This is a genomic window from Aeromonas sp. PS2Canimalfood6, from assembly GCF_048276795.1.
Lineage (GTDB): Bacteria > Pseudomonadota > Gammaproteobacteria > Enterobacterales > Aeromonadaceae > Aeromonas > Aeromonas caviae.
In genome coordinates this window covers 1-56,700 of sequence record NZ_JBLUXC010000006.1, presented here as the reverse complement: position 1 = coordinate 56,700, position 56,700 = coordinate 1, and the positions used below count along the sequence as shown (strand labels likewise).

Genomic DNA, 56,700 nt, shown 5'->3' with positions numbered 1-56,700 from the left:
CGCTGGCAAAGGCGGATTCAGACAGGGCATGGGTATCCATGCCGACGAACAGCGGCCCCGTGATACCGGCCTGCTGGCGGTACTCCACCAGCGCCTGGGTCACCGCCAGAATATGGGATTCGGTAAAGGCGCTGTGCAGGGCGCTGCCGCGGTGACCGGAGGTGCCGAAGGCGACCCGCTGCTCAGGGCGGCTCATGTCCGGCTTGTTGAGGTAGTAGGCGCTGACCAGACGGGGAATGTTGGTCAGATCGCAAAGACGAGCCGGCTGACCGGCGTGGGAATGCTGTGCCATGGCGTTTTCCTTGAGCTGAGCCTTGCCCGGCAAGGCCTGAAGTCATTGATGGGTTAAACGGCGCCGCACACCCGAGCCGTCAGATCCTCGTCATAACCCATGCTGTTCATGAGCTGAGCCACCATGTTCTGCTTGCGGCTGGTATTGGTATTGGTGATCACCCAGAACGGGGTCTCCGGTACCGGCTTGGGCTTGGTGGTGCTGCCACTGGCACGCAGCGCTTCCGGGTCACGGGAGAAATAGACGCGCTTGCGCCCTTTTATCTCGGTCGCCTGGGTGAAGCCTTCCGGGTTGTCCCGATAGAGGGTGCTCAATACCAGCATGAAGCGGTTGATGGACTTCTCTTCTTTCTGAAGCTCGCCGGAATCCAGCAGTGCCTCCAGCCCCATGGCATCGGCCACGGGTTGCGGTTGCATCGCAGGCGCGGCCGCCACGGTTGCCGTGCCAGCCTGGGCGGGTTGCTCCAGCAGGCGACGCAGGATATCGGACGCACTCTCGCCGATGTGCCGGGTCTGGCTCGCGATAAAGAAGTAGAGATCGTCATCAAGCTCGATGGTTTTCATAGGGATGCGCTGGACTCGTCGAAATTCGGATGCGGCGATTATACATAGGCAGACCCGGCAGCCCAAGCAAGGGGCGGACAGATGTGCATGAATCTCCTTGAGAATACGGCATAATGACAGGCCAAGTGTGTGATCCCCCGCACTGATAGCCGATCCCGGGGAGATATTTTTGAAAAAAAAACCACAAAAAATCCCCCCATCAGGAATGAAATCCTTTTCTTTCAGTGTGTTAAAAATTATGGCGATAGAGCCCACGACCGATAAGGTGTCATTTTGCAACAATACCCACGATTGAACTTCAAGGAACAGGGCGAAGGCCCGACTGTCGTGCTGATCCATGGCCTCTTTGGCAGCCTGGACAACCTCGGCCTGCTGGCGCGCCCCCTCAGCGAACAATACCGGGTCATCAGCGTCGATCTGCGCAATCACGGCGCCTCCTTTCACTCGGACGAGATGAGCTACCCGGCCCAGGCGGCGGACATCCTGGCCCTGCTGGACCATCTTGGACTTGAACAGGTGGCCCTGGTGGGTCACTCCATGGGGGGCAAGGTCGCCATGCAGGTCGCCAAGCAGGCCCCTCAAATGGTCAGCAAGCTGGTAGTGGCGGACATCGCCCCGGTGGCCTATCCCCACGCCCGCCACAAGAACGTGTTTGCTGGGCTCAATGCCACGCTGGCCACGCCCCCCCAGAGCCGCAGCGAGGCGGAAGCCATGCTGGCCGAGCACATCGAGATCGCCGGGGTGCGCCAGTTCCTGCTCAAATCCTTCGCCAAAGGGGAGTCTGGATGGGGGTGGCGTTTCAACGTGCCGGCCCTTGAGCGCAACTACGCCAACATCATGGGCTGGCCCGACGATGAACGCCGCTTCGAAGGCGCGACACTCTTCATCAAGGGCGGCGACTCCGACTATATGCTGCCCGAATACACCGGGGCCGCGATGGCCCAATTCCCGGCCGCCAAGGCCCGCGTCATCGCCGGCACGGGTCACTGGCTGCACGCGGAAAAGCCGGTTTTGTTCAACAAACTGGTTGTGGATTTCCTGTCGACAGGCGGTTAACAGTTTCAAATCCTTTGTGATATAGTGCGCCCGTCTTAAGGAGTGCGCGCAATCCATGCTGAGTGAACACATCGATCTCATCGAGAGTCTGGGCCTGAAACTGTTCTTCGTGGCCATCTTCCTGCTGATTGGTCTGGCCATTCAGGACGTGCTCAAACGGGGCAATGTGCCCCGCTTCGGCCGCTTCATCGTCTGGCTGGTGCTGTTTCTGGGTTGCGCGGGTTTTGTCGCCAAGGGGCTGATCGAAATGGGCTGGGAAGGCTCAGGGATCGGCTAACTACTTTTCATCTGTGATGTATGGCCAAACAGCAAACTGATCGAACAACACTGGATCTGTTCGCAACTGAGAAGCGCCCCGGCAGGCCAAAGACCAATCCACTCCCCCGCGAGACCCAGCTCAAGATCAACAAGCGCAACCAGCTCAAGCGCGATCGTGAGAACGGGCTGAAACGGGTCGAGTTAAAGGTGGAAGCCGAGTTGCTGGAGCGCCTGAACCAACTTGCGCTGCAACAGAACGTCAGCCGAGCCGAGCTGATCCAATCTATCCTGAAGCAACAGATCGAGTCTGCTCATGCAGCAGGCATCGCAATCTGAACCGTCAAGCATCAACACCAGATACGGGTAACGAAACACTATGGCTAGTGTAGGTCTGTTTTTCGGCAGCGATACCGGTAATACCGAAGCTGTCGCCAAGATGATCCAGAAAGAACTGGGCAAACAACTGATTGAAGTCCGTGACATTGCCAAGAGCAGCAAGGCCGACATCGACAGCTTCGATCTGCTGATGTTCGGCATCCCGACTTGGTACTACGGCGAAGCCCAGGCCGATTGGGACGACTTCTTCCCCGAACTCGAAGAGATCGACTTCAACAACAAGCTGGTGGCCATCTTCGGATGCGGCGATCAGGAAGACTATGCCGAGTACTTCCTCGACGCCATGGGTACCCTGCGTGACATCGTCGAAGCCAAGGGCGCCATCATCATCGGCCACTGGCCGACCGCGAGCTACGAGTTCGAAGCCTCCAAGGCGCTGGTGGATGACAAGCACTTCGTGGGCCTGGGCATCGACGAAGATCGCCAACCCGAGCTGACTGCAGAGCGCGTCAAGGGCTGGTGCAAACAGCTGCACGAAGAGATGTGCCTGGGCGAGCTGGAGTGATCTGATCTTCCTCCCTCTTCATGCAACAAGGGCCCCGACGGGGCCCTTATTGCATCTGCAGCAAGCATTCAGCCCCCCCTGTGCTGGGGCTTGGATCTGACATAGAGGGTGCGCTTCACCTGGGCCACCAGCTCGCCCTGGCCATCCTGCACCTGCACCTCGAACTCGGGAAAGTGCTTGTCTCCCCCCTCGGTCGCCGCCACGATCGATGCCAGCTTGGCGTCGCTCAGGGTGAACTCCGCCACCAGTTTGCCCTTGCCCGGCTTGATGAAATTGATACTGCCCGCCTTGTCCCACACGTAGTAGCGGTTCTTGAAATAGCCCATCAGCATCAACGGGTAGATGGGATCCGTCATGGCGAACATGCTGCCACCGAACTGGGTCCGGTTGGCATTCTTGTTCCACCAGCGGGACTTGAGAGTGACCCGGCAGAAGCGAAAATCGGGGCTCAGGGTTTCTATCTTGATGCCTGCACCCCAGAAGGGGGGCCAGGCGTTGAGGGCGCAGCGCACCCAGGCGGCATTGCCGAAAAGCCAATCCATGGATCTCATCCGACCAGACTATAAAGAAGTCACATAGTATCAACATTCTCTGATCGAGCAAGCGGGTCTGAATATTCCCATGACGGGCTTGATGAGCTAAAGCCCTTGAATTGCTGGGTTTATTTTTAACTTGGCTACGACCTATAATGACAGGCCAAGCGAGTTCGTGGTTGCCATTACAGCGGCAGTCAATCAGAATAACCACACCTTCGAGAATGCGAATAAATAGAAATGGCAGACAACAACCAAGCGTTAAAAAAGGCCGGGCTCAAGATCACCTTGCCCCGTGTCAAGATCCTGGAAATCCTGCAACAGCCGGACTGCCAGCACACCAGTGCGGAAGATCTGTACAAACGGCTGATCGATCAGGGCGAGGAGATTGGTCTCGCTACCGTTTATCGCGTTCTCAACCAGTTTGATGATGCCGGTATCGTCACCCGTCACCATTTCGAAGGGGGCAAGTCGGTGTTCGAGCTCGCCACCCAGGAGCACCACGACCACCTGGTCTGCCTCGACTGCGGCAAGGTGATCGAGTTCTCCGACGAGGTGATCGAACAGCGCCAGCGCGACATCGCCAAGGCGCACAACATCCGCCTGACCAACCACAGTCTTTACCTGTATGGCCACTGCGCCAACGGTGACTGCAAGCACGACGATTGATTCGGCCGGGTCGGCGCAATAAAAAAGCCAGCATCATGCTGGCTTTTTTGTGTCCGCAATCCGGACCAGAAGCGGCAGGGTTTCCCCTGCCCTCTTCTATCAGACCTCGGCCTTGCCCCAGACGTCACGCAGGGCCACGGTGCGGTTGAACACCAGGCGCTCGGCGCTGGAGAGCTTGTTGTCGGCGCAGAAGTAACCTTCACGCTCGAACTGGTAGGCAAACTCCGGCTTGGCATCCTTCAGAGAAGCTTCCACCCGGGCCCCTTCGATGATCACCAGGGATTCCGGATTCAGAGCCGCTTCGAAGTCATCCTCGGCGCCCGGGTTCGGCACCTTGAACAGACGGTCATAGAGACGCACTTCGGCCGGCAGGGAGTGAGTGGCGCTGACCCAGTGGATCACCCCTTTCACCTTGCGACCGTCCGCCGGATCCTTGCCCAGGGTCTCGGGGTCGTAAGAGCAGTAGATGCAGGTGACCTTGCCGTCCGCATCCTTCTCGACCCGTTCGGCCTTGATGACGTAGGCGTTGCGCAGGCGCACTTCCTTGCCCAGCACCAGACGCTTGAACTGCTTGTTGGCTTCCTCTTTGAAGTCCGCCTCGTCGATGAAGATTTCGCGGGAGAAATGCAGCTCACGGGTCCCCATCTCCGGCTTGTTCGGGTGCGCAGGGGCGGTCAGCACCTCATCGGCCGCCAGGTTCTCGATCACCACCTTCACCGGGTGCAGCACGGCCATGGCGCGCGGGGCGTTCTCGTTGAGATCGTCGCGGATGCAGGCTTCCAGCATGCTCATCTCGACGATGTTGTCCTGCTTGGTCACACCGATGCGCTTGCAGAACTCGCGGATGGAGGCCGGGGTGTAACCACGGCGGCGCAGACCGGAGACGGTCAGCATGCGCGGATCATCCCAGCCGCTGACGTGCCCCTCGGTCACCAGCAGGTTCAGCTTGCGCTTGGACATGACGGTGTATTCGAGGTTCAGACGGGAGAACTCGTACTGACGGGGGTGACAGTCGATGCTGATGTTGTCCAGCACCCAGTCATACAGGCGACGGTTGTCCTGGAACTCCAGGGTACACAGGGAGTGGGTGATCCCCTCCAGGGCGTCCGAGATGCAGTGGGTGAAGTCATACATCGGGTAGATGCACCACTCGTCACCGGTCTGGTGGTGGTGGGCAAACTTGATGCGATAGATGACGGGATCGCGCATCACCATGAAGGGGGATGCCATGTCGATCTTGGCGCGCAGGCAGGCGGAGCCTTCGGCCATCTCACCGTTCTTCATCTTGGCGAACAGGGCAAGGTTCTCTTCCACGCTGCGATCGCGGAACGGGCTGTTCTTGCCAGGGGCAGTCAGGGTGCCGCGGTATTCGCGCATCTGCTCCGGGGAGAGCTCGTCCACATAGGCCAGTCCCTTCTCGATGAGCTCGATGGCGTAGCCGTGCAGCTTGTGGAAATAGTCGGAGGAGTAGCAGATCTCGCCGCTCCACTGGAAGCCCAGCCACTGGACGTCCTGCTTGATGGACTCCACGAACTCGATGTCTTCCTTCGCCGGGTTGGTGTCATCGAAACGCAGGTTGCACTGACCCTGATAGTCGCGGGCGATGCCGAAGTTCAGGCAGATGGATTTGGCGTGGCCGATATGGAGATAACCGTTCGGCTCCGGCGGGAAACGGGTATGCACGCTGCTGTGCTTACCGCTGGCCAGATCTTCATCAATGATCTGACGAATAAAGTTAGTTGGGCTGTTCGCCTGACTCATGGCTCACCTCAAAAATGCGTCACTGGCGGACGTTGTGCCGGCTGGCACCCTCATACCCCCGCCGTCAAGCCGGGTATGATCCCTCATTACGCGCCCTGCCTCAACCTGAATTTGGCCAATTCGGGTCATTGGCGCACCAAAAACGGCGAAACGGGAGAAATTGCAGAGATCCTGGTCAAAAAAAGCCCCGCACGGGGCGGGGTCTCAAGTGATGAAAAACAGACAAAACACACACAACAAAGGTTCACACGCAGAGTCAACCTTTCCCAAGCCCGATGGCCATCGCCCTTGGGAAAGGCGGGTCTTGCGACCCACCTTGCGTTATGGATTGAAGGCTAGCTATCAGTTCAGCTCGGTGACGCGGCTGGTGCGCTTGCCATCGAAGCTGGTGGTACGCAGGTAGACCTTGCCATCCACGGTCGGCTTGGCGGCAGCGTCGTAGGCGCTCCAGCTCTTGCCGTCCAGGCTGTACTGGATGGGCAGACCCGGCAGATCCACGTTCGCTTCCAGCACACCGTTCACCACCTTGGCACCCGGTACGGAGAGGCGATATTCCACCCCGGCCTGGTCCAGTTTCGGCAGCACGCGCTGACCCAGCACGTTGGCAAACTGGTTCCACTCCTTGTTCAGGGTTGCCTTGTTGACATGCTTGGTGGTGCCGGAGAACTCGCGACCCTTCACGTAATCGAGCTCGAAGCCGCCCTTGTGCCAGGCGCGCTCGGCCACGGAGAAGATGCGCGGATAGACCATGTATTCGTACTGGGCATCGGTGCGCACGGTTTCACTCCACTGCTGACCGGAGATCCCCTTGAACTTGACCGGATCCTGGTCACCCTTGGCCACGAAGGCGTTGCCGTCGCGGTCAACCGAGGTCTCGGCGTTCTGCGGCAGGTTTTCCGGGGCGAAGGCGAACACCTTGCGGGTGTCGTTGAAGCGGGTTGCCCAGTAGTAGCCGCGCTCGGCCGGGTGTACCTCGTTCGGGAAGTCGAAGTAGAGGTAATCCGGGTTGGACAGGACCACTTCGTAACCCTTGTGCGCCCACTTCATCGCTTCGTTGAAGCCACCCCAGTAGAGGGTTTCCCAGAAGTTGACACGGGTGTTGTCGGTGGCGAAGTCCTTGGCGCTGTTGGCGTACTTCAGACCGTCTTCCCACGCCTGCAGGGTGGAGAAGCCGTGGCCCTTGACCATCTCGCTCACTTCCTTGGCAAAGTAGACCGGCAGCTCGGCCACGTCCTTGATCTTGCCATCGTCGATCATCTTCTGGCACATGGGGGACTTGCCGAACGGCTTGTCCTGCTTGCTGGAGTCGACGTTGCCCTTCCAGGCCACCAGATCTTCTTTCTTGGTGACGGCCGGATCCTGGTAACCACCGCCCTGCATGATGTTCTTCGCCTCGTCACCACCGTAGTGCCAGGCGGTCAGCGGCTGGCCGGCGGCCTGGTGCATCTGGGCCACTTCGTCCATCACCTTGGCAACGAAGGTGGCGGCACCCGGCTGGCAGGGGTTGATGAAGGACATCTTGTCGTAGAACTGCACCGAGGTGACGTTGGAGGTATCGGCCGGGTCAGTCAGACGGAACTGGTTGGCCTCGGCTTCTTTGCCCTCGCTCATCAGACGCTTGTAGCGTGCCTCCATGGAGACCACGGCGGCACGGGCGTGGGCCGGCATGTTGATCTCGGGGATCACGGTCACACCGCGGGCCTTGGCATAGCGTACCAGGTCGATGTAGTCCGCCTTGCTGTAGAAACCGGAGCCCTGGTTGTCGCTGGTGGGGCCGGAGCCAAGCTGCGGCATCAGGCACTTGGTTTCGGACTCGTCATGGCAACGCTGGCTGCCGACGTCGGTCAGCTCCGGCAGGCCCGGGATCTCCAGACGCCAGCCTTCATCGTTGGTCAGCCCCAGGTGCAGCACGTTGAGCTTCATGGCGGACATCTGGTCAACCAGCTTCTTCATGGTCTCCGGGCTTCTGAAGTGACGGGCCACGTCGGTCTGCATGCCGCGGTATTCAAAGCGTGGCGCATCCTCGACGCTCATCTGGCTCACCAGCTTGTCGTCAACCCCCAGCAGGGAGATCAGGGACTGGGCGCCCCAGAAGGCGCCGTCAACGTCGTGCCCCTGAATGACGGTGCCCTTCTGGCCGATGGTCATGTCGTAGCCTTCGGCCTGCTTGAGCTTGCTGCCGAGCTTGATGGTGACCGGGTAGCCGGTGTCGGAGAGGGTAACACCCAGCTTGGTCAGTTGCGCCTTCAGGGCCTCGGCGCGATCGCTCGGCAGGTCAAGGGCATTGAGCTTGATGGTGGAGAAGTCGACTTGCGGGCCGGCCTTGACCACCTGCTTCATCGGGCTTGGCAGGATGCGGTCGTCAATCTTGCCGGCAGGCAGCAGGGTACTGGTCTGGTTGGCGGCGAAACGGGTCTCGCTGTTCATCAGGATGTTGTTGTCATCCTTGGTGCGCTTCCAGCCATCGGCCGGCATCGGCTTCTCGTAGGTGCTGGCATCGTCGATGTTGCTCATGCTGGCCAGCACTTTCGGCTCGGCCCCTTCACTGGCAACATACCAGTTCGGCATGATGTCAGATTCGAACAATACCCAGTATTCCACCACCAGGGGCACCTCGACCGTGGCGTCCTTGGCAAAGCCCTGGAACTTCTCGGTCGGCGTCAAACGATAGAGGTCGCCGGTCAGGTGGGTGATGGTGAACTGGTCGTTGTCCACCCGCTGGATGCGGCGGATGGAGGAGACATAGATGCTCCAGTCCTTGGAGGTGACGTCGGCCCCGGTATTGGTCAGGTGCAGCTTGGCAACGCCGCAGCTTGCCCACTCGGAGCCCAGCGCCTGGCAGTCAAGACCGGCGCCGGCACCGTCATTGGTGACGACTTCGTACTTGACGACGAGGTTGCTGGCGAGGGCGTCGACCACCGCTTGCCTGGCAGCATCAGCTGCAAGTGCGGGACCGGCGAAAACGGTAGACATGGCAATGGCTAACAGAGAATGTTTCAAGTTCATAACTGCTGCTCTCATTTGAAGTAAAGGTTGGATTTTCTTGGCTTTTTTTATATGGGGCCCCGAGGCGGGGCCCTTAGTTATGTCAACAATGGACTTAGACTTGAGGTGAGCGAGTCGCTCGATTAACGCAGGGCTTTCATCTCACCGGCGATGATCTCGGCCAATGGGCCCAGAATCACCTGCAGGTTCTGCTCACCGAGCTTGACCACACCGGCCGCGCCCAGAGCTTTGAGCTTGCGCTCGTCAACGATGCTGCGGTCTTTCAGGGTCAGACGCAGACGGGTGATGCAGGCATCGATGGTCACCAGGTTCTCCTGACCACCCAGCACTTCCAGATACTGCTTGGCCAGCTCGGTGCGGTCGGTGGTTTGAGCCTGTACCGGCACGGCTTCGTCATCTTCACGACCCGGGGTTTTCAGGTTGAACTTGGCGATCACGGCGCGGAAGACCACGTAGTAGAGGCCGAAGAAGACCAGACCCTGTACCAGCAGCATGTACCACTGGGTCGCCAGCGGGTTGCGGCTGGAGAGCACCATATCCACCAGACCGGCGCTGAAGCCGAAACCGGCGATCCAGTGCATGGAGGCTGCGATGAACACGGAGATACCGGTCAGCAGGGCGTGGATGACGTACAGTACCGGCGCCACGAACATGAAGGAGAACTCGAGCGGCTCGGTCACCCCGGTGAAGAAGGCGGCAAAGGCGGCAGCGATCATGATGGACGCAACCTTCTCTTTGTTCTCTTTCTTCGCGCTGTGGTAGATGGCCAGTGCGGCACCCGGCAGACCGAACATCATGATGGGGAAGAAGCCGGCCTGGTACATGCCGGTCACGCCCACGACAGCCTTGCCGGCGTCGATGGAGGATTGGCCACCCAGGAAGTTCGGGATGTCGTTGATGCCGGCCACGTCGAACCAGAACACGGAGTTCAGGGCGTGGTGCAGACCAACCGGGATCAGCAGACGGTTGAAGAAGGCATAGATGCCGGCACCGGTGGAGCCCATGCTGACGATGGATTCACCGAAGCTCACCAGGCCACCGTAGATGACCGGCCAGACGGCCATCAGGATGAAGGAGACGACGATCATCACCACGGAGGTCACGATCGGCACCAGACGACGACCGGAGAAGAAGGCCAGCGCCTTGTGCAGCTCCACGCTGCTGAAACGGTTGTAGAGCTCAGCGGCGATGACACCACACAGGATGCCGACGAACTGGTTGCTGATCTTGGCAAAGGCTGCCGGCACCTGGTCGGCCGGGATACCCTTGATCTGGGCCACGGCGCCCGGGCTCAGCAGAGTGGTGACCACCAGGAAGCCGACCAGACCGGCCAGCGCGGCGGAACCGTCTTTATCCTTGGACATGCCGTAAGCGACGCCGACGGCGAACAGAATGGGCATACTGTCGATGATGGCGGCGCCCGCCTTGATCAGAAACGCAGCCAGAGGGCTTCCGCCACCCCAACCGTTCGGGTCAATCCAGTAGCCAATCCCCATCAGGATCGCGGCGGCAGGCAATACCGCTACCGGCACCATCAGGGCACGGCCGATCTTTTGTAAATAACCGAGAATGTTCACGGTTCCTCTCCTTAGTTGGTGTTTTTCTAGAAATTAAGTGCTTATCACGTTCGACGCATAAGCCATCAAGGCTTGATTGGCAGTCTATGTGTTTTATTTCGCTGCGCAAATTAATAAACCAGCTTTCGTGATCATTATCACTCAACAGAGATAAAGGTAGCCGATAGATGTGGCTTAGTTCGCAATCTTTATTTACGCTATAAAACAACTTGAATCCGTGTCTGGTCCCTTGCCGTCAATCCCTGTGCGGCAACCGTACTGAGGTATATAGAATGCGCCTGATCCCGTTGAAGTCTGCCAGCCAGGTGGGTCTCTGGTCTGCCCGTTACATCGTTGACCGCATCAATGCGTTCAAACCCACTGCCGAGCGCCCCTTCGTGCTGGGTCTGCCCACTGGCGGCACCCCGCTCAACACCTACAAGCGCCTGATTGAGCTGCATAAAGCCGGCGAGGTGAGCTTCCAGAACGTGGTCACCTTCAACATGGACGAGTATGTGGGGCTGCCCAAGGAACATCCGGAGAGCTACCACAGCTTCATGCACAACAACTTCTTCAATCACGTTGACATTCGCCCGGAAAACATCAACATCCTCAATGGCAACGCCGAGGATCTGGTGGCCGAGTGCCAGCGTTACGAAGACAAGATCAAGTCCTACGGCAAGATCCACCTGTTCATGGGCGGCGTCGGCAATGACGGCCACATCGCCTTCAACGAACCGGCCTCTTCCCTGGCTTCCCGTACCCGGGTCAAGACCCTGACCGAAGACACCCGCATCGCCAACTCCCGCTTCTTTGGCGGCGACATGGAGCAGGTGCCCAAGCTGGCCCTGACCGTGGGTGTCGGCACCCTGATGGACGCCGAAGAGATCCTGATCCTGGTGGTCGGTCACGCCAAGGCCCAGGCCCTGCAGGCCACCGTGGAGGGCAGCGTCAACCACATGTGGACCATCTCCACCCTGCAACTGCATCCGAAAGGGATTGTGGTGTGCGACGAACCTTCCACCATGGAGTTGAAGGTCAAGACGGTGCGCTACTTCCAGCAACTGGAAGCCGACAACATCAAGCACCTCTGAGGAGCTCCCATGTACGCTCTGACTAATTGCACTCTCTACACCGGCAGCTGCGTGCTGACCGGTTATGGCGTGGTCATCGATGGCGACAAGATTGTCGCCATCTCCCGCCAGGCAGAACTGCCAGCCGGCATCGAGCAGATTGACCTCCAGGGCGCCAACCTCAGCGCCGGCTTCATCGACGTCCAGCTCAACGGCTGCGGTGGCGTCATGTTCAACGGTCACATCACCACGGACACCCTGGCCACCATGCAGGCGGCCAACCTGAAATCCGGGACCACCAGCTTCCTGCCGACCCTGATCACCAGCCCGGATGCGGACATGAAGCAGGCCGTCGCCGTCACCCGCGACTACATGGCCGCCCACCCCAACGAGGTGCTTGGCGTCCATCTGGAAGGGCCCTACACCAACCTCAAGCGCAAGGGGATCCACCCGGCCGAACAGATCCGCCAGCCCGCCGACGAGATGATCGACTTCTTCTGCGACAACGCGGACGCCATCGCCAAGATCACCCTGGCACCCGAGCGCAACAAGCCCGAACACATCCGCCGTCTGGTGGAAGCCGGCATCCTGGTCTCCGCCGGCCACACCGCCGCCAACTACGACCAGGCCATGGCGGGCTTTGACAACGGCATGCGCTTTGCCACCCACCTCTACAACGCCATGACTCCGACCCTGAACGGTCGCGAGCCCGGCGTGGTCGGTGCCATCTACGATCGCAAGGATGTCTATGCGGGCATCATCGTCGACGGCCACCACGTACACTGGGCCAACGTGCGCCTGGCGCACAGGATGCTGGGGGAGCGGCTGGTGCTGGTCACCGATGCCACCGCGGCGGCAGGTGCACCGGAAGGCTTTGAGAAATTTGATTTTTGCGGCGCAACCGTCTATTTCCGCGATGGTCAGTGCGTCGATGAGAATGGTACACTCGGCGGCTCCGCCCTCACCATGATCGAAGGGGTGGAAAATCTGGTCAAACAGGTCGGATTGCCGCTCGACGAAGCACTGAGAATGGCCACCCTTTACCCCGCTCGCGCCATTGGATGGGACTCGCGTCTCGGTAGTATCCAGGTCGGAAAAATTGCCAACCTCACCGTCTTTGATCAGGCCTTCGCGGTCTGCGGGACCGTGGTTAACGGACACTACACAACACAGTGACACTATGACTGGCGGACAAATAGCAAACGTAGATCTTATCAAGCAGGTAAACAGTGCGGTCGTCTATCGCCTCATTGACCTGCAGGGGCCCATCTCGCGGGTCAAAATTGCCGAGTTGAGTCAGCTGGCCCCGGCCAGCGTGACCAAGATAACCCGGCAACTGATCGAGCACGGTCTCATCAGGGAAACCTCGCCGCAAGCCTCCACTGGCGGGCGCCGCGCCATCTCCCTGACCACCATCAAGCATCGCTTCCAGTTTGTGTCCGCCAAGCTGGGTCGCGGCTACCTGCAGCTCTCCCTGTATGACCTCGACGGCAAGGAGCTCGATCAGCACATCACCCAGGTGACCGAGATCGAGCAGCAACCCGTGGTGGACATGCTGCTGCGGGAGATTGGCGCCTTCATCGACGCCAATCAGGATCGCAGCCGCAACCTCATCAGCATCGCGCTGACCATGCCGGGTCTGGTCAACCCCGAATCCGGCATGGTCATCTACACCCCCACCTACCAGATCCGCAACCTGGGGCTCGCCAAGCTCCTGGAGCACCACTTCAACCTCCCCTGCTACGTGGGCAACGACACCCGTTCGCTGGCGCTGGCCGAACACTTCTTCGGCGAGTCCCGCGACTGCATGGACTCCATCCTGGTGAGTGTCCACCAGGGGACGGGCTCTGGCATCATCACCAAGGGCAAGGTGTTTCTCGGCCAGAACCGCAACGTCGGCGAAATAGGCCACATCCAGGTCGAACCCCTTGGCAAGCGCTGCCACTGCGGCAACTTCGGCTGCCTCGAGACCATCGCCTCCAACGAGGCCATCGTCGACAAGGTGAAGGAGCTCATCAGCCGGGGTCACCTGAGTTCGCTGCAAGAGAAGCACATCACCATCCAGGAGGTGTGCAAGGCGGCGGTGGCCGGTGACGAGCTGGCCCGCAGCGTGATCGAGAACGTGGGGGAGCACCTGGGGCGCGCCATCGCCATCACGGTCAACCTGTTCAACCCCCAGAAGGTGCTCATCGCCGGTGAAATCACCGCCGCCGAAGAGATCCTGATCCCGGCCATCCGCCGCTGTGTCGAGCACCAGTCTCTGCCAAGTTTCCATCGCGGCCTGCCCATCGTGAAGGCGCGCTTCCAGAACCAGCCCACCATCGGCGGCTTCGCCCTGGTCAAGCGCTCCCTGCTGGAAGGGGATCTGTTGCAGATCATCATGGAGCAAAAGTAAGGCCTACCCCTTCGGATACGAAAACGGCAGCCGGTGGCTGCCGTTTTTTTATGGTCTGTTTTCGCCGGTTCACCCCGCCCGGCACGGTTTGAAGAGATCCAGCTTGCCGTCATAGACCTGGGTCTGCACGTCCATGATGCCGAGCATGGTGCGGGGCAACAGGTTGTCGCGCCGCTCAACCGCTCGGGCCCATTTACCCCGCCCGGCACGGTTTGAACAGATCCAGCTTGCCGTCATAGACCTGGGTCTGCACGTCCATGATACCGAGCATGGAGTGGAACAGGTTGTCGTGAGAGAAACGCTTGCTGGCTGCCTCCTGTTGCAGGCAATCCAGATTGAGCTGACGGTCCGCCTGCAACTGGGGAGAGAACCAGGTCAGGAGCGGCACCCGGGTCTGATCGTCCGGTGCGAACTTGTAGGGGGTGCCGTGCAGATAGAGCCCCATGGCACCGAGGGATTCACCGTGATCCGACAGATAGACCAGCCCCACGTTGTACTGGCTCTCCAGGCTCTTGAGCTTGTCGATGAGCTGGGCCAGCACCTTGTCGGTGTAGCGGATGGTGTTGTCATAGGTGTTCACCAGCTCTTCGTTGCTGCAGTTCTCGATGTCGCTGCGCGGGCAGTCCGGCAGGAAGACGCGATCGGCGGCCGGGTAGCGGCGATAGTAGGTCGGACCGTGGCTACCCATCAGGTGGAAGGCCACCAGCTTGCTGCCCTGCTTGCCCTGCATGTCGGCGATCTGCTGATCCAGCCCCTGCAACAGCACCTCGTCATGACAGGCATTGCCGGAGCAGTATGCGGGGAATGCCTTGGGCTCAATCTCGATGGTGGGGACGTTTTTGCACACCCCCTTGCAGCCGCCGTCGTTTTCCTTCCAGAGCACCGAGATCCCGGCATGTTGCAGCACGTCCAGCAAGCCATCCTGGGACTGGGCCCTGGCCTCGTCATAGCCACGCCGGGTCATGTTCGAGAACATGCAGGGCACGGAGAGCGCCGTGGCGGTGCCGCAGGAGCGCACGTCTCTGAACGAGACCACATTGGCCTCTTTCTCGGTGAAGCCGTTGGTTTCCTTCTTGTAGCCGTTGAGGGAGTAGTTCTGGCTGCGGGCCGTCTCCCCCACCACCAGGAACATCAGGGTCGGCTTCTCATGCTGGCCGATCACCCTGGCATCGGTGCCGATCTGCTGGTAGGGAATGGGAGTGGCGAAGACCACATCCCGGGCGTACTTGTAGAGCCCGTGCACATAGTTGGCGGGTACTATCTCCTTGCCGAGGGACTTGTTGTTGCGCCCGACCGAGGCGTAATCCTGGTAATAGAGGGCGGCAGCCCCCATCAGAAACAGCAAGGAGAGGGCGATGGAACCGAGGCGCAGACCCAGTCCCTTGTACCAGGGACGGGGATACTCAATCTTCACCCACAGCAGGACCAGCACCGGCAGCAGGCCGGTCAGCAGGAACCAGAGCACCACGGAGCCGTTGAGGTAGGAGCCCGCCTCCCCACTGTTGGTTTCGATGATGTTCTGCATCATGCCCATGTCGAAGATCACCCCGTACTTGAGCATGGCGTAGCTGACCAGGGAGCCGGTCAGGATGAGCAATGCGAAAAAGGGCTTGAGCAGATAACGGAAGGTAAAGGGCAGGAACACCGCGTTGAGGGCCGCCACCAGTACCAGGGGAATGGAGAGGACAAACCCCGCCTTGACGTGTTCAAGGGCGCTGAGAATACGATAAAAGTGCAGGAAAATGGGCCAGTTGAAGACCAGTGCAAACAGCAGCACCAGCAACAGATTGACCTTCATCACTCCCAGAGTGAGACGCATAGAGAGACTCCGACAAACCAGTGGAACTAACAACCTGCCAGCAGGCTTCGTGGTGACCATCCCGACACTCGGCCCTGAAAAACAGGACAAGAGCCAGGGAGGTCCAGATACGGGGTCATCCTAGGACGGCAAACTTAAGCGAACATTAAGAGAGGAAATCGAACCACAAGGGGAGGTGCGCGGTCTGGCACATAAAAAAACGGCAGCCCGGGCTGCCGTTTTTGCGAAGGTGAACAAGGTGTCGCACCTGTATGTTCGCGAACCTGAACAGGGTCGCGAGCGGCCGGCGATCTCGCCGGAGCCGGGGAAGAGGACCGTTGTGGTCGCCCTCCCCTTTGCTCTGGGGGATCACAGGGTCGCGGCGATCTCGTCGGAGATGGAGCCGTTGTGGTACACCTCCTGCACGTCGTCCAGATCTTCCAGCATGTCGATGAGGCGCATCAGCTTGGGCGCGGTCTCGGCATCCAGTTCCGCCTCGGTGGAGGGGATCATGGTCACTTCGGCGCTCTCGGGCTTGAAGCCGGCGGCTTCCAGACCGTCCAGCACGGTGCCGAAGTCGTTCGGGGTGGTGTAGACCTCGATGGTGCCATCTTCTTCGGTCACCACGTCGTCGGCACCGGCTTCCAGGGCGGCGTCCATCAGGGCGTCTTCATCGGCGCCCACGAAGGTCAGCACCCCCTTCTTGGTGAACAGATAGGCCACGGAGCCGTCGGTCCCCAGGTTGCCGCCGCACTTGCTGAAGGCGTGACGCACTTCGGCCACGGTACGGTTGCGGTTGTCGGTCAGGCACTCCACCATGACGGCGGAACCGGCCGGGCCGTACCCTTCGTAGACTATGGTCTCGAGCTGCTCGCCGTCACCGCCGCCGGCCCCACGGGCGATGGCGCGGTTGATGGTGTCGCGGGTCATGTTGCTGGTCAGGGCTGCCGCCACCGCCGCACGCAGGCGGGGGTTGTTGGCAGGATCGGCATCACCCAGACGCGCAGAGGTGGTGATTTCGCGGATCAGCTTGGTGAAGATCTTGCCGCGCTTGGCGTCTTGCGCCGCCTTGCGGTGTTTGATGTTGGCCCATTTACTGTGACCTGCCATAGGGACTCTCCGTTATAGTTGGAAATTTCAGTAACACTGGTTGCGCCCAGGGGGAAACGGGAAAGGCCGCATCGCTGCGGCCTTTGTTGCCGATAACGGCTTATTCGTCACCCTTGACGGTGGTCGCAATCGCCAGCTCGCCCAGTTGGGCCGGGTTGGCAAAGCTCGGGGCGTCTGTCATCAGACAGGCGGCCGCCGTGGTTTTCGGGAAGGCGATGACATCCCGGATGTTGTCGGTGCCGGTCAGCAGCATGCTGAGGCGGTCCAGACCGAAGGCCAGGCCGGCGTGGGGCGGGGTGCCGTATTTCAGGGCATCCAGCAGGAAGCCGAACTTCAGGCGCTGCTCGTCCGGGGTGATCCCCAGGATGTCGAACACGGTGGACTGCATCTCGCTGTTGTGGATACGCACAGAGCCGCCACCCACTTCGTAACCGTTGATCACCATGTCGTAGGCGTTGGCGTAAGCGCCCACCGGGTTCGCTTTCAGCTCGGCCGGGCCCAGGTTGCTCGGGGCGGTGAAGGGGTGGTGCATGGCCGCCAGGCCGCCTTCGCCATCTTCTTCGAACATGGGGAAGTCGATGACCCACAGGGGCTTCCAGACGTTCTCCACCAGACCCAGATCGCGGCCCACCTTCAGGCGCAGGGCGCCCATGGCATCGCACACCACTTTCTTGGAGTCGGCGCCGAAGAAGATGATGTCGCCATCCATCGCGCCGGTGCGGGCCAGGATCTCGCGCACGATGGCGTCAGAGAGGAACTTGGCCACCGGGGACTGCACCCCTTCGAGGCCGCTCCCGGCTTCGTTGACCTTCATCCAGGCCAGGCCCTTGGCACCGTAGATGCCGACGAACTTGGTGTACTCGTCGATCTGCTTGCGAGACAGCTCCGCGCCGCCCGGTACCTTCAGGGCCGCCACACGGCCTTTCGGATCCTTGGCCGGGCCGGCGAACACGGCGAATTCCACCTCGGTCAAGAGATCTGCCACATCGACCAGCTCCATGGGCAGGCGCAGGTCCGGCTTGTCGGAGCCGAAGCGGCGCATGGCTTCGTCGAAGGTCATGATGGGGAAGTCACCCAGGTCCACGTTCAGGATGTGCAGCCAGAGCTTGCGGATCATCTCTTCCATGATTTCACGCACCTGGGGCGCGGTCATGAAGGAGGTCTCCACATCGATCTGGGTGAATTCCGGCTGGCGGTCGGCACGCAGGTCTTCGTCGCGGAAGCACTTGACGATCTGGTAGTAGCGGTCGAAGCCGGACATCATCAGCAACTGCTTGAACAGCTGGGGGGACTGCGGCAGGGCGTAGAACTTGCCCTTGTGCACGCGGCTCGGCACCAGGTAATCACGGGCCCCTTCCGGGGTCGCCTTGGTCAGCATCGGGGTCTCGATGTCGAGGAAGCCGTGCTCGTCCATGAAGCGGCGCACGAAGGCACTGGCCTTGGCACGGGTCTTCAGGTACTTGGCCATCTCGGGACGACGCAGGTCCAGGTAGCGGTACTTGAGGCTCACCTCTTCGCTGTTGACCTGGTTGAAGTCAAGGGGCAGCGGCTCGGCACGGTTGATGATGGTCAGCTCGTGGGCGAACACCTCGATGGCACCGGTGGCCATGTCGCTGTTGCGCTGGGAGTCGGGGCGGGTACGCACCACGCCGGTCACCTGGATGCAGAACTCGCCGCGCAGCTCGGAGGCCAGGGCAAAGGCGTCCGGCTTGTCCGGATCGAAGAACACCTGCACGATGCCCTCGCGGTCGCGCATGTCGATAAAGATGAGGCCGCCGAGATCACGACGACGATGGACCCAACCGCACAATGTAATGGTCTGCCCGGCATGGGCCTCATTGACCTGTCCGCAATAGATAGAGCGCATGGACTTCTTCCTTCGAAATGGTAGAGAGACGGTTCATCCTGGGTCGCCGGGCACGACTGGCAAGCACCGTCTGTCTCACAGCTGGCCAGATCCTGCTTCTTGCCCGGTTTGAAATCTGTCTCGGGTCATCCGGCTCCCCGAGCCGGATTCTTGCCGCCGTCCCAGGCATGCCCCCGCTCCCGACCGGGATGACGAGTGGGCGCCGGGGTATCGGCTGGCGTCGTTGTCTGGCCACTGCCGGGCCGCGATCATCGTCACCCGGGGGCTCGGTCGCGCGCATTACGACAATGTGGCAAACAAAAGGGTTGGCATTATAGAGGAAAACCTCCATTTGGGTAAAATGGCCCGCAGCCCCCTTTACCCTGTTTTTTGTTGTTCTGGCGCAAAAAAGGAGGGCAAAAGTGCGCCAACCTGCCGACAGGAACCATCATGAGCCTCTATTTGGGCCTGCCCCAGTGGTCACACCCGGCCTGGCCCGGCCAGTTGCTGGGGATGAATGCCAGGCCCGCCGAGCACCTCGCCGACTATGCCCGGGTGTTCAACTCCGTGGAGGGCAACACCACCTTCTACGCCTCACCGACCCCGGAGACGGTGCAGCGCTGGGCCGATGCGGTCCCCGACCACTTTCGCTTCAGCTTCAAGTTTCCCAAGGAGATCAGTCACCAGAGCGATCTGGTGAGCGCGGACAAACAGGTGACGGCCTTCATCCGCCTGCTGGCCCCCCTGCATGACAAGCTGGGGCTGCTCAAGCTGCAACTGCCCGCCCGCTTCGGGCCAGAGGGGCTGGCCCGTCTGGATGCCTTCTTCGCGCGGCTGCCCCAGGATTTCACCTATGCCCTCGAGGTGCGCCACCCCGATTTCTTCGCCAAGGGGGAGGCGGAACGGGCCCTCAACCGGATGCTGATGGCGCGGGGCATCAATCGCATCATGCTCGACAGCCGTCCGCTCTTCTCGGTGCCCGCCACCACGGCCGCCATGATCGATGCCCAGGGCAAGAAACCCAGGTTGCCGGTCCATCTGCTGGCCACAGGGGGTGCCCCGGTGGTGCGCCTGATTGGTTTGCCTCAAATCGAGGACAATCACCCTTTTTTGCCACCATGGTTGCCGCATTGGAAACAATGGCTCCAGGAGGGCAAGGATCTCTACCTCTTTGTCCACACCGCCGACAATGCCCGGGCCCCCGAACTCGCACGGCAGATCAGCCGCCTGCTCGGCCAGGAGATGGCCCCCTGGCCGGGAGAAAACGATCGCGCCCGCCAGGGGGTGCTGCCCTTTTGAGCGGCCCCCTCCCCGCCCCTTCTCCGTCCCCAAAAAAAGCCGCTTTTTTTGTGGTCCCACCGGGGTTGGCGTCAAGACAAACGCCCGCCTTTCCTCTACACTAGCGCCCCAAGTAAGGTCCCGGGCCTGGGTGCATGGCAATGCGTTGCCCACCCCAGCCCGGCACCCTGAGGGCCCGGACCATGGCCCGTTGCGAACAGGGGCAGCCCGAAGGATCCCGGAGCAAGCCACCCCGTTCGTCAACCGGTGACGACGCCATTTCGATGCCCGTCCACCCAAGATTCAATTGAATAAAACAGCCGCCCACCACACCGGCTGTCAGGTTGCGTCAGCATGCACGATCAGATTTTTGCCGCCCCCATCGCCCGTCTGGGAGACTTCTGCTTTGACGAGCAGGTCGTCGACGTCTTCCCCGACATGATCCAGCGCTCGGTGCCCGGTTACAGCAACATCATCTCCGCCATCGGCATGATGGCCGCCCGCTACGCCCAGCCCCAGAGCCGCCTCTACGATCTCGGCTGCTCCCTCGGCGCCGCGACCCAGGCCATGCGCCGCCACGTCACCCAGCCCGGCTGCCAGATCACGGCGGTGGATCTCTCCCACCCCATGATCGAGCGGGCCCGCGCTCACCTCTCGGGCTTCAAGTCCGAGGTACCGGTGGAGCTGGTGGAGGCGGACATCTGCGACATCCCCATCGAGAACGCCTCCGTGGTGGTGCTCAACTTCACCCTGCAGTTCGTCGCCCCCGAGAAGCGGGCCGCCCTCATCGCGCGCATCTTTGACGGCCTGCGCCCCGGCGGCATCCTCATCCTGAGCGAGAAGTTCCGCTTCGATGACGAGCAGGTCAACGAGCTGCTCATCGACTTGCACCTCGACTTCAAGCGGGCCAACGGCTACAGCGAGCTGGAAATCAGCCAGAAGCGCACCGCCCTTGAGAACGTGATGCGCACCGACACCCTGGCGGTCCATCAGGCGCGCCTGCGGGACGCCGGCTTCACCCACCTGGACCTCTGGTTCCAGTGCTTCAACTTCGGCTCCATGATTGCCATCAAAGCCAGCGACACCAACTAAGCCATGATCGATTTCGCCCATTTTTATCAACTGATCGCCAAGAACCGGTTGAGCCACTGGCTGCACACCCTGCCCGCCCAGCTGCACGCCTGGCAGCACGACAACCTGCACGGGGATCTGCCGCGCTGGAACCGCGCCCTCGCCAAGCTGCCCGTCGTGGCCCCCGGCCGGATCGAGCTCAAAGAGCGGGTCGCCATCGGCGGCCCCGATAGCCTGGGAGAGGGTGAGCGCAAGAAGACCGAGAGCCTGCTGCGCCAGCTCATGCCCTGGCGCAAGGGCCCCTTCCATGTGCACGGTATCCACATCGACACCGAGTGGCGCTCCGACTGGAAGTGGGATCGGGTGTTGCCCCACATCAGCCCGCTCCAGGGCCGCTACGTGCTGGACGTGGGCTGCGGCAGCGGCTACCACCTCTGGCGCATGGTGGGGGAAGGGGCGAAACTGGCGGTCGGCATCGACCCGAGCCCGCTGTTCCTCTGCCAGTTCGAAGCCATTCGCCACTTCATGGACAACGACCAGCGCGCCCACCTGCTGCCCCTCGGTATCCAGGAGCTGCCGGCGCTGCGGGCCTTTGACACCGTCTTCTCCATGGGGGTGCTCTATCATCGCAAGTCTCCCATCGAGCACATCGAGCAGTTGCGCAACCAGCTCAAAGACGATGGGGAGCTGGTGCTCGAGACCCTGGTGGTGGACGGCGACGAAAACCAGGTGCTGATGCCCTCCGATCGCTACGGCAAGATGCGCAACGTCTGGTTCCTCCCCTCGAGCGCGGCCCTCACACGCTGGGTCGAGCGCTGCGGGTTCACCGATGTGCGCATCGTCGACGAGAATATGACCAGCACCGACGAACAGCGTCGTACCGACTGGATGATTAACGAGTCCCTGAGTGACTATCTGGATCCACACAATCCTGCACTCACGGTCGAAGGATACCCGGCACCCAAACGTGCCGTACTGATCGCCAGAAAGGCCAAAGACTAGCCGATGGCGGCTGTGGAAGTTACACTGACCCAATTCCAGGAAGCACAGTTAAATGAATGACATGAAAAGCAAATTAAAAGGAATGACCCTGCTCTCCCTGCTCAGTCTCGGCGGGTGTGTCAGTATGGAAAAAGCCCCCCCGGCCCCGACCCTGACGCTGGCCGAGCTGCGCAACGAGATCTCGTTGAGCGAGCAACGTCTGCAAACATCCATGGAACAGCAACAGAAGCAGTATGTGCAGCAACAGCACCTGCTGGTTCAGCTCAACACCGATGTCACCAACATGAAAGAGTCCGTGAAGAAAGTCGACAGCAAGCTGGCTACCCTGCCTCCCGAGCCGCCCAAGGCCATGCCCATTCCCACCGAGAAGTGCCCGGCGCCGAGCCAGGGCCACACCGTCGATGGCAAGCTGCTGGTGGGTGAAGCGGAGTGGATCTGGGTTGACGCCGCCAACGACGCCTTCCAGGCGCGGGTCGACACCGGCGCCACCACCTCCTCCATCAGCGCCCAGGAGATCACCATCTTCGAGCGCAACGGCAAGAACTGGGTGCGCTTCTTCCTGAGCCACCAGGAGATGGACGACAAGATCCAGATTGAAGCCCCCCTGGTGCGTCACGTGCGGGTCCGTCAGGCTTCCGCCGACGATCTCGACCGTCGCCCCGTGGTTCGCCTCGCCGTGCGCATCGGCGACATGACCGAGAAGGCCGAATTTACCCTGAAGGACCGCAGCGAAATGACCTTCCCCGTGCTGCTGGGCCGTGAATTCCTCAAAGACATCGCCGTGGTCGACGTGGCCCGCGAATATATCCAACCCAAACCCAAGCTCAAGGATGTGAAATAATCCATGGTTTCCCGTAAGCCGTTCTATCTGCTGGTCGCCCTGCTCTACATCGTCGGCCTGGGGATGACCTTCTATCATCACATCGCGCTGGACGTCCCGCTCACGCCGGGTGAAAAGCGCCAGATCTGGTCCATCGAAGCCAAGCTCGAGTTCGAGGCCACCGGCGAGCCGGTGATCGCCTCCCTGGCCATTCCGGGCACCCAGCCCGGCTTCACCCTGATGAACGAGAACGCCGCGAGCCCGGGCTATGGTCTGTCGTTCGTGGAAAAAGACGGGGATGCCCGCGCCGAGTGGTCCATCCGCGCCGCCTCCGGCCGTCAGGAGCTCTACTACCGGGTCGACATGATGGCCGATGCCCATGCCAAGCCCGCCGCCAACCCGCAGCCGCCCGCCATCGAGAAGCAGATCGAGAGCGAGCCCTACGCCACGGCCATGAAGCAGATCCTGGAGCGCGCCCAGGAGCGCTCCGCCGACGGCTACACCCTGACCCGCGAGATCATCAAGGAGATCGAGAAGCAGGAACAGAATGCCGAGCTGCTCAAGTCCCACAAGAGCCGCGCCAATCTGATTGCCGAGCTGCTCAACAACGCGGACGTCCCGGCCCGGGTGGTTCACGCCCTCAGCCTGGAAGACGGCCGTCGCCGTCAGGAGCTGGTGGATTACCTGCAGGTCTTCAACAGCCCGACCGACTACAAGCTGTTCAACCCGCAAAGCGGTGAACAGGGTCAACCGGCCAACCTGCTGCTGTGGGAGTACAACTCCGGCGCCCTCCTGGACGTCACCGGCGGTCACAACTCCCGCGTCACCTTCTCGATGATCGAGCAGGAGCAACCGGTCAACGTGGCCCTGGCCCAGAAGTTCGAAAAATCCGAGATGATGAACTTCTCCATCCACAGCCTGCCCCTGGAAGAACAAGCCCTGTTCAAGGGTCTGCTGCTCATCCCCATCGGCGTGCTCATGGTGGTGTTCCTACGGGTCATCGTGGGGATCAAGACCTCCGGCACCTTCATGCCGGTGCTGATCGCGGTCGCCTTCATCCAGACCTCGCTGGTCACCGGCCTCATCGGCTTCCTGCTGATCGTCGGCACCGGCCTGGTGATCCGCTCCTACCTCTCGAGGCTGAACCTGCTGCTGGTCGCCCGAATATCGGCGATCATCATCATGGTGATCTCGATGATCGGCATCTTCTCGGCGTTCGCCTTCAAGCTGGGGCTGACCGATGGCATGAAGATCACCTTCTTCCCGATGATCATCCTCTCCTGGACCATCGAACGCATGTCCATCCTGTGGGAAGAAGAGGGTCCCAAAGAGGTGTTCCGCCAAGGCGGCGGCTCCCTGCTGGTGGCGGTCATCGCCTACCTGGCCATGGACAACGAGCTCATTCGTCACCTCACCTTCAACTTCCTCGGCCTGCAGCTGGTGCTGATGGCGACCGTGCTGTTGATGGGTAACTACACCGGCTACAAGCTGAGCGAGCTCAAGCGCTTCAAGCCGCTGGTGGACGAGATGAAGTCTGGTGCCACCCCGGGTAAGGACAAGTAACAGATGTGGTTCTGGCAGAAATACACCAGTCCGTGGAGCCTGTCCCAGGCAGGCATCCTCGGCATGAACAAGCGCAACCACTCCTACATCAGCCGCTACAACCCGCGCCGCCTCTATCCGCTGGTGGATGACAAGCTCAAGACCAAGCGCATCGCGCTGGATGCGGGGGTGACGGTGCCTGAACTCATCGGCACCATCCGCGAGCAGCACGACGTGACTCGCATCACCGAGCTGGTGAAGGACTGGCCGGGCTTCTGCATCAAGCCGGCCCGCGGCTCCGGCGGCAAGGGGATCCTGGTGATCCTGCGCCAGGAGGACGGCCTCTTCTACAAGCCCAACGGCAGCGCCGCCAACGGCCAGGATCTGGAGCGCCATGTCTCCAACATCCTGGCGGGGCTCTATTCCCTCGGCGGCAAACCCGACGTGGCGCTGGTCGAAGGCCTCATCAACTTCGACGACGTGTTCGACGGCTACTCCTTCGAAGGGGTCCCCGATGCCCGGGTGATCATCTTCAAGGGGTTCCCGGTGATGGCCATGATGCGCCTCTCGACCTCGGCTTCCGATGGCAAGGCGAACCTGCACCAGGGCGCCGTGGGGGTGGGCCTGTGCCTGCGCACCGGCCGCGCCCTGCGGGCGGTGCAGTTTGGCAACCCGCTGCGCCACCACCCGGACACCGGCCTGGATCTCTATGATCTGAAGGTGCCCCACTGGGACACCCTGCTCAACCTGGCGGCCTCCTGCTACGAGATGTCCGGTCTTGGCTACATCGGGACCGACATGGTGCTGGACAAGTTCCGCGGCCCCATGCTGCTGGAGCTCAACGCCCGTCCGGGCCTTGCCATCCAGATCGCCAACGGTCGCGGCCTGGTGCCCAACCTCAAGACCATCGAGAAGCTGGGTCAGGTCAAGATGAACGTGGAGCAGCGGGTCAACTTCGCCAAGGATCACTTCGGTATCTTCGACGAATAGTCCGCCCCCCTTCTGCAAAAACGCGCCCACCGGCGCGTTTTTTTATGGCCGCTCCTGCGCGCAGGGCGCCCCGCCCGAAGGCCGATCCCCGTCACATCCCATGGCGGCGCCCCTTCAATGGCGCGGCACAAGGGGATAAGCTCCCGACCAATGAGGGGTCGCCAGCCCATCGGCGCAGGCCACCCCATGTGCGTGAGGCAGTGCGCCTGCCAGGGGGCACCGATTTGTCGGCGACAACGGGGCTTCTCGATGGTAGATTAATCAAATCAAATAGATAGCATCGATCGGGTTTCTCCTATGCAACGTTGGCCCAGCCTGAAGCAGCTCCAGTATCTGGTCGCTCTGGACGAGCACAAGAATTTCAACCGCGCCGCCAAGGCCTGCCATGTCAGCCAGTCGACCCTGAGTACCGGGATCCAGACCCTGGAGGACATGATGAACCTGCAACTGGTGGAGCGGGATCACAAGAGCTTCATCATGACGCCGGTCGGCATGGAGATCGTGGCGCGGGCGCGCAACCTGCTCTCCGACGCCCGGGATCTGATGGAGCTGGGGCAGCAGCAGGGGGGCGTCATGCACGGCACGGTGCGCCTGGGCTGCATCCCCACCATCGCCCCCTTCCTGCTGAGCAAGCTGCTGCAGGTGTGCGGCAAGGCCTATCCGGATCTGGAGCTGCTGCTGCGGGAAGACACCACCACCAATCTGCTCAAGCAGCTGGAGCAGGGGCAGCTCGATCTGCTGATCCTGGCGCTGCCGGTGGAGATCGGCGGCTTCCACAGCAAGACCGTCGGCCAGGATCCCTTCCACATGGTGATGCCCTCCCACATGGCGGCGGGCCTGCACATGCCGTTCGACTACAAGGAGCTGCCCAACCAGAGCATCTTCCTGCTGGAGCGGGAGCACTGCCTGACGGAGCACGCGGTGAGCGCCTGTCGGCTGCGGGACAAGAGCAAGATCAACCCGTTCGCCGCCACCAGCCTGCACACCCTGGTGCAGATGGTGGGGGCCGGTCTTGGCACCACCTTCCTGCCCCAGATGGCCATAGATGCGGGCATCCTCGACAACACGGACCTGGTGGCCATCCCCCTGCCCGGGGAGAAACCCTATCGGGAGATAGGCCTGGTGTGGCGCCCCAGCACCACGCGGGTGCAGACCTTCTACAAGATTGCCGAGTTGCTGACGCCGCTCATTACCCCCAAACCGGCGGGGTGATCCAGTGGTTGCCCCCACAGGCGGCCACTCGTCAATGCCGTTGTCATTCAGGTTCCAGGCAGGATCATCGTCTATGATGAACCCCGTGCCCTATCAAGGAGTTGAGATGTTTCGCACCTTGCTGCTGCCCCTGCTGGCCCTGCTTCTCGCCGCCTGCTCCAGCACGCCGGAGCCTCCCCCTCCCGTGCGCCAGAGCGGCGCATTCGACAACTTCTATCAGCAGTGGCGCGGCGTGCCCTATCGCATGGGCGGTACCAGCCGCGCCGGTCTCGACTGCTCCGCCTTCACCCAGCTCGCCTACAGCCAGGTCCTGGGCTTCACCCTGCCCCGCACCACGGAATCCCAGGCGAGCCTCGGCCGCCCGGTGGACAGATACCGTCTCCAGCACGGGGACCTGGTCTTCTTCAAGACCGGCTGGCAGCAGTACCACGTCGGGGTCTACACCGGGGCAGGTGAGTTCATCCACGCCTCCACCAGCAAGGGCGTGATCCGCTCGCGCCTCGACAACGTCTACTGGAACAGCCGCTACTGGCAGGCCCGCAGGCTGGTCCAGTAGGTGTGACCCCCAACATGAAAAGGCCCCGAGGGGCCTTTTCATGTTGTTGTCGGGTCAGTGCTTGCGGTGCCAGCGGGGCGAGGTGGCACGCTCCCCCCAGGGGGTCATGCAGGGCAGCAGGGCCCCCTCGATGACGCCCTCATGGCTCGCCAGCGCCAGGGCAATCTTTTCGTGGAGCAGGCGCAGCAGGTTCTTCTCCTGGCCCGCCAGGGAGTGGCCTGCGGCGAAATACTCCTGCTGATGTTGCAGCGCCAGCTTCTGGGCAAACTCATAGGTATTGAAACTGTCCGGCATGCGCGCGATCACGTCATCCAGCCGGGCCAGCAGGCTATGCAATTCCCTGGTCATGTGCGGTTCTCCCTCCGAGTTGGTGACCCACAATTACCCCTTATTAGATAGAAGACCAATCCAGATACCTCAAAAATGGGAGCCCGGACACAGTTCCGGACAACGCCGCCCACTGGCAGCCACCCTCTGCCCCCGCCCGGTTTACAAGTCGGCAACGAATCGCTAGATTTGGACCGACTAATCAGTCGGTCACTTTTCGTGCGGAGCATGCCATGGACACCACCGTCACCCCCGCCTCACCGGACAAGTTCTCCCTCCCCGAGCAACTGCATCGGCTCAGGCAGGCCAGCCAGGCCACCCCCATGCCGGATCTGGCGTCCCGCCTCGCCAGACTTGATGCCCTCAAGCAGGGGCTGCTGCGCCACAAGCAGGCACTGTGTCAGGCCCTGGCCCGGGACTACGGCCAGCGCAGCGATTACGACAGCCTGATCGCCGATGTGCTCCCCTGCGTCATGCAGATCAACTACACCCTGAAACGGCTCAAGGGGTGGATGAAACCGGAGCGCCGTCATTCCGGCCTGCTGCTGGCCCCCGTCAGGGTCGAGGTGCACTATCAGCCCCTCGGCGTGGTCGGCATCATGGTGCCCTGGAATTTCCCGGTGATGCTGAGCCTCGGGCCCCTCATCGGCGCCCTCGCCGCCGGCAACCGCGCCATGATCAAGCTCTCCGAGTTCACCCCTCACACCAACGCCGTGCTGCGCACCCTGCTCGATGAGGCCCTCGGCGGTGACGAGGTGGTGGTCATCGAGGGGGATGCGGGGATCGCGGCCGCTTTCAGCGCCCTCCCCTTCGACCATCTCATCTTCACCGGCTCCACGGCGGTGGGTCGGCTGGTGATGGCCGCGGCCGCCCCCCAGCTCACCCCCCTCACTCTGGAGCTCGGCGGCAAGAGCCCCTGTCTCATCGCCCCCGACATGCCCCTGGCCCTGGCGGTGGAGCGGATGATCTTCGGCAAGAGCCTCAACGCCGGCCAGATCTGCGTGGCCCCCGACTACGTGCTGCTGCCGAGGGGGCAGGAGCAGGCCTTCATCGAGGCCTATCAGGCCCATTTTCGCCGCCTCTACCCCCAGGGGCTCGAGAGCCCGGATTATGGCGCCATCATCAACGCCCCCCAGTACGAGCGGCTCACCGCCTGGCTGGAGGAGGCGAGGCAGGCCGGCGCCCAGATCCACCCCTGCGTCACGCCCGCCCGGGATGACGCCACCCGCAAGCTGGTGCCCCACCTGCTGACCGAGGTGCCCGGCCACTGCCAGGTGATGCAGCAGGAGATCTTCGGCCCCCTGCTGCCCCTGGTGCCCTATGACGACATCGAGGAGGCCCTGGCCTATGTGGCGGCCCGGCCCCGCCCCCTGGCGCTCTATCTGATGAGCCTGGACGAGACGCTGCAGCGCCGCCTCATCCGGGAGACCCACGCCGGGGGCATGGCCATCAACGAGAGTCTGTTCCAGGTGGCGGCGGACGATGCCCCCTTCGGCGGCATCGGTCCCTCCGGCATGGGCCACTATCACGGCCGCGAGGGGTTTCTCACCTTCTCCAAAGCGAAAACCGTGCTGCGTCGCGGACGCTTCAGCACAGGCTCCCTCATTCATCCCCCCTATCGGCGCTGGTACCAGCGGCTGATGATGGCCCTGTTCCTGCGCTAGGAGGCGAGATGCGAGAGACCATGACCGACAAACGCCGCCAGATCCTGGATGCCGCCCTGGCCCTGTGCGCGGAGGATGGCCTGCAGGGCGCCGCCACCGCCCGCATCGCCAAGGCGGCCGGGGTGGCCAATGGCACCCTGTTTCATCACTTTCCCAGCAAGGAGGTGCTGATCCAGAGCCTCTACCAGGACATCAAGCTGCGCCTTGGCGCCGCCATCACCGAGGCCGATGCCGCCCTGCCGCTCCAGGAGCAGGCCCGCCACTACTGGCACCAGGCCATGGGCTGGATGCAGGCCCACCCCCGTGAGCTCAGGTTCGTGCTGGGCTTTTTCCACTCCCCCCTGCTGGCCCGGCCCCTGCGCAGCCAGATCCTGGCGGAGACCCTGCATTTTCTGCCGAGCCTGCTCGCCCGGGGCCAGGCCAGCGGCGAGCTGATGTCGGCCCCGCCGGCACTGATGCTGGAGGTGTGCCAGGGCCAGTTTCTGGCCTGCGCCTCCCTCTTTGTCGATCAGCCTGAACTGGGAGAAGACCCCCACTGGCAGGAGAGCGCCTTCGCCCTCTTCTGGTCCGCCATCAGCGGAGGTTCCCATGCGCCCTGACGCCCTGCTTGCCACCGGCAGACGCCTCTGGATTGGCAGCCTGCTCTGGATCATCGGCCGCACTCTGTGCCGCGCCGCCCGGGTCGACGAGGCGGTGCGCCGCGAGCTTGCCCCCCTGCCGGACGGCCTCACCATCAGGCTCGAGGTAAACGGCATGACCCGGGGGCTGAGTCTCTACAAGTTCGCGGGGCGCTGGCACTGCGGTGAGGAGGCTGGCAGGGCGCATTCGACCTGTGCCCATGACGGCCCCCACCCCCTGCGGGTGCGCTTCAAGCACCCCGCCGTCGCCTTTCGCGCCCTCAGTTTTCGCCTCGGCATCAACCAGGCCTTTTGCGAAAACCGGCTGCTGGTGGAGGGGGATCTCGACGCGGCCATGCACCTGGTGCGAGCGCTTGAGCAGTTGCAGAGCCTGATCCTGCCCGCCTTCATCGCGCGGCCCCTGCTTCGCCACTACCCGGACCCGCATCGCAAGCTCGCGCGGGCCTGCCACATCTATCTGGGTCTTCTGACCGGTTGAACACGAGGAGAACGGGATGAGCCGTTATTACGATTTTTTCTGCCCGGTCAAGCTGATGGCGGGGGAACAGGCACTGGAACAGTTGCCGGATGCCCTGAGGGGATTGGGAGCTGGCCGCCCCTTGCTTCTCACCGACAAGGGGGTCAGCGGCAGCGGGCTCGCCACCCTGCTGGCCGATGTGATGGCCGAAGGGGCGTTGCCGGTCGCCGCCATCTGGGACGAGATCCCGGCGGACTCCTCCACCGCCGTGGTGGAGCGGATCGCCCGCCACTACCGGGAGCTGGGCTGTGACAGCCTGCTCGCCCTTGGCGGCGGCTCCGTCATCGACACCGCCAAGGCGGTGAACATACTGGCGACCCTGGGGGGCGAGCGGCTGCTCGATTATGCCGGAGCGGATTGCCTGACCCATCCCCTCAACCCCCTGGCGGTGGTCCCCACCACGGCGGGGACCGGCTCCGAAGTGACGCTGGTGGCAGTGATCAAGGATGAAGGGAGCGGGCGCAAGGTACCCTTCACCTCCCCCTTCCTGCTGCCCCGGCTGGCGGTGCTGGATCCCCGCCTCACCCTGGGGCTGCCGCTGCCCATCACCGCCGCCACCGCCATGGATGCCATGACCCACGCCATCGAGGCCTTCATCGGCAACGGCAAGAACCCGGTCAGTGACGCCCTGGCCCTGATGGCGGTGGAGAAGATTGCCACCGCCCTGCCCAGGGTGCTGGCCCACCCGACGGACAAGGGCCTGCGGCTGCAACTGGCAGAGGGCTCCACCCTGGCGGGCATGGCGTTCTCCAACTCCATGGTGGGGCTGGTGCACGCCCTCGGCCACAGTCTGGGGGCGCGCTGCCACCTGCCCCATGGCCTCTGCATGAACCTCTTCCTGCCCACCGTGCTCGACTACAACCGGCCCGGCATCGACCCCGAGCTGGCCCGCCTGCTGCTGCCCCTGGTGGGGCCGGAGCGCTTTGCCGCGACCCCGGCCGAGGGGCGACCCCAGGCCACCATCGAGGCGTTGCAGGCACTGCGCGATACTCTGTGGCAGACGGTCAAGCTGCCCCGCACCCTGCGGGAGGCGGGCCTCACCGACAAGGCGCTGCTGCCCGGGATCCGGGATCTCGCCATCAACGATGGCGCCCTGCTCTACAACCGCAAGGATGCGGACAGGGACCAGTTGCTGGTCCTGCTGGAGCGGGCCTGGGAGTAACGGACCCTTGCCCGTCAGGCATCGGGGGTGAAGACCCCGGTGGAGAGGTAGCGATCCCCCCGATCGCAGATGATCGCCACCACCACCCCCTGCCCGATCTCCGCCGCCACCCGCAAGGCCCCGGCCACGGCGCCACCCGAGCTGACACCGCAGCAGATCCCCTCCTCCCGCGCCAGCCGGCGCATCATGGCGAGGGACTCGTCGAGCGTCACATCCAGCACCCCATCGACCCGCGCAGGCTCGAAGATGGCGGGCCGGTAGGCCTCGGGCCAGCGGCGAATGCCGGGGATCTGGCTCCCCTCGGCCGGTTGCAGGCCGATCACCGCCACCGCCGGGTTCTGCTCCTTGAGGTAGCGGGAGACCCCCATGATGGTGCCCGTGGTGCCCATGGCCGAGACGAAGTGAGTGACCGCCCCGCCGCTCTGGCGCCAGATCTCGGGGCCGGTGGAGCGGTAGTGGGCATCCGGGTTGGCGGGGTTGTTGAACTGATCGAGCACCAGCCCCTCCCCCCGCGTCTGCATGGCCAGGGCGAGGTCTCGCGCCGCTTCCATGCCCTCTTCCACCAGCACCAGCTCGGCGCCGTAGGCCTGCATGGCGTCGCGCCGCTCCTGGCTCATGTTGCTCGGCATGATGAGTCGCATCCGGTAACCCCGGGACGCCGCCACCATGGCCAGCGCGATGCCGGTATTGCCGGAGGTGGCCTCGATGAGCCGGGCCCCTGGCGCTAAGTGACCACTCGCCTCTGCCTGCCTGATGAGGTTCAGCGCCGCCCTGTCCTTGACGGAGCCGGCGGGGTTGTTGCCCTCCAGCTTCACCAGCAGGGTGACGCCGGGGTGCGGATTAATGCGGCGCAGCGCCAGCAGCGGGGTGTTGCCTATCAGCTCGTCCAGGGTGGCGAAGGCCATGACGGATCCATCCTCTCTCAATGTTCTATACCTTGCCTTGCGACCATTCGCAGGCCGGCCAGTGTAAGCGAGCCCGACATGGGCGCAAAGAATGGCGTTGGCAAACCCTGTCCGCCATGTTCTGATCTTCCCATTCACCCAGAGAGGACTCCCGATGAGCGACATCCTTCACCAGGCCGATCAGCAGCAGTTTGTCTGCACCGTGGACGGCAAGATCTCCCGCCTTGCCTATCGCCGGCTGGACGCCACCACGGTGGACGCCTACAGCACCCAGGTTCCCCCCGAGCTGCGCGGACAGGGGATTGCCGACAAGCTGGCCCGCCGCTTCTACGACTGGACCCTCTCTGAGGGGCTCACCATAGTGCCGAGCTGCAGCTACATCGACGTCTGGTTGCGCCGCAATGCCGGTTGAAGCCGGGGCGCTGCGGGAGGCGCACCTGCGGGCCTGCACCGAGGCCCTGCTGCGGGCTGATCACCCGCGCATGGATTGCCTCCGGGCTGCGCGGGAGCTGGCCCTGCCCGACTGGGCCCTGGGGGCGGGGTTTGTGCGCAACCTCATCTGGGATCACCTCCATCACAAGGCCGAACCCACCCCGCTCAACGACATCGATCTTATCTATCTGGACAGCGCTGATCCGACTGGATTGAAGGAGGCCGATCACGAAGCCTGGCTCGCCGCCAGGATGCCAGGCCAGTTGTGGGAGGTGCGCAACCAGGCCCGCATGCATCTGCGCCAGCAGGTGCCTCCTTTTGCCAGCTCGCTCTCGGCCCTCAGCCACTGGGTGGAGATACCCACCTGCATCGGAGTCCGCCTGTTGGCAGATGATGCTTTCGAGTGGCTGGCCCCCTACGGCTTTGCCCCCAACTGGTCCCTGGTGGTGAGCCCCAATCCGCGCTGTCGCCAGGAGAGCCGTATCTTTAGCGAACGGGTCAGGGCCAAGGAGTGGCAACGCATCTGGCCTGACCTTGTGGTGAACTGGCCATGAGCGGATTGCAAAGGGCCGACAACCTTGGGCACACTAAGAAAAAGATGTTTGTAACTCAATGGGTTAAATAATGCGCGATTTCTTCTCTCTCGAGCGCTGGCTGCCGGGGCTCGCCGCCTTGCTGCAATACCAGCGGGCCTGGCTGATGCCGGATCTTCGCGCTGGCCTCTCGGTCGCGGCCGTGGCCCTGCCCGTGGCCATCGCCTATTCGGAGCTCGCCGGGGTGGGCGCCATCGTCGGCCTCTACTCCTGCATCCTGCCCATGGTGGTGTACGCCCTCTTTGGCACCTCCCGTCAGCTCATCGTCGGTCCGGATGCCGCCACCTGCGCGGTGATCGCCGCCGTGGTCACGCCGCTCGCCGCCGGGGATCCCACCCGTCACTGGCAACTGGTGATGACCATGACCGCCATGACCGGCTTCTGGTGCCTCATCGCCAGCCGCTTCAAACTGGGGGTGCTGGCAGACTTTCTCTCCCGCCCCATCCTGATGGGGCTGCTCAACGGGGTGGCCATCACCATCATGGTGGGCCAACTCTCCAAGATCTTCGGCTTCACCTTCAGCGAGCGCTACCTGATAGAGCGGATCCTGAACGGCACCAGCTACATTACCCAGACCCATCTGCCCACCCTGGCCATGAGCCTAACCGCCCTGCTCACCCTGCTGCTGGCCAAGCGCTACAGACCGGCCTGGCCCTCCTCCATGGTGGCCATGGTGGTGACGGCGGCCCTGGTGTGGCTGTTCAATCTCGGCCGTGTCGACATCGCCACCCTGGGGACCATCGGCTCGGGGCTGCCCGCCTTCCAGATGCCGGACTTTCCCCCCGGGCTTATCCGTGAGCTGGTGCTGCCCGCCCTCAACCTCGCCATGGTGAGCTTCGTCTCCATGATGCTCACCGCCCGCAGCTTCGCCGCCAAGAATGGCTACGAGATTGATGCGGACAAGGAGTTTAGGGCGCTGGGCATGGCGAACCTGGCGGCGGCGGCCTCTCAGGGCTTTGCCATCAGCGGGGCGGATTCGCGCACCGCGGTCAACGACGCCAACGGCGGCAAAAGCCAGCTGGTCTCCATCATCGCCGCCGCCGTCATCGCCCTGGTCACCTTCTACCTGACGGCGCCGCTGCAATACATTCCCACCGCCGCCCTCGGCGTGGTGCTGGTGATGGCCTCCCTGTCGCTGACAGATTTTCGCGGCCTCTGGGCCCTGCGCGAATCGGACCGCGCCGCCTTCTGGCTCGCCCTGGTGACCTTTGTCAGCGTGCTCACCATGGGGGTCATTCCGGGCATCACCCTCGCAGTCCTGCTGGGGCTGTTCCAGTTCCTGCGCAACGTGATGCGCCCCACCGACCAGCTGCTCGGCATGGACGACGAGGGCGTGGTGCGCACCCTGGGGGACAACGAGCAGGCCAAGGCGATTCCCGGCATCCTGGTCTATCGCTTCAACTCCCCGCTCACCTACTTCAACGCCCCCTACTTCAAGCGGCGGGTGCTGGCACTGCTGGTGCAGGATCCCCACAATCCCAGGTGCCTGGTGGTGGATGCGGTGGCCTGCTTCACCCATCAGGACATCAGCGTGATGAGCATGGTGGGAGAGCTGCACAAGGAGCTCAAGCGGCGCGGCATCCACATGGTGATGGCCGGTCGGCACGGCCAGATGAGCCAGTGGTTCAAACAGGCGGGGATCCGGGTCGGCGAGGATGGCATCATCCTCTGCCCCGACATGTACCAGGCCCTGCGCATGACCCGCTGCTACCGGGAGCCGGTGTTCCGGGATGACGAGGGGGTGGAGAGCACCACGGATGCCCTGCTCACCCGCTGGCCGCACGATGACGACCTGCCCGACTCGGCGCGCCTCACCCGCCCCAGCGAGCAGGAGGCCGGCGCCACGCCGGTCTGAGAGACATCCCCTGGTCGCAGGCCCCCTCCTCCTGCGACCAGGATTGCACCCCGCCCCCGCTTGGTGTTAAATGCCCCTCCAGTTGGCCCTGACGAGGGCCATCGCCAGCACCTGGATATCCCATGCAGACTCAATCCCACGCGGGCCCGGGCTCCCTCTTCGCCCTGACCTGGCCACTGTTCATCGATCTGGCCCTTCACTTTCTGACCGGGGCCCTCAACACCTTCATGGTGGGCCACGTCTCCTATCAGGGGGTGGCGGCCCTCGCGGTGGGCAACCAGGTCTTCGATCTCGCCATCACCCTGTTCAGCTTCGTCAGCATCGGCACCAGCGTGGTGATCACCCAGTATCTGGGGGCGGGAGACAAGGAAAAAGCCCGCATCGTCATCCACACCGCCATCGGCTTCAACCTGCTGGTGGGACTGGTGGCCGCGGTCGGCGTCATGGCGGGGGCCGGCACCATGCTGGCGCTGATGAACCTGCCTGCCCACCTGATGAGCGACGGCAGCCTCTACCTGCAGATCATCGGGCTTTGCCTGCTGCCGGAGGCGGCGGCCCTCTGCCTGGCCGCCACCCTGCGTGCCCACGGCCACACCCGCCAGGCCATGTACGTGACCCTCATCGTCAACCTCATCACCTTCGTCGGCAACCTGCTGCTGCTCTATGGCTGGTTCGGCCTGCCCCAGCTCGGGGTCGCCGGGGTCGCCATCAGCACGGTGGCAGGGCGCATCGTCGGGGTGGTACTGCTGGTGTGGCTGGTGGCACGCAAGACCGGCATCCGGCTGCGTCTGCCCGAGATCGTCCGCCCAAGCCGCGCCATGCTGGACAAGGTACTGCACATCGGTCTGCCGGCGGCGGGGGAGAACCTCTCCTGGATGCTGCAGTTCATGGTGGTGACCGCCTTCGTCGGCCTGCTCGGCGACAAGGCGCTGGCGACCCAGTCCTACTTCTTCCAGATCTGCCTGTTCATCCTGTTGTTCGGCCTCTCCATCGGCCTTGGCAACGAGATCATCATCGGCCACCTGGCGGGGGCCAGACGCTTCGATCAGGCCTATCGCCAACTGATGAAGAGCCTGAAACTCGGCCTCATCGTCACCACCGCCATCGCCATCGCCGCCGCCCTCAACGGCCGCGCCATCATCAGCCTGTTCACCGACGACGCCGACATCATCACCCAGGTGGCGCAGCTCTTCCTCATCAGCCTCATCCTCGAACCCGGTCGCACCTTCAATCTGGTGGTGATCAACGCCCTGCGCGCCACCGGGGATGCCCGTTTCCCGCTCTACATGGCGCTCGTCTCCATGTGGGGCATTGCCGTTCCCCTGGCCTATTTCCTTGGTATCATGCAGGGCTATGGCCTGGTAGGCATCTGGCTGGCCCTCGCCTGCGACGAGTGGGTGCGCGGTCTGGCCATGTTCTGGCGCTGGCGCAGTCGTCGCTGGCAAAACAAAATTCTTGTCGAAACATAAGCGGAATCACCATGAAGAAAATCGGACTCTTGTTGACGGCCATCCTGCTCAGCCCGCTCGCCATGGCGCAAACCGCCCCGGCGACCCCCAAGGCGCAGGCTCCCCAGACCTGGTATGTGGCCCCCATCGTCATCGACGAGACCAGCGAAGCCCAGAAGGCCCTGACCAAGGAGTTCACGGCCCAGATGATCAAGACCATCAAGATCAACGAGTACCAGACCGGCAAGGCGGTGGGCAAGACCAAATCGCCCAAGTGGCTGATCCGCACCAAGCTGATGCCCGCAAGCCAAGAGCCTCTGGTCGGCAAGAAGCACCCGCAGGGCCTCACCTACGGCAAGGGCATCCCCACCCAGGAGATCGTCGGCGAGCTCATCATGAACGGCACCCTGGTGGCCCACATCGGTCAGGGCTGGCGTGAACCCATCGTGCCGGGCACACCGGTGGCGGAGAAGATCTCCATCGCCAACTACCAGTACGCCATCGGCAACGAGGCCAAGGCGCCGGATCTGGAAGAGCTGGCGGCGCAGATCGGTTTCGAGGCGGGCAAGGTGATTGCCAGAGACGGCAAGCCCCTGCCCGAGAAGAAAAAGAAAAAAGAGTAAACGGCTCACCCGTTTCCAGTCAGGGGCCTCGCGCCCCTTTCTGTTGCCCGTCCCGTTACAGACCCCCTCTCCCGAATGTGAAGCGGATCCCGCTTCTTTCCTCTGCTGCCCCAGGGCCAGCAGGCAATCATCTTGTAATTCAAACAGTTAAAAATCGCCCTTCCCATGCAACAAATCCGTGGCCCCGAATTGGATCGGGATCACGTTTCTCCCCGGCAGTAAGGGGTACTTTGGTCTTGCAGGCACAATCAAACGACAACAAGGAGGCTTCATTACATGTTTCCGGAGTACAGAGATCTCATCTCGAAACTGAAGAGCAGTGATGTCCATTTCCAGAAGAAGTTTGACTTGCACAACGACCTGGATGCGGAGATCAGAAAGCTGGAGAAACACCACGCCAGCGACTACAGCTCCGAGGTGAAGGATCTGAAAAAACAGAAACTTAAACTGAAAGAGGAGATATACGACATCCTCAAACAACATCCACACTAGACGCCTCGACGAATACCTGGATAAGCAACTTATCCTGCCAGCCCGGCCCGACGCCGGGCTTTTTGTTGGCCGTCCCAAGACGCGGCAACGGCCACTTCCCTTGGCACCGGAAAACGAAGCGGGCCAACAGGCCCGCTTTGTCATACCTGTTTCATCCCATGATCACACCGGCGGATGGAAATGGCTGGCTTCGCGGGTGGCCATCTCCTCGTAGGTGGCCCACTTCTGCCACGCCACTTGTTGCGCCACCTGCATCAGCCGCTCGGCCTCCTGTGGGTGGCTCTGGGCCAGCACCCGATAACGGGTCTCCTGCTGCCGGTATTCGGCAAGGGGGATGGAGGGGCGCAGGCTGTCGAGGCTGAAGGGGTTCTGCCCGGCGCTGCGCAGTACCGGGTTGTAGCGCATCAGCGGCCAGTGGCCCGAATCGACCGCACGCTTCTGTTGGGCCAATCCCTGCTCCATGTCGATGCCGTGGGCGATACAATGGCTGTAGGCGATGATGAGCGACGGGCCCGGATAGGCTTCGGCCTCACGCAAGGCCTGCAGCGCCTGCTGCGGATTGGCCCCAAAGGCGATGCGGGCAACATAGACGTTGCCGTAGGAGATGGCCTGCAACGCCACATCCTTCTTGGCCAGCGTCTTGCCTCCCGCAGCGAATTTGGCGACGGCACCGAGCGGGGTCGATTTCGACATCTGGCCGCCGGTGTTGGAGTAGACCTCGGTATCCATCACCAGCACGTTCACATCGCGCCCGGAGGCAAGCACATGATCGAGTCCCGCCGAGCCGATGTCATAGGCCCAGCCGTCGCCGCCGATGATCCAGACCGAGCGGCGCACCAGCTGATCGATAAGCGAGAGCAGCTCGCGGGCCTTGCCGGATTTCACCTCCTCCAACCGTTCCCGCACTTGCGCCACCCGGGTACGCTGGGCACGGATCTCCGACTCCAGCCGCTGCGGAGCGCTGATCAAGGTATCGACCAGCTCTGCGCCCAGCTCCCCCTTCATCGCTTCGAGGGCCGCCACCGCCTGACCGTGATGCTGATCGGCGGTGAGACGAAAACCAAAGCCAAACTCGGCGTTGTCCTCGAACAGGGAGTTCGACCAGGCCGGTCCCTTCCCTTCCGCGTTCTTGGCCCAGGGGGTGGTCGGCAGGTTGCCGCCATAGATGGAGGAGCAACCGGTGGCGTTGGCCACCAGCATGCGGTCACCAAACAGCTGGGTCAGCAGCTTGAGGTAAGGGGTCTCGCCACAGCCAGCGCAGGCGCCGGAGAACTCGAACAGGGGTTCGAGGAACTGGGTGCCGCGCACCGTGGAAAAATCCACCCGCTCGCGGGCCGGCCACGGCAGGCTCTCGAACCAGCGCAGCGCCTGTTTCTGGCCAGCCAGATGGGGGGCCTTGTCCATCATGGCGATGGCGCGCTCGCCCTCGTGTTCCTCATCAGCCCCAGCCCGCACCGGACAGGCCTGCACGCACTGGCCGCAGCCGGTGCAATCCTCCGGATAGAGTTGCAAGGTGTAGCGGCTGTCGGGGAAACCCTTGGCGGTGACGGGCACCGACTGGGCCACCTCGGGGGCGGTCGCCAGCCAGTCCTGATGGTAGAACTTGGCCCGCAGCGCCCCATGGGGGCAGACAAAGACGCAGTTGCCGCACTGGATGCAGATATCCGAATGCCAGATCGGGATCTCGCGGGCGATATCCCGCTTCTCGAAGCGGCTGGTGGCGGTGGGGTAAGTGCCATCCACCGGCAGCATGGAGACGGGGATCAGATCGCCGCGCCCCGCCAGCATCTCGCCGGTGACACGCTGGACAAACTCGCTGCCCCCCGGTGCCAGCGGCAGCGGATAGTCGCTGATCTGCTCCTCACCGGCCGGGATGACCACCTGATGGAGATGAGCCAGGGTGTCGTCCACCGCGGCGAAGTTGCGCGCCACCACTTCGGGCCCCTTGCGGGCATAGCTCTTCTCGATGCTCTCCTTGATCAGCGCGATCGCCTCGTCCCGCGGCAAGATACCGGCCAGGGCGAAGAAGCAGGTCTGCATGATGGTGTTGATGCGATTGCCCATGCCGTTGCGCTCGGCCACCCGATCGCCGTCGATGCAGTAGAGGCGGATATTGAGGGCGCGGATGCGGGCGCGCAGCCGCTCGGGCAGCTCGGCCCAGACCCGGTCGGGCTCATGGGGAGCATTGAGCAGCAGGGTCGCCCCTTCGGCGGCATGCTCCAGCAGATCGACCGATTCGACAAAACCCCACTGGTGGCAGCCGATAAAGCTCGCCTGCTCGATAAGCCAGGGGGCGTCGATGGGCTCGGGGCCAAAGCGCAGATGGGAGACGGTGCGCGAACCCGACTTCTTGGAGTCGTAGACGAAGTAGCCCTGAGCGTGGAACCCCTCCAGCTCGCCGATGATCTTGATGCTGTTCTTGTTGGCGCCCACGGTGCCGTCGGCACCGAGGCCGAAGAAGAGCGCCCGCACCCGGCTGGCAGGCTCCAGATCGCCGATGGGGTGCCAGGCCAGACTGAGGCCCGACACATCATCGACAATCCCCACGGTAAAGCGCGGGCGCGGCGCATCGGATGCCAGCTCCTCGAAGACAGCCGCGCACATGGCGGGGGTGAACTCCTTGGAAGAGAGGCCGTAGCGACCACCGCTCAGCCAGGGCAGCCGCTTGATAAGGCCGCGCTGCAAGCCATCGATGAGCGCGCTCTGCACATCCAGCAGCAGCGGCTCGCCGCCTGCCCCCGGCTCCTTGGTGCGATCCAGCACCGCCATGCGGCGAACGCTCGCGGGCAGGGCATCGAGCAGCGCCTGCACCGGGAAGGGGCGATAGAGGCGCACCACCAAGACCCCGGTCTTGCGATCCTGCCGGTTGAGCCAATCCACCGTCGTGCGGGCGGTGGCCGCCCCCGAGCCCATCAGCACGATGACGTCGGTGGCATCCGGGGCGCCGTGGTACTCCACCAGCCGGTAGTGACGGCCGGTCAGCTCGCCGAGGCTCTCCATGCACTGCTGCACCCGCGCCGGCACCGCCTCGTAGAAGGGATTGACGCTCTCGCGGGACTGGAAATAGGTGTCCGGGTTCTGGGCGGTGCCACGCATCACCGGATGATCCGGGTTGAGCGCCCGCGCACGGTGGGCGCGCACCCAGTCGTTGTCGATAAGGGCCCGGATCTCATCCCGATGCAGGGCGACTATCTTGTTCACCTCGTGGGAGGTGCGAAAGCCGTCGAAGAAGTGGATAAAGGGCACCCGGCACTGCAGGGTGACGCTGTGGGCGACCAAAGCCAGGTCCTGCACCTCCTGCACCGAGCCGGAGGCGAGCATGGCAAAGCCGGTGCTGCGCGCCGCCATCACGTCCTGATGGTCGCCAAAAATCGAGAGCCCCTGCGCCGCCAAGGATCGGGCCGCCACATGGAACACCGCCGAGGTCAATTCGCCTGCGATCTTGTACATGTTGGGCAGCATCAGCATCAGCCCCTGACTGGCGGTGAAGGTGGTGGCGAGCGCCCCCGCCTGCAGGGCGCCGTGCACCGTGCCAGCCGCTCCCCCTTCGCTCTGCATCTCCACCACGGTGGGGATGTTGCCCCAGAGGTTGGTCTGCCCTTCTGCCGCCCAGGCGTCGGCCAGTTCGGCCATGGTCGAGCTCGGGGTGATGGGATAGATGGCACACACTTCGCTCAGCTGGTACGCCACCCGGGCCGCGGCTTCGTTGCCGTCAACCATGATCAGTTCATGTTTCATTGGGACTCCTCCGGTTGGCGAAGCTCGATGGCGTGGCAGGGGCACTGGTCGTGGCAGGCACCGCAGCCAGTGCAGCGCTCGGCATCCACCTGATACCCCAGACCCGGCCCCAGCTTGGCGATGGCCTGCTCGGGGCAGCTGCCGTAGCAGCCGTCGCACTCGAAGCAGTTGCCGCAGGAGTAGCAGCGCGCCGCCTCGTAGCGGGCGGCCGTCTCGTCCAGTCCGCCGATGATCTCGCCAAAGTCGTCCCGCGCCCACACCGGTTTGACCGGCTGACTGCTGGCCGGGGCGTGGGTCTGGAACCAGAGTTGCAACTGCTCCGGCCCCACCAATGAATAGGAAAGCGGTTTGTGATAGAGGCGACCACGCAGCCAGGCATCCATGTGGCGCGCCGCCTTCTTGCCGTGGCCGGTGGCGATGGTGACGGTGCGCTCGGAGGGCACCATGTCGCCACCGGCAAACAGACCCGGCACGTCCGTCATCAGGTTCTCGCCAACCTGTACCACTCCCTCCTTGTTGACCCGCACGCCGGGGATGCTCTCCAGCACGCTCAAATCAACTTCCTGACCGAGCGCCAGAATAAGGGAGTCCGCTTCGAGGGTTTCAAACTTGCCGGTGGGCACCGGCTTGCCCTCGGCATCCAGCGCCATCACCTCCACCTCGATATTGGTGCTGTCGAGCTGGCGGATGGTGCGCAGCCAGTTGATCTTGATCCCCTCCTCCTCGGCCTCATCGGCTTCGAAGGCGTGGGCCGGCATATGATCGCGGTCGCGGCGGTAGATGATCATCGCCTCTTCCACACCGAGGCGACGGGCGGTACGGGCCGCGTCCATGGCGGTGTTGCCGCCGCCGTAGATGGCTACCCGCCGTCCCAATTTGGGCGGCGGCAAGCCTTTCTCTTCGGCCAGACTGGCCTGTTCGAGAAAACTCACCGCATCGAGGATCTTGCCCGCTTCCCGGGCCGGAATATCGACCCGCTTGGCCAGATGGGCGCCGATGGCCATAAAGACGGCGTCAAAGCCCCCCTCGTCGCGCTCGCGCAGCACATCCTCCACCTTGTGGTTGAGGGTCAGGGTCACCCCGGCCGCCACGATGCGGGCTACCTCCCGATCCAGCACGTCGCGGGGCAGACGATAAGCGGGAATACCAAAGCGCAGCATGCCGCCGGCGAGCGGCCCCGCCTCGCGGATCTCCACCTGATGGCCAAGCCGGTTGAGGTGCCAGGCGCAGGAGAGACCGGAGGGGCCGGCACCGATCACCAGCACCTTCTTGCCGCTGGCGGGCGCGGGTGGCGCAGGCTGCCAACCTTTGGCCAGCGCTTCGTCGCCGAGGAAGCGTTCGATGGCGTGAATGGAGACGGCGTCATCCACCTGACCGCGGTTGCAGGCCGTTTCGCAGGGGTGATAGCAGACCCGGCCATGAATGGCGGGCAAGGGGTTCTCTTCGATCAAGGTCTGCCAGGCCGCCTCAAAACGGCCGGCCTGCGCCAAAGAGAGCCAGGCCTGGATGTTTTCTCCGGCCGGGCAGGCGTGATTGCAGGGTGGCAGGGCCGGCCGCCAGACGGGTAGCCGGGTACGCACCGGGCCTGTTCCCGTTTTCAGGGAGAGATCCGGCAATGGGGTCATGTCCAGTTGTTTGCTCATACATTGCTTTCTTCTTTTTGTGTGACAGGCCCCATCCGAATGCGCTTGATACCGTTTTGCCTGGGCAGACGGTGGCCGGAGAGGGAAGAAGCGAAAGCGTCAGAAACTGGAAGCTGGCCCGATGATGGGCCGTTTTTTGTAAGACATGGTGGATCAGGATCAATAAATGTTGCGCTTTATGGGTCGCCCCCTTCACAACCGGATCCCCGTCACACCCCGCAGCCATTCGGGCCTGTCGCCCGAGCCCCCTCGCCGCCCTCGACATGGGCAGCAGGAGAAGATTGCCGCCCGGGGCAGGAATCGTTATCTTCCCCTCTTCACAGGAATCGCCACAGCACAAGGACCAGGACATGCCGACCCTCGCCAGCATACATCTCTACCCCATCAAATCGACGGCAGGCATGCCGCTGGAGCGCGCCCGGGTGACCCAGGAGGGGCTTGCCGGGGATCGCCGCTACATGGTGGTCAAACCGGATGGCACCTTTATCACCGCCCGCACCCATCCCCAGTTGCAGCAGGTGGTGGCCACCCCCGTCGAGGGGGGGCTGCAACTGCGCTATCCGGGTCTGCCCCCCCTTGCCCTCATGGAGGCGGCGTTCAGTCGCGCCCCTCAGCACACCGGTGTCTGGGGGGATCGCTTTACCGCCCTGCACACCGGGCCCGACGCCGATGAGTGGCTGAGCCGGGTGGCGAGGGAGCCGGTGCGCCTGCTCTGGCTCGGGGAGGCATCCGATCGTTTTCGGGAGAAGACCGGCACCCGGGTGAGCTTTGCGGACGGCTACCCCTTGCTGCTCATCAGCCAGGCTTCCCTTGAGGATCTCAACCTGAGATCCGATGCCTTGCACCAGATGAGCCAGTTTCGTACCAACCTGGTGGCGAGCGGCACCCGCCCCTTCGAAGAGGATGGCTGGAAGCGGATCCGCATCGGCGAGGTGGAGTTTCGGGTGGACAAGCCGTGCAGCCGCTGCATCATGACCACGGTGGAGACAGGCACGGAGCGCTTCAATGCCCTGAAAGAGCCGCTGGCTACCCTCACCCGCTACCGCCGTGGCGAAGATGGTGAGGTCTATTTCGGCCAGAATCTGGTGGCCCTGAACGAGGGGTGGATTGAAGCGGGCAGCGAGATCGAGGTGCTGGAGCGGGCCCGGGCGCCGGTCTACCCCAACGCGGCCCCGAAAAAACGGGAGCTGGTGTGCGTCGCCCGGGAACCCCTGGCCCGGGATCTGGAAACCTTCTGGTTCGAGGCCGCCGACGGCGAGCCCCTGCCCGACTACCTGCCTGGACAGCACCTGCCCATCAGCCTCGATATCAAAAACACACGGGTTCAGCGCCGCTACACCCTGAGCTCCACGCCGGAGCGGCCCGAGCGTTACAGCATCAGCGTCAAGAAGCTGGCCGATGGCCGCCTCTCCCCCTGGCTGCACCATGAGCTGAAAGTGGGCGACCGGTTGCTGGCCGCCCCCCCGGCCGGCGAGTTTCACTTAGGGTCCGAGCGCAGGCTGCTGCTGCTCTCGGCGGGATCCGGTGTCACCCCCATGCTCTCCATTGCCCGCACTCTGGCACTACGGGGGGAGCTCGGTGACGTCCACTTCATGCACCTGTGTCGCAGCGAGGCGGATATTCCTGCCGCCAGCGAGCTGCACGCCATGGCGCAGCAGGGAATGACCCTCACCCTGATCCTGAGCCAGCCTGACAAACACTGGCAGGGGCTCAGCGGCCGTCTGAATGACGATCACCTGGGCCGGATCCGGGATTTGCAGGAGCGGGAGGTGTTCATCTGCGGCCCCCACGGCTTCATGGCCGATGCAGCCAACCGGCTGACCGCCCTCGGCGTACCGGCCGGGCGCATCCGCCAGGAGAGCTTTGGCGGGGCCCTGCTCTCGGTGGCCCGCCCCCATCAGGCGGTGCAACTGCGTATCGGCGAGCGGGAGTTTGCGGGCAACAACCAGGGCACCGTGCTGGATCAGGCCAACAAGCAGGGGGTAGAGCTGCCCTGGAGCTGCCGTGCTGGCATCTGCGGCAGTTGCAAGCAGACCCTGGTCTCGGGCGAGGTGGATCACCCCGATGCCCCCGCCATCAGCGCCGCCGAGCGGGCCGAGGGCAAGATCCTCGCCTGCTGCGCCGTGCCCCTGACGGATCTGGTGATCAAATAGGGTGATCGGGGGGCAAAACCCCGTCCCCGGAATGCAAAACGGCTGCCCGAGGGCAGCCGTTTTCTTTAGATGACTGGCTATCAGCCACGCAGGGCGGCGATGCGCTGCTCGATGGGCGGGTGGCTCATGAACAGCTCGCTCATGGAGCGCTTGCCGTTGATGCCGAACGCCATCATGGAACCCTCCATCTGCGGCTCGGCACCGCGGGCGAGACGCTGGAGCGCGGCAATCATCTTGTCGCGGCCGGCCAGCTTGGCGGCACCGGCGTCGGCACGGAACTCGCGCTGACGGCTGAACCACATGACGATGATGGAGGCGAGCACGCCGAACACCATCTCCAGCACGAACACGGTGATCATGTAGGCGAAACCGCCGGTGCTGCTGCTCTCTTCCTCGTTGTTGGAGCTGAAGAAGTTGCTGATGACGCCGGCCACGATGCGGGCGAAGAACATCACGAAGGTGTTCACCACCCCCTGGATCAGGGTCAGGGTCACCATGTCGCCGTTGGCCACGTGGCTCACCTCGTGGGCCAGCACGGCTTCCGCCTCGTCGCGGCTCATGCTGTAGAGCAGACCGGAGGAGACGGCAACGAGGGAGTCGTCACGGCGGGCGCCGGTGGCAAAGGCGTTCATCTCGGGGGAGTCGTAGATCCCCACTTCCGGCATCTTGATGCCAGCCTCACGGGCCTGACGGGCAACAGTGCTCACCAGCCAGTGCTCGGTCTCGTTGCGGGGCTGCTCGATGACCTGGACGCCATAGCTGCGCTTGGCCATCCACTTGGACATCAGCAAGGAGATAAAGGAACCCCCAAAACCGAACACGGCGCAGAACACCAACAGACCGGAAATGCTGGACTTGTTGATCCCCAGAACCGAGAACAGGATATTGAGTACCACCCCCAGCACCAGCATGACGGCCAGGTTGGTCACCAGGAATAGCATAATTCGCTTCATATTGACTCCTTGTGAGATATGGATGCATGGTTCGGGGCGCCCCAGGGGCGACCGATGCCACACTTGCCCCAGATAATAGACAGACTCGATGAATGTTTGCTGAATGTCTGGCCTCAGAGCAAGGGCGACACATCGAGACAGTGGTGCAAATCCACCTCATTCACCGCGTCCACGAAGGGGAGCTCCCCCAGAAATGGGGCCGGCAACATGGCTTTCAAGGTGTCCAGGTTCTCCTCGTAGCGGCTCATGTGCGGATCCACCCGGTTGATGACCCAGCCCGCCAGGGTCAACCCCTGCTGGCGAATGGCGCTGACGGTGAGCAGGGCATGGTTGAGGCAGCCCAGCCTGGCCCCCACCACCAGGATCACCGGCAGCCGCTCCTGGGCGACCCACTCCGAGAGCAGACGCTGGTGATCCAGCGGCAGGAACCAGCCCCCCGCCCCTTCGACAATGACGAGATCGGCCCCAGCTCCCTCAATCTCCCGCAAGCCGGCGGACAGCCCCTCGAAGGGGATGCTCGCCCCCCGCTCACGGGCGGCGATATGGGGGGCGATGGGCGGCTCGAAGGCATAGGGATTGACCTGCTCGTAGGGCAGCGCAACCGTGGCCGCCTGCTGCAACAGCAAGGCATCCAGATTGCGAAGCCCCTCCGGGGTGTGGGTGCAGCCCGCCGACACCGGTTTGTACCCGGCGCAGCGAATGCCTCTGGCGGCAAGCGCCAGCAACAGGGTGCGGGCCACCAGGGTCTTGCCCACGTCGGTGTCCGTGCCCGTGATGAAATAGGATGTCCCCATGATGATTCCTCGATGCAGTGCAGGGGCGCAGAGGCGCCCCGATATCAATGGTGAAAGGCAGGCGCACGTCCTGCCGCTGAAGGGGTGGGTGCGCCGGGTCTTTTTGTGTCAGCGCCGCACCAGGCGCCCGAGGCAGACCTCGTAGCTGGCGGCCAGCAGGCCGTCCGGTTGACGGTGGCGCTCGTAGGCCTCCCCCAGTCGCACCAGGCGCTGGCGATGACCCAGGCCCGCAGACCGCTCGTCGTTGACCTGGCTCGCGCCTATCCCCTTGAGGTCGCGCAGCAGTCCGCTGAGCGCCGGGTAGGCGAGGGACCAGGTCAGCGGGCAGAGCGCCGGGGCCTCGAAGCCCCCGTCACGGGCCGCCTGCTGCAACTGGGGCAACGTCAGGAAGCGATTGACATGGTCACGACCATCCACGGCCCGCCAGGCCTCCCGCAGTTGCCACAGTGACCCCGAAAGCAGGGTCGAGAAGAAGACCTGGCCACCGGGTTTGAGCACCCGGTTGAGCTCGGCAAAGGCCTGGGCCGGCCGCTCGCACCACTGCAGGGCCAGGCTGGAGAAGACCCAGTCCAGGCTCTGGTCGGCAAAGGGCAGCCCCTCCGCATCGCCGCACACCAGGCGGGCTCCGCTGCCGCGAAGGGCCGCCTGGGCCAGCATGCCGGGAGCGAGATCCAGCCCGGTCAGCGTCTCACAGCGCGGCGCCAGGGCAGGCAGGAAGAAACCGGTGCCGCAGCCCAGATCCAGCCCGACCCCTGAGCGCACCTCTTTCACGCCCCCCTCGTCCATGCGCGCCAGCAGCGACTGCCCCACCTCCTGCTGGAAGCGGGCGTGGGCGTCGTAGTGGCGGGCCGCCGCCCCGAAGCGGCGGGCGAGCTGTGCCTTGTCGACCGACTGGAAACGCTCATGCACCATGGGCGCCCCCTCTCTCGTCAGTGGATGGGCTGGGCCCCAGGGCCTCGAGCAGGCGATCCACGTCATCTTCGCCATGGGCAGCGCACAGGGTGATGCGAAGGCGCGCCGTGCCGACCGGCACCGTGGGCGGGCGGATGGCACCGGCCCAGACACCGCACTCCCGCAGGCGCTCGGCCAGTTGCAGGGCAGCGACGCTCTCCCCCACCAGCAGCGGCTGGATGGGGGTATCGCTTGCCCCAAGCCGCCAGCCGAGCGCCTGCGCCCCCTGCCGGAACCGGGCGACAAGGCGAGCCAGGTGGGCACGGGCCTCGTTGGCTACGCGTACCAGCTCGATGCTCTGGCGCACGGCGCACGCCTGGGCGGGGGGCATATGGGTGCTGTAGACATAGTGGCGGGCAAAATTGACCAGGTACTCCACCAGCTCGCGACTGCCGCCCACAAAGGCGCCGGCCACCCCGAGCGCCTTGCCGAAGGTCCCCATCTGGATGTGCACGCTGGCCGGGTTCACCCCCTGGGCCGCCAGGGTGCCGCGCCCCTCGGCACCCAGCACGCCGAGGCCGTGGGCATCGTCAATCATCAGCCAGTTGCCGCTTCGGGATGCGAGTGTGGCCAGCTCAGCCCAGGGGGCCTGATCCCCGTCCATGCTGAAGACCCCTTCCGAGACGATCAGGCCCCGGTTTGGCTCAAGCAGCCGCTCAAGGGCCGCCATGTCGTTGTGGCCGAAGCGCTTCATTTTGCAGGGGAGCTGGCTCCCCATCTCCTGCAAGGAGGCGTGGTTGAGCCTGTCCTGCCACAGCAGGTGATCCTTGCCGAGCAGGGCCTTGAGCACCGCCTGATTGGCGGAGAAGCCACAGTTGAACAGCAGCACCGCCTCCACGCCGAGCCAGTCGGCAAGCGTCTCTTCCAGCTGCTGGTGGGCGCGGCTGTAACCCGTCACCAGGGGCGAGGCGCCTGCCCCCGCGCCATATTGCGCCACCCCCGCCGTGAAGGCGGCCTTGATGGCGGGGTGACCCGCAAGGCCCAGGTAGTCGTTGCCAGAGACATTGAGGTAATCGCGCCCCCCGACCCGGATCCGCCCGCCGTTCGCCACATCCACCGGGGTGCGTCGGCGCAGCAGGGTGGCCTGTTCACGCTCGGCCAGCGCCTCCCCCAGGGCAAAGGGGCCGATAACAACGGGCGTCATCATGGACGGAGGACATCTGCGCGGGAACGGGTGGCATCGTAGAAGAGTTCGCTCGGCTCGCTCTGGCGGTTCACCTCGGCCAGCAGCTCCTCCTCTTGAACCTGATCCGGCTTCTGGGCCCGCTGGGCGGGGCGAATGCCGAGGCGCTTGAAGAGCTGCATGTCGCTGTTTTCGTCCGGATTGGGGGTGGTCAGCAGCTTGCAGCCGTAGAAGATGGAGTTGGCCCCGGCCATAAAGCACATGGCCTGCATCTGCTCATTCATCTTCTCCCGCCCGGCGGAGAGGCGCACGTGGGAGGCCGGCATCATGATGCGCGCCACGGCGATGGTGCGGATAAATTCGAACGGGTCCAGGTTCTCCTGGTTCTCCAGGGGCGTCCCCTTCACCTTGACCAGCATGTTGATGGGCACGCTCTCCGGGTGGCGGGGCAGGTTGGCGAGCGCCATCAAGAGGCCCGCCCGATCTTTCGCCTGCTCCCCCATGCCGACGATGCCGCCGGAGCAGACCTTCATGCCGGCGCCGCGCACATGCTCCAGGGTGTCGAGCCTGTCCTGATAGGTGCGGGTGGTGATGATGTCGCCGTAGAACTCCGGCGAGGTGTCGAGGTTGTGGTTGTAGTAATCGAGCCCCGCAGCCCCGAGACGCGCCGCCTGATCGGCGGTCAGCATCCCGAGCGTCATGCAGGTCTCCATACCGAGCCCGCGCACCTCTTCAATCATGCGCAGGATATAGGGCATGTCCTTCTCTTTCGGGTTGCGCCAGGCCGCCCCCATGCAGAAGCGGGACGAGCCGTTGGCCTTGGCCTCCCGGGCCCGCTCCAGCACTTTTTCCACCTCCATCAGCCGCTCGGTCTCGAGCCCGGTGTGGTAGCGAGCGCTCTGGGGACAATATTTGCAATCTTCCGGGCAGGCCCCGGTCTTGATGGAGAGCAGGGTGCTCACCTGCACCTCGTTCGGGTCGAAATGGGCGCGGTGCACCGTCTGGGCTTGGAACAGCAGATCGTTGAATGGCAGGGTAAAGAGATCCTGAACCTCGGACAGGGTCCAGTCGTGACGAAGGGCGTGGGCACCCGCGGTAAGAGCATTCATACATGGCTTCCGGTTGTTATTGGTGGGATCCTGCGCCGCGCTCAAGAGAGCGTTCGCCGCAAGACCCGCCAGCTGGACAGCGCGACGCCAGGGCGTGCGCGAAGCCAAGTGGCTGAAATTGTTGGCTAGTGTAGAGAGCACGCGTAGACTGTCAACACCGACCAGATCAAATCAATTGACAACAGAACACAAAATGACCAATCAAGAATTCGACCTGCACCACGTCTGGCACCCCTATACCTCCCTCACCCATCCCCTGCCCTGCTATGAAGTGGCCAGCGCCAAAGGGGTGACCCTCACCCTGACGGACGGGCGCGAGCTGGTGGATGGCATGAGCTCCTGGTGGGCCTGCGTGCACGGCTATCAGGTGCCGGAACTGGACGCGGCCGCCACCGCCCAGCTCGGCAAGATGTCCCACGTGATGTTTGGCGGCCTGACCCATGCCCCGGCGGTCGAGCTCTGCCGCAAACTGGTGGAGATCACCCCGAAGGGGCTGGATCGGGTCTTTCTGGCAGATTCCGGCTCCGTGGCGGTGGAAGTGGCCCTCAAGATGGCCCAGCAGTACTGGCATGCCAAAGGGACGCCCCGCGCCAAATTCGTTGCCCTTCGGGGCGGCTATCACGGCGACACCTTCGGCGCCATGAGCGTGTGCGACCCGGATGGCGGCATGCACGAGCTCTACCAGGGCTTCCTGCCCGAACACCATTTCGTCGAAGCGCCAAGCTGCCGCTTCCACGCCCAGTGGGACGAGCAGAGCGTGGTGGAGCTAGCCACCCTGGTGGCGGATCATCACGAGGAAATTGCCGCCATCGTGCTCGAACCTATCGTCCAGGGGGCAGGCGGCATGCGCTTCTACCACCCCCGCTACCTGCAGTGGGTGCGCGCCCTGTGCGACGAATTCGGCCTGCTGCTGATTGCCGACGAGATAGCCACCGGCTTTGGCCGCACCGGCCAGCTGTTTGCCTGTGACTGGGCCGGCATCAGCCCCGACATCATGTGCCTGGGCAAGGCGCTCACCGGCGGCTACCTGACGCTGTCGGCCACGCTCACAACCGAGCATGTCGCCCACACCATCTGTGACGGCAAGGCGGGCGTCTTCATGCACGGCCCCACCTTCATGGGCAACCCGCTCGCCTGCGCGGTGGCCAACGCCTCCATCGAGTTGCTGCTCGCCTCCCCGTGGCAGGAGCGGGTTCGCGTCATCGAACACCAACTCAAAACCGAACTGGTGGAGCTGACCCTGCACCCGGCGGTGGCGGATGTACGGGTGCTCGGCGCCATCGGGGTGGTGGAGATGAAGGAGCGGGTGGACGTGGCGCGCATCCAGCGCAAGTTCGTGGAGCTGGGCGCCTGGATCCGTCCCTTTGGCAAGCTCATCTACCTGATGCCCCCCTTCGTCATCACCCCTGAAGAGCTGCGGGTATTGACCGGCGCCATCCACGAGGCCATCACCAGCGGCGAATATTGAGTCCGGCTGGACGGGCCCTGCATGAGAACGCAGGGCCTTTTGGCGCTTTTTCATCAGAATGTGAGCAAGACACCAAAACCCGTCCGGCGAGGAGAGTAGACTGCGCGGGTTTTACCCAACAGATGTACCAGTCCCATGCGCCTCTCCATTGCTGCCAAGATCAACTTCTTCCTGCTCTTCATCTTCTCCATGGTGTTGGTGTTTTCCGCGGCCTATCAGGCGGTGCGCGAGCGTGACCTCATCCTGACCCTCATCAAGGAACAGAGCCGCGAGCAGACCGAGGCCTACTTCGACGGCCTCAACATGCTGATGCTGACCGGCAAGATGGACGCCCGCGACACCCTGCGCGCCAAGTTTCTCCATCACGCCCACGTGGAAGATGCCCGCATCGTGCGCGGGGCGGCGGTCAACAAGCAGTACGGGCCGGGCCGTGACGACGAGGCCCCGAAGGACAGGTACGATGCCCTGGCGCTGGCGGGCAAGGGGAGCCTGGAGGTAGAGCATGACGGCATGCACAGCCGGCTGGTGGTGACCCGCCCGCTGCTGGCCAGAAAGGATTTTCGCGGTACCGACTGCACCAGCTGCCACCAGGTGCCGGAAAACACCGTGCTGGGGGCGGTGCGTTTTGACTACTCCCTCGACACCCTGTTTACCCGGGTGGAGCAGAACATCCTCACCTCGGCCCTGAGCCTCACCCTCATCTTCGGGCTGGGACTCCTGCTCACCCTCTGGGTCATCCGCACCTGGATAGTCCGCCCTCTCAACCAGCTGACCCGCTCCATGGAGGAGGCCACCGATCGCAACGACTTCGGCCACAGGCTGGAGGGGGACGAAGGGGACGAGATTGGCCGGGTGGCGCTCGCCTACAACCAGATGCTCGACAGCGTGGAGCGCCAGATAGGCAAGCGCCCCGCCTCTCAGGGGATGGATGACGGCGACGGCCCTCAGCCCCGGTAGTAAAGCAGCAGGCAGGCCACCAGGATCAGCAGCAGGATGAAGAGATTGACGTGGCGGGCATCTTCCTGCCGACGGCTGCGGCCACGAGCCAGCACCAGCACCACCAGGGTCAGCAGGCAGCAACCCCAGAGCCCGCGCTCCAGCCAGGGGGTAAGCAGGGGGTCCCAGCTCTGGCGCACCTTGACGCCCCCATAGACCAGAAAGCCGTAAGCCACCTCTGGCCGGGCGAAGTGATAGAGGGAGAGCAGGGCGACAAAGCCGCCCCAGCAGAGGATCAGCAGCCCCTGCAACACCCGTATCCAGCCATCCGGCCCCCGCCTGCGCTCCTTCACCCTCACCCCCGTCCAGCCGCCATGATCCATGCACGATGCATGGGGAAATCCCCGCAAGGGTCCGACATTTTTGCTTGTTTATCAAACCTGCGCGGGTAAGATGAACGGCTTAGTCTGCCATGGTGGGCCAACTGCGCCCGGGCCAGACCCCTAGTGTTGCAAATAGCGCTGCAAGAACAAGCTGGAGACAATATTTCGATGACGCACGCATCCGTAGTTGATGTGCTGGCCGGTAAGTATTCGGTCGGCACCACCCTGACTGTGAAAGGGTGGATCCGGACCCGCCGCGATTCCAAGGCGGGGATCTCATTTTTGGCCGTTTCCGATGGCTCCTGCTTCCATCCGGTGCAGGCCGTCGCCCCCAATACCCTGGCCAATTACGAGAATGAAGTGCAACGTCTGACCACAGCTTGCTCCGTCGAAGTGACCGGCACCGTGGTCGAGTCCCAGGGCAGCGGCCAGGCGTTCGAACTGCAGGCCACCGAGGTCAAGGTAGTGGGCTGGGTCGAAGATCCGGACACCTACCCCATGTCTGCCAAGCGCCACAGCATCGAGTACCTGCGCGAGCAGGGCCACCTGCGTGCCCGCACCAACATCGTCGGTGCCGTGACCCGGGTGCGCAACTGCCTCTCCCAGGCCATTCACCGCTTCTTCCACGAACAGGGCTACCTCTGGATCGCGGCGCCCCTCATCACCGCCTCCGACACCGAAGGGGCCGGCGAGATGTTCCGCGTCTCCACCCTGGACATGGAAAACCTGCCGCGCACCCCCGAAGGCAAGGTGGACTACGACAAGGACTTCTTCGGCAAGGAGACCTTCCTGACCGTGTCCGGCCAGCTGAACGTCGAAACCTACGCCTGCGCCCTGTCCAAGGTCTACACCTTCGGCCCGACCTTCCGCGCCGAAAACTCCAACACCAGCCGCCACCTGGCTGAGTTCTGGATGGTGGAGCCGGAAGTGGCCTTCGCCGATCTGGAAGACAACGCCGCCCTGGCCGAAGCCATGCTGAAGTACGTCTTCAACGCCGTGCTGACCGAGCGCCGCGACGATCTGGAGTTCTTCGCCCAGCACGTGGACAAGGACGCCATCGGCCGTCTGGAGCGCTTCGTCGCCTCCGACTTCGCCCAGATTGACTACACCGACGCCATCGACGTGCTGCAAAACTGCGGCAAGAGCTTCGAGTTCCCGGTCTCCTGGGGCATCGATCTCTCCTCCGAGCACGAGCGCTACCTGGCCGAGGAGCACTTCAAGTCCCCGGTGGTGGTGAAGAACTACCCGAAGGACATCAAGGCCTTCTACATGCGCCTCAACGACGACGGCAAGACCGTTGCCGCCATGGACGTGCTGGCCCCGGGGATCGGCGAGATCATCGGCGGCTCCCAGCGTGAAGAGCGTCTCGAGGTGCTGGATGCCCGTCTGGCCGAGATGGGTCTGAACAAGGAAGACTACTGGTGGTACCGCGATCTGCGTCGCTACGGCACCGTGCCCCACTCCGGCTTCGGTCTGGGCTTCGAACGCCTGGTGGTCTACGTGACCGGCATGGGCAACGTGCGCGACGTGATCCCCTTCCCCCGTACTCCCCGCACCGCCGAGTTCTAAGGCGACCCGCCCACTCGCCCCCTGCAAAAGCCGACCCCCGGGGTCGGCTTTTTTTATGCCCGCCTCGCTCTTCCCGCACGTGTCATTCCCGCCTTTTGCATTCCCAACCCTGTGCGCTCCCCCATCTTTCCCGTCATTTATCTGGTGTGCGCCAGGAAGCGGTCCCCTGTTCAAGGGCTGAATCGTAGTTTTTATGCACTTAAATCGGAAAAAAGCCGGTTGTTGAAGCAACGCAATTTTTTACCCCTTTAGGGGTGACAAAATATCCATTAACCCTTCAGGGGTAATTGATGACAGCGGATCCCGGGCAGCTGGCCGATGGGGACATGGATAAAACACACGAGGTAATGGAATGATCTTGATGGAATTTTTGGTGGTACTCGGCTGCTTGCTGCTGGGTACCCGCTTCGGGGGCATGGGGCTGGGTCTTATCAGCGGCATTGGTCTGTTCCTGCTGACCTTCGTCTTCGGCCTGGTGCCGGGCGAGCCGCCGGTGCAGGTAATGCTGACCATACTGGCGGTCATTGGCTGCGCCGCCACCCTGCAGACCGCCGGCGGTCTCAACCTGATGATGCAGGTGGCCGAGCGTCTGCTGCGCCGTCACCCCCAGTACATCACCCTGCTGGCGCCGCTCACTACCTGGACCCTCACCTTCCTGTGCGGTACCGGCCACGTGGTCTACACCATGTTCCCCATCATCGCCGACATCGCGCTGCAGAAGAACATCCGTCCGGAGCGCCCCATGGCAGTGGCGTCCGTTGCCTCCCAGATGGCCATCTGCGCCTCGCCGGTCTCGGTGGCCGTGGTCTCCATGGTCTCCATCCTGGCGGCAGCTCACGGCGTGGGTCAGGCCTACGGTCTGCTCGACATCCTGATGGTCGCCATCCCCTCTTCGCTCACGGGGGTCATGATGGCGGCCCTGTGGAGCCTGCGCCGCGGCAAGGATCTGGACAAGGACGAGGAGTTCCAGGCCAAGATCAAGGACCCTGCCCAGCGGGACTTCATCTACGGCGGTGGTGAAACCCTGCTCAACACCAAGTTCCCGAAAGAGGCCTACTGGTCCACCTGGATCTTCTTCGCCGCCATCGCTGCCGTGGTGCTGCTGGGGGCCGATGAGGCGCTGCGCCCCGTCTTCACCATCAAGGAGAAGACGGGCCCCCTCTCCATGAACCTGGTGATCCAGATGATGATGCTGATCGCCGGCGCCATCATCCTGATGCGCTGCAAGGTCAAGCCGGGGGAGATCGCCAACGGCGCCGTCTTCAAGGCGGGCATGGTCGCCATCTTCTCCGTGTTCGGGGTCGCCTGGATGAGCGAAACCTTCTTCCAGGCCCACATGCCGCTGCTCAAGGAGACCCTGGCCCACGTGGTACAGGCCCAGCCCTGGACCTACGCCCTGGTGCTCTTCCTCATCTCCAAGCTGGTGAACAGCCAGGCCGCGGCGCTCACCGCCATCGCCCCCATGGGGCTGGCGCTGGGGGTCGAACCCAAACTGCTCATCGCCTTCCTGCCGGCGAGCTACGGCTACTTCGTGCTGCCGACCTACCCGAGCGATCTCGCCTGCATCGGCTTCGACCGCTCCGGCACCACCCGCATCGGCAAGTTCATCATCAACCACAGCTTCATCATTCCGGGCCTCATCGGGGTGGTGACCTCCTGTACCCTGGGCTTCATCCTGACCAGCATACTGCTCTAAGCAACAGGCACCGCTTAGCCAGTCCAGCAGGCCCCCACCCGGGGGCCTGCTGTTTTGCCCCCTGCCCCATCCCGCTTTGCCAACCGCCCGCACTCTGGGTAGCATGACCCCTCTTTTCTGGTTCATCGCGGCTTTCCGGGGAAGGCCGCCTTGATTTTCAGAAAAAAGTATTCTGAGTCCCTAAATCCATATGCCATACGCTTTATCACTTTGATCTTGTTGTTCACCCCTTCCAGCACA

The 56,700-nt window shown here is 63.3% G+C and carries 51 protein-coding genes (1 of these 51 only partly in view); 31 read left to right on the top strand and 20 right to left on the bottom strand.

Going from position 1 to position 56,700, the window contains the following annotated elements; genetic code table 11:
- Together pgm and seqA are read right to left on the bottom strand one after the other, a co-directional pair.
- On the bottom strand, nt 1-292 hold the beginning of the coding sequence (gene pgm, locus ACNPAA_RS04385; protein WP_010674109.1) for a phosphoglucomutase (alpha-D-glucose-1,6-bisphosphate-dependent). Its footprint begins 1,358 nt before the window's first position; 292 of the gene's 1,650 nt are visible here — the first part of the coding sequence; it begins with the start codon at nt 290-292; its stop codon lies off the left edge, out of view.
- A gap of 53 nt (nt 293-345) precedes the next feature.
- On the bottom strand, nt 346-855 hold the full coding sequence (gene seqA / locus ACNPAA_RS04380; RefSeq protein WP_010674108.1) for a replication initiation negative regulator SeqA: 510 nt from the start codon (nt 853-855) through the stop codon (nt 346-348).
- A gap of 291 nt (nt 856-1,146) precedes the next feature.
- Between seqA and ACNPAA_RS04375 the strand changes: the two genes are divergently transcribed.
- The 4 genes from ACNPAA_RS04375 to fldA are packed head-to-tail and all read left to right on the top strand — an operon-like array spanning nt 1,147 to nt 3,070.
- Nucleotides 1,147-1,911: an alpha/beta fold hydrolase gene (locus tag ACNPAA_RS04375; protein WP_417891619.1), complete on the top strand. Its 765-nt coding sequence runs from the start codon at nt 1,147-1,149 to the stop codon at nt 1,909-1,911.
- Between the two features lie 55 nt (nt 1,912-1,966).
- Nucleotides 1,967-2,188, top strand: coding sequence for a DUF2788 domain-containing protein (locus ACNPAA_RS04370; protein WP_010674106.1), 222 nt, complete (start codon nt 1,967-1,969; stop codon nt 2,186-2,188).
- A 20-nt stretch (nt 2,189-2,208) separates the two neighbouring features.
- The gene (ybfE, locus tag ACNPAA_RS04365; protein WP_005325670.1) at nt 2,209-2,505 is read left to right on the top strand and encodes a LexA regulated protein; all 297 of its coding nucleotides are present in this window, start codon (nt 2,209-2,211) and stop codon (nt 2,503-2,505) included.
- Between the two features lie 40 nt (nt 2,506-2,545).
- Entirely contained in the window at nt 2,546-3,070 is a 525-nt protein-coding gene (gene fldA / locus ACNPAA_RS04360) for a flavodoxin FldA (protein ID WP_010674104.1), read from the top strand.
- Nucleotides 3,071-3,138: 68 nt separating this feature from the next.
- Here fldA and ACNPAA_RS04355 read toward each other — a convergent pair whose 3' ends face one another.
- Nucleotides 3,139-3,612 carry a DUF4442 domain-containing protein gene (locus ACNPAA_RS04355; protein WP_042878128.1) on the bottom strand — a complete coding sequence of 158 codons (474 nt, stop codon included), beginning with the start codon at nt 3,610-3,612 and terminating at the stop codon, nt 3,139-3,141.
- A 231-nt stretch (nt 3,613-3,843) separates the two neighbouring features.
- Between ACNPAA_RS04355 and fur the strand changes: the two genes are divergently transcribed.
- Nucleotides 3,844-4,272, top strand: a complete 429-nt coding sequence (gene fur / locus ACNPAA_RS04350; protein ID WP_010674102.1) for a ferric iron uptake transcriptional regulator — start codon at nt 3,844-3,846, stop codon at nt 4,270-4,272.
- A 99-nt stretch (nt 4,273-4,371) separates the two neighbouring features.
- Here the strand turns inward: fur and glnS are convergent, their stop codons facing one another.
- From glnS to nagE, 3 genes are all read right to left on the bottom strand, one after another.
- On the bottom strand, nt 4,372-6,033 hold the full coding sequence (gene glnS / locus ACNPAA_RS04345) for a glutamine--tRNA ligase (protein WP_139736996.1): 1,662 nt from the start codon (nt 6,031-6,033) through the stop codon (nt 4,372-4,374).
- A 342-nt stretch (nt 6,034-6,375) separates the two neighbouring features.
- Entirely contained in the window at nt 6,376-9,039 is a 2,664-nt protein-coding gene (locus ACNPAA_RS04340; RefSeq protein ID WP_103243439.1) for a beta-N-acetylhexosaminidase, read from the bottom strand.
- Nucleotides 9,040-9,161: 122 nt separating this feature from the next.
- A complete protein-coding gene (gene nagE / locus ACNPAA_RS04335; RefSeq protein ID WP_039039841.1) occupies nt 9,162-10,616 on the bottom strand; it encodes an N-acetylglucosamine-specific PTS transporter subunit IIBC in 1,455 nt (484 codons plus the stop codon).
- A gap of 272 nt (nt 10,617-10,888) precedes the next feature.
- On the opposite strand from nagE, the gene nagB reads away from it, so the two are divergent.
- Genes nagB through nagC form a run of 3 tightly spaced genes read left to right on the top strand, consistent with a single transcriptional unit; the run spans nt 10,889 to nt 14,063 of the window.
- Nucleotides 10,889-11,689, top strand: coding sequence for a glucosamine-6-phosphate deaminase (gene nagB / locus ACNPAA_RS04330; RefSeq protein WP_010674098.1), 801 nt, complete (start codon nt 10,889-10,891; stop codon nt 11,687-11,689).
- A 9-nt stretch (nt 11,690-11,698) separates the two neighbouring features.
- A complete protein-coding gene (nagA, locus tag ACNPAA_RS04325; protein ID WP_039039842.1) occupies nt 11,699-12,844 on the top strand; it encodes an N-acetylglucosamine-6-phosphate deacetylase in 1,146 nt (381 codons plus the stop codon).
- 4 nt (nt 12,845-12,848) lie between these two features.
- Nucleotides 12,849-14,063, top strand: coding sequence for a DNA-binding transcriptional regulator NagC (gene nagC, locus ACNPAA_RS04320; protein ID WP_010674096.1), 1,215 nt, complete (start codon nt 12,849-12,851; stop codon nt 14,061-14,063).
- A gap of 193 nt (nt 14,064-14,256) precedes the next feature.
- Here nagC and ACNPAA_RS04315 read toward each other — a convergent pair whose 3' ends face one another.
- The 3 genes from ACNPAA_RS04315 to aspS all read right to left on the bottom strand — a co-directional run bounded on the left by ACNPAA_RS04315 (nt 14,257) and on the right by aspS (nt 18,838).
- Entirely contained in the window at nt 14,257-15,882 is a 1,626-nt protein-coding gene (locus ACNPAA_RS04315; protein ID WP_104452675.1) for a phosphoethanolamine transferase, read from the bottom strand.
- Between the two features lie 348 nt (nt 15,883-16,230).
- Complete coding sequence (locus tag ACNPAA_RS04310; RefSeq protein WP_010674094.1) at nt 16,231-16,971, bottom strand: YebC/PmpR family DNA-binding transcriptional regulator; 741 nt, start codon at nt 16,969-16,971, stop codon at nt 16,231-16,233.
- Nucleotides 16,972-17,071: 100 nt separating this feature from the next.
- Nucleotides 17,072-18,838 (bottom strand): aspartate--tRNA ligase, encoded by a 1,767-nt coding sequence (gene aspS, locus ACNPAA_RS04305; RefSeq protein ID WP_045525291.1) that lies wholly within the window; start codon nt 18,836-18,838, stop codon nt 17,072-17,074.
- 429 nt (nt 18,839-19,267) lie between these two features.
- Here aspS and ACNPAA_RS04300 point away from each other — a divergent pair, with 429 nt between their 5' ends.
- From ACNPAA_RS04300 to ACNPAA_RS04265, 8 genes are all read left to right on the top strand, one after another.
- Nucleotides 19,268-20,116: a DUF72 domain-containing protein gene (locus ACNPAA_RS04300; protein WP_010674092.1), complete on the top strand. Its 849-nt coding sequence runs from the start codon at nt 19,268-19,270 to the stop codon at nt 20,114-20,116.
- Nucleotides 20,117-20,449: 333 nt separating this feature from the next.
- Complete coding sequence (cmoA, locus tag ACNPAA_RS04295) at nt 20,450-21,187, top strand: carboxy-S-adenosyl-L-methionine synthase CmoA (RefSeq protein WP_010674091.1); 738 nt, start codon at nt 20,450-20,452, stop codon at nt 21,185-21,187.
- A 3-nt stretch (nt 21,188-21,190) separates the two neighbouring features.
- Nucleotides 21,191-22,168, top strand: coding sequence for a tRNA 5-methoxyuridine(34)/uridine 5-oxyacetic acid(34) synthase CmoB (gene cmoB, locus ACNPAA_RS04290; protein WP_041215542.1), 978 nt, complete (start codon nt 21,191-21,193; stop codon nt 22,166-22,168).
- An 82-nt stretch (nt 22,169-22,250) separates the two neighbouring features.
- A complete protein-coding gene (locus ACNPAA_RS04285) occupies nt 22,251-23,009 on the top strand; it encodes an ATP-dependent zinc protease (protein ID WP_417891618.1) in 759 nt (252 codons plus the stop codon).
- Nucleotides 23,010-23,012: 3 nt separating this feature from the next.
- Nucleotides 23,013-24,551, top strand: a complete 1,539-nt coding sequence (locus ACNPAA_RS04280) for an inactive transglutaminase family protein (RefSeq protein WP_041215543.1) — start codon at nt 23,013-23,015, stop codon at nt 24,549-24,551.
- 3 nt (nt 24,552-24,554) lie between these two features.
- Nucleotides 24,555-25,520, top strand: a complete 966-nt coding sequence (locus tag ACNPAA_RS04275) for an alpha-L-glutamate ligase-like protein (protein ID WP_039039849.1) — start codon at nt 24,555-24,557, stop codon at nt 25,518-25,520.
- A 297-nt stretch (nt 25,521-25,817) separates the two neighbouring features.
- On the top strand, nt 25,818-26,732 hold the full coding sequence (locus ACNPAA_RS04270; protein WP_010674086.1) for a hydrogen peroxide-inducible genes activator: 915 nt from the start codon (nt 25,818-25,820) through the stop codon (nt 26,730-26,732).
- Between the two features lie 106 nt (nt 26,733-26,838).
- Nucleotides 26,839-27,288 (top strand): C40 family peptidase, encoded by a 450-nt coding sequence (locus ACNPAA_RS04265; RefSeq protein WP_029314241.1) that lies wholly within the window; start codon nt 26,839-26,841, stop codon nt 27,286-27,288.
- Between the two features lie 54 nt (nt 27,289-27,342).
- Here the strand turns inward: ACNPAA_RS04265 and ACNPAA_RS04260 are convergent, their stop codons facing one another.
- Complete coding sequence (locus ACNPAA_RS04260; protein ID WP_010674084.1) at nt 27,343-27,636, bottom strand: hypothetical protein; 294 nt, start codon at nt 27,634-27,636, stop codon at nt 27,343-27,345.
- Nucleotides 27,637-27,848: 212 nt separating this feature from the next.
- On the opposite strand from ACNPAA_RS04260, the gene ACNPAA_RS04255 reads away from it, so the two are divergent.
- The 4 genes from ACNPAA_RS04255 to ACNPAA_RS04240 are packed head-to-tail and all read left to right on the top strand — an operon-like array spanning nt 27,849 to nt 31,596.
- Nucleotides 27,849-29,279, top strand: a complete 1,431-nt coding sequence (locus ACNPAA_RS04255) for a coniferyl aldehyde dehydrogenase (protein WP_417891611.1) — start codon at nt 27,849-27,851, stop codon at nt 29,277-29,279.
- 8 nt (nt 29,280-29,287) lie between these two features.
- On the top strand, nt 29,288-29,878 hold the full coding sequence (locus ACNPAA_RS04250) for a TetR/AcrR family transcriptional regulator (RefSeq protein ID WP_043155215.1): 591 nt from the start codon (nt 29,288-29,290) through the stop codon (nt 29,876-29,878).
- Nucleotides 29,868-30,395, top strand: a complete 528-nt coding sequence (locus ACNPAA_RS04245) for a hypothetical protein (RefSeq protein WP_041212703.1) — start codon at nt 29,868-29,870, stop codon at nt 30,393-30,395. Before ACNPAA_RS04250 ends, ACNPAA_RS04245 begins: the two co-directional genes overlap by 11 nt.
- Nucleotides 30,396-30,411: 16 nt before the next feature.
- Nucleotides 30,412-31,596, top strand: a complete 1,185-nt coding sequence (locus tag ACNPAA_RS04240; protein WP_319899380.1) for an iron-containing alcohol dehydrogenase — start codon at nt 30,412-30,414, stop codon at nt 31,594-31,596.
- Nucleotides 31,597-31,610: 14 nt separating this feature from the next.
- Here ACNPAA_RS04240 and cysM read toward each other — a convergent pair whose 3' ends face one another.
- Complete coding sequence (cysM, locus tag ACNPAA_RS04235; RefSeq protein ID WP_417891610.1) at nt 31,611-32,501, bottom strand: cysteine synthase CysM; 891 nt, start codon at nt 32,499-32,501, stop codon at nt 31,611-31,613.
- A gap of 154 nt (nt 32,502-32,655) precedes the next feature.
- Here cysM and ACNPAA_RS04230 point away from each other — a divergent pair, with 154 nt between their 5' ends.
- The 6 genes from ACNPAA_RS04230 to ACNPAA_RS04205 all read left to right on the top strand — a co-directional run bounded on the left by ACNPAA_RS04230 (nt 32,656) and on the right by ACNPAA_RS04205 (nt 37,944).
- Nucleotides 32,656-32,913: a GNAT family N-acetyltransferase gene (locus tag ACNPAA_RS04230; RefSeq protein ID WP_041215550.1), complete on the top strand. Its 258-nt coding sequence runs from the start codon at nt 32,656-32,658 to the stop codon at nt 32,911-32,913.
- Nucleotides 32,903-33,487, top strand: a complete 585-nt coding sequence (locus ACNPAA_RS04225) for a nucleotidyltransferase family protein (RefSeq protein ID WP_253584578.1) — start codon at nt 32,903-32,905, stop codon at nt 33,485-33,487. Before ACNPAA_RS04230 ends, ACNPAA_RS04225 begins: the two co-directional genes overlap by 11 nt.
- A gap of 70 nt (nt 33,488-33,557) precedes the next feature.
- Entirely contained in the window at nt 33,558-35,381 is a 1,824-nt protein-coding gene (locus tag ACNPAA_RS04220) for a SulP family inorganic anion transporter (RefSeq protein WP_182976443.1), read from the top strand.
- Between the two features lie 122 nt (nt 35,382-35,503).
- Nucleotides 35,504-36,850 (top strand): MATE family efflux transporter, encoded by a 1,347-nt coding sequence (locus ACNPAA_RS04215; protein WP_201871998.1) that lies wholly within the window; start codon nt 35,504-35,506, stop codon nt 36,848-36,850.
- 11 nt (nt 36,851-36,861) lie between these two features.
- Nucleotides 36,862-37,452 carry a hypothetical protein gene (locus tag ACNPAA_RS04210; protein ID WP_039039859.1) on the top strand — a complete coding sequence of 197 codons (591 nt, stop codon included), beginning with the start codon at nt 36,862-36,864 and terminating at the stop codon, nt 37,450-37,452.
- Between the two features lie 276 nt (nt 37,453-37,728).
- Nucleotides 37,729-37,944 carry a YdcH family protein gene (locus ACNPAA_RS04205; RefSeq protein WP_005313020.1) on the top strand — a complete coding sequence of 72 codons (216 nt, stop codon included), beginning with the start codon at nt 37,729-37,731 and terminating at the stop codon, nt 37,942-37,944.
- Between the two features lie 162 nt (nt 37,945-38,106).
- Here the strand turns inward: ACNPAA_RS04205 and nifJ are convergent, their stop codons facing one another.
- Entirely contained in the window at nt 38,107-41,682 is a 3,576-nt protein-coding gene (gene nifJ, locus ACNPAA_RS04200; RefSeq protein ID WP_417891609.1) for a pyruvate:ferredoxin (flavodoxin) oxidoreductase, read from the bottom strand.
- On the bottom strand, nt 41,679-43,325 hold the full coding sequence (locus tag ACNPAA_RS04195; protein WP_417891608.1) for an NAD(P)-binding protein: 1,647 nt from the start codon (nt 43,323-43,325) through the stop codon (nt 41,679-41,681). Before ACNPAA_RS04195 ends, nifJ begins: the two co-directional genes overlap by 4 nt.
- 350 nt (nt 43,326-43,675) lie before the next feature.
- On the opposite strand from ACNPAA_RS04195, the gene ACNPAA_RS04190 reads away from it, so the two are divergent.
- The gene (locus ACNPAA_RS04190; RefSeq protein WP_201872005.1) at nt 43,676-45,478 is read left to right on the top strand and encodes a hybrid-cluster NAD(P)-dependent oxidoreductase; all 1,803 of its coding nucleotides are present in this window, start codon (nt 43,676-43,678) and stop codon (nt 45,476-45,478) included.
- A gap of 80 nt (nt 45,479-45,558) precedes the next feature.
- Here ACNPAA_RS04190 and htpX read toward each other — a convergent pair whose 3' ends face one another.
- From htpX to bioB, 5 genes are all read right to left on the bottom strand, one after another.
- Nucleotides 45,559-46,431, bottom strand: coding sequence for a protease HtpX (gene htpX / locus ACNPAA_RS04185; protein ID WP_010674070.1), 873 nt, complete (start codon nt 46,429-46,431; stop codon nt 45,559-45,561).
- A gap of 113 nt (nt 46,432-46,544) precedes the next feature.
- Nucleotides 46,545-47,225: a dethiobiotin synthase gene (gene bioD / locus ACNPAA_RS04180; protein WP_141116465.1), complete on the bottom strand. Its 681-nt coding sequence runs from the start codon at nt 47,223-47,225 to the stop codon at nt 46,545-46,547.
- 108 nt (nt 47,226-47,333) lie between these two features.
- A complete protein-coding gene (gene bioC, locus ACNPAA_RS04175; protein WP_119196826.1) occupies nt 47,334-48,137 on the bottom strand; it encodes a malonyl-ACP O-methyltransferase BioC in 804 nt (267 codons plus the stop codon).
- On the bottom strand, nt 48,127-49,323 hold the full coding sequence (gene bioF / locus ACNPAA_RS04170) for an 8-amino-7-oxononanoate synthase (protein WP_119196827.1): 1,197 nt from the start codon (nt 49,321-49,323) through the stop codon (nt 48,127-48,129). The genes bioC and bioF overlap by 11 nt, the downstream gene beginning before the upstream one ends.
- A complete protein-coding gene (gene bioB, locus ACNPAA_RS04165) occupies nt 49,320-50,408 on the bottom strand; it encodes a biotin synthase BioB (protein WP_052816560.1) in 1,089 nt (362 codons plus the stop codon). The genes bioF and bioB overlap by 4 nt, the downstream gene beginning before the upstream one ends.
- A 193-nt stretch (nt 50,409-50,601) precedes the next feature.
- Here bioB and bioA point away from each other — a divergent pair, with 193 nt between their 5' ends.
- Nucleotides 50,602-51,876 carry an adenosylmethionine--8-amino-7-oxononanoate transaminase gene (bioA, locus tag ACNPAA_RS04160; protein WP_128273265.1) on the top strand — a complete coding sequence of 425 codons (1,275 nt, stop codon included), beginning with the start codon at nt 50,602-50,604 and terminating at the stop codon, nt 51,874-51,876.
- A 135-nt stretch (nt 51,877-52,011) separates the two neighbouring features.
- Nucleotides 52,012-52,833, top strand: coding sequence for a HAMP domain-containing protein (locus ACNPAA_RS04155; RefSeq protein ID WP_257709861.1), 822 nt, complete (start codon nt 52,012-52,014; stop codon nt 52,831-52,833).
- Here ACNPAA_RS04155 and ACNPAA_RS04150 read toward each other — a convergent pair.
- The gene (locus ACNPAA_RS04150; RefSeq protein WP_417891617.1) at nt 52,821-53,123 is read right to left on the bottom strand and encodes a hypothetical protein; all 303 of its coding nucleotides are present in this window, start codon (nt 53,121-53,123) and stop codon (nt 52,821-52,823) included. The two genes, ACNPAA_RS04155 and ACNPAA_RS04150, sit on opposite strands and share 13 nt — an antisense overlap.
- Nucleotides 53,124-53,363: 240 nt before the next feature.
- On the opposite strand from ACNPAA_RS04150, the gene asnS reads away from it, so the two are divergent.
- Together asnS and ACNPAA_RS04140 are read left to right on the top strand one after the other, a co-directional pair.
- Nucleotides 53,364-54,764: an asparagine--tRNA ligase gene (asnS, locus tag ACNPAA_RS04145; protein ID WP_039039869.1), complete on the top strand. Its 1,401-nt coding sequence runs from the start codon at nt 53,364-53,366 to the stop codon at nt 54,762-54,764.
- 352 nt (nt 54,765-55,116) lie between these two features.
- A complete protein-coding gene (locus ACNPAA_RS04140; protein ID WP_039039870.1) occupies nt 55,117-56,460 on the top strand; it encodes an anaerobic C4-dicarboxylate transporter in 1,344 nt (447 codons plus the stop codon).
- Between the two features lie 122 nt (nt 56,461-56,582).
- On the opposite strand, the gene ACNPAA_RS04135 is transcribed toward ACNPAA_RS04140, so the two are convergent.
- On the bottom strand, nt 56,583-56,700 hold a 118-nt coding region (locus ACNPAA_RS04135; protein WP_146054411.1), incomplete at its 5' end, for a transposase.

Bases quoted from the DNA above. Each gene is read 5' to 3' on its own strand.
- ACNPAA_RS04285 (WP_417891618.1), top strand. From the start codon at position 22,251: ATGACCCTGCTCTCCCTGCTCAGTCTCGGCGGGTGTGTCAGTATGGAA.
- ACNPAA_RS04265 (WP_029314241.1), top strand. From the start codon at position 26,839: ATGTTTCGCACCTTGCTGCTGCCCCTGCTGGCCCTGCTTCTCGCCGCC.
- bioA (WP_128273265.1), top strand. From the start codon at position 50,602: ATGACCAATCAAGAATTCGACCTGCACCACGTCTGGCACCCCTATACC.
- ACNPAA_RS04275 (WP_039039849.1), top strand. From the start codon at position 24,555: ATGTGGTTCTGGCAGAAATACACCAGTCCGTGGAGCCTGTCCCAGGCA.
- fldA (WP_010674104.1), top strand. From the start codon at position 2,546: ATGGCTAGTGTAGGTCTGTTTTTCGGCAGCGATACCGGTAATACCGAA.
- bioC (WP_119196826.1), bottom strand. From the start codon at position 48,137: ATGGTGCATGAGCGTTTCCAGTCGGTCGACAAGGCACAGCTCGCCCGC.
- cmoA (WP_010674091.1), top strand. From the start codon at position 20,450: ATGCACGATCAGATTTTTGCCGCCCCCATCGCCCGTCTGGGAGACTTC.
- bioD (WP_141116465.1), bottom strand. From the start codon at position 47,225: ATGGGGACATCCTATTTCATCACGGGCACGGACACCGACGTGGGCAAG.
- fur (WP_010674102.1), top strand. From the start codon at position 3,844: ATGGCAGACAACAACCAAGCGTTAAAAAAGGCCGGGCTCAAGATCACC.
- ACNPAA_RS04340 (WP_103243439.1), bottom strand. From the start codon at position 9,039: ATGAACTTGAAACATTCTCTGTTAGCCATTGCCATGTCTACCGTTTTC.
- htpX (WP_010674070.1), bottom strand. From the start codon at position 46,431: ATGAAGCGAATTATGCTATTCCTGGTGACCAACCTGGCCGTCATGCTG.
- nifJ (WP_417891609.1), bottom strand. From the start codon at position 41,682: ATGAAACATGAACTGATCATGGTTGACGGCAACGAAGCCGCGGCCCGG.
- ACNPAA_RS04225 (WP_253584578.1), top strand. From the start codon at position 32,903: ATGCCGGTTGAAGCCGGGGCGCTGCGGGAGGCGCACCTGCGGGCCTGC.
- aspS (WP_045525291.1), bottom strand. From the start codon at position 18,838: ATGCGCTCTATCTATTGCGGACAGGTCAATGAGGCCCATGCCGGGCAG.
- ACNPAA_RS04140 (WP_039039870.1), top strand. From the start codon at position 55,117: ATGATCTTGATGGAATTTTTGGTGGTACTCGGCTGCTTGCTGCTGGGT.
- ybfE (WP_005325670.1), top strand. From the start codon at position 2,209: ATGGCCAAACAGCAAACTGATCGAACAACACTGGATCTGTTCGCAACT.
- glnS (WP_139736996.1), bottom strand. From the start codon at position 6,033: ATGAGTCAGGCGAACAGCCCAACTAACTTTATTCGTCAGATCATTGAT.
- ACNPAA_RS04310 (WP_010674094.1), bottom strand. From the start codon at position 16,971: ATGGCAGGTCACAGTAAATGGGCCAACATCAAACACCGCAAGGCGGCG.
- ACNPAA_RS04245 (WP_041212703.1), top strand. From the start codon at position 29,868: ATGCGCCCTGACGCCCTGCTTGCCACCGGCAGACGCCTCTGGATTGGC.
- asnS (WP_039039869.1), top strand. From the start codon at position 53,364: ATGACGCACGCATCCGTAGTTGATGTGCTGGCCGGTAAGTATTCGGTC.
- seqA (WP_010674108.1), bottom strand. From the start codon at position 855: ATGAAAACCATCGAGCTTGATGACGATCTCTACTTCTTTATCGCGAGC.
- ACNPAA_RS04255 (WP_417891611.1), top strand. From the start codon at position 27,849: ATGGACACCACCGTCACCCCCGCCTCACCGGACAAGTTCTCCCTCCCC.
- ACNPAA_RS04240 (WP_319899380.1), top strand. From the start codon at position 30,412: ATGAGCCGTTATTACGATTTTTTCTGCCCGGTCAAGCTGATGGCGGGG.
- ACNPAA_RS04280 (WP_041215543.1), top strand. From the start codon at position 23,013: ATGGTTTCCCGTAAGCCGTTCTATCTGCTGGTCGCCCTGCTCTACATC.
- cysM (WP_417891610.1), bottom strand. From the start codon at position 32,501: ATGGCCTTCGCCACCCTGGACGAGCTGATAGGCAACACCCCGCTGCTG.
- ACNPAA_RS04155 (WP_257709861.1), top strand. From the start codon at position 52,012: ATGCGCCTCTCCATTGCTGCCAAGATCAACTTCTTCCTGCTCTTCATC.
- ACNPAA_RS04355 (WP_042878128.1), bottom strand. From the start codon at position 3,612: ATGGATTGGCTTTTCGGCAATGCCGCCTGGGTGCGCTGCGCCCTCAAC.
- ACNPAA_RS04300 (WP_010674092.1), top strand. From the start codon at position 19,268: ATGAGCCTCTATTTGGGCCTGCCCCAGTGGTCACACCCGGCCTGGCCC.
- nagA (WP_039039842.1), top strand. From the start codon at position 11,699: ATGTACGCTCTGACTAATTGCACTCTCTACACCGGCAGCTGCGTGCTG.
- ACNPAA_RS04370 (WP_010674106.1), top strand. From the start codon at position 1,967: ATGCTGAGTGAACACATCGATCTCATCGAGAGTCTGGGCCTGAAACTG.
- ACNPAA_RS04220 (WP_182976443.1), top strand. From the start codon at position 33,558: ATGCGCGATTTCTTCTCTCTCGAGCGCTGGCTGCCGGGGCTCGCCGCC.
- ACNPAA_RS04215 (WP_201871998.1), top strand. From the start codon at position 35,504: ATGCAGACTCAATCCCACGCGGGCCCGGGCTCCCTCTTCGCCCTGACC.
- ACNPAA_RS04210 (WP_039039859.1), top strand. From the start codon at position 36,862: ATGAAGAAAATCGGACTCTTGTTGACGGCCATCCTGCTCAGCCCGCTC.
- nagC (WP_010674096.1), top strand. From the start codon at position 12,849: ATGACTGGCGGACAAATAGCAAACGTAGATCTTATCAAGCAGGTAAAC.
- cmoB (WP_041215542.1), top strand. From the start codon at position 21,191: ATGATCGATTTCGCCCATTTTTATCAACTGATCGCCAAGAACCGGTTG.
- ACNPAA_RS04250 (WP_043155215.1), top strand. From the start codon at position 29,288: ATGCGAGAGACCATGACCGACAAACGCCGCCAGATCCTGGATGCCGCC.
- bioF (WP_119196827.1), bottom strand. From the start codon at position 49,323: ATGATGACGCCCGTTGTTATCGGCCCCTTTGCCCTGGGGGAGGCGCTG.
- ACNPAA_RS04315 (WP_104452675.1), bottom strand. From the start codon at position 15,882: ATGCGTCTCACTCTGGGAGTGATGAAGGTCAATCTGTTGCTGGTGCTG.
- ACNPAA_RS04195 (WP_417891608.1), bottom strand. From the start codon at position 43,325: ATGAGCAAACAACTGGACATGACCCCATTGCCGGATCTCTCCCTGAAA.
- ACNPAA_RS04205 (WP_005313020.1), top strand. From the start codon at position 37,729: ATGTTTCCGGAGTACAGAGATCTCATCTCGAAACTGAAGAGCAGTGAT.
- ACNPAA_RS04260 (WP_010674084.1), bottom strand. From the start codon at position 27,636: ATGACCAGGGAATTGCATAGCCTGCTGGCCCGGCTGGATGACGTGATC.
- nagB (WP_010674098.1), top strand. From the start codon at position 10,889: ATGCGCCTGATCCCGTTGAAGTCTGCCAGCCAGGTGGGTCTCTGGTCT.
- ACNPAA_RS04230 (WP_041215550.1), top strand. From the start codon at position 32,656: ATGAGCGACATCCTTCACCAGGCCGATCAGCAGCAGTTTGTCTGCACC.
- ACNPAA_RS04190 (WP_201872005.1), top strand. From the start codon at position 43,676: ATGCCGACCCTCGCCAGCATACATCTCTACCCCATCAAATCGACGGCA.
- ACNPAA_RS04270 (WP_010674086.1), top strand. From the start codon at position 25,818: ATGCAACGTTGGCCCAGCCTGAAGCAGCTCCAGTATCTGGTCGCTCTG.
- bioB (WP_052816560.1), bottom strand. From the start codon at position 50,408: ATGAATGCTCTTACCGCGGGTGCCCACGCCCTTCGTCACGACTGGACC.